The organism is Rhodococcus sp. JS3073, assembly GCF_026810085.1.
Classification (GTDB): Bacteria; Actinomycetota; Actinomycetes; order Mycobacteriales; family Mycobacteriaceae; genus Rhodococcus_F; species Rhodococcus_F wratislaviensis.
This window is the reverse complement of record NZ_CP113951.1, coordinates 2,114,004-2,170,676: the sequence shown is the minus strand read 5'-3', so window position 1 is coordinate 2,170,676 and position 56,673 is coordinate 2,114,004. Positions and strand designations below refer to the sequence as shown.

Annotated in this window: 55 protein-coding genes and 1 tRNA gene (2 of these 56 running past the window's edge); 28 read left to right on the top strand and 28 right to left on the bottom strand. The window is 65.7% G+C overall.

What is annotated here, in order from left to right; all coding sequences use genetic code 11:
• Together OYT95_RS09910 and OYT95_RS09905 are read right to left on the bottom strand one after the other, a co-directional pair.
• Positions 1–406: the 5' portion of a mycofactocin-coupled SDR family oxidoreductase gene (locus tag OYT95_RS09910; RefSeq protein ID WP_268791341.1), read on the bottom strand. It extends 431 nt beyond the left edge of the window; the window shows 406 of its 837 coding nt (coding positions 1–406); the start codon lies at positions 404–406; its stop codon lies off the left edge, out of view.
• A 7-nt stretch (positions 407–413) separates the two neighbouring features.
• Positions 414–995: a hypothetical protein gene (locus OYT95_RS09905; protein ID WP_268791340.1), complete on the bottom strand. Its 582-nt coding sequence runs from the start codon at positions 993–995 to the stop codon at positions 414–416.
• A 502-nt stretch (positions 996–1,497) separates the two neighbouring features.
• Here OYT95_RS09905 and OYT95_RS09900 point away from each other — a divergent pair.
• Positions 1,498–2,433 carry a LysR family transcriptional regulator gene (locus OYT95_RS09900; RefSeq protein ID WP_268791339.1) on the top strand — a complete coding sequence of 312 codons (936 nt, stop codon included), beginning with the start codon at positions 1,498–1,500 and terminating at the stop codon, positions 2,431–2,433.
• Between the two features lie 148 nt (positions 2,434–2,581).
• Here the strand turns inward: OYT95_RS09900 and OYT95_RS09895 are convergent, their stop codons facing one another.
• Complete coding sequence (locus OYT95_RS09895; RefSeq protein ID WP_268791338.1) at positions 2,582–3,235, bottom strand: hypothetical protein; 654 nt, start codon at positions 3,233–3,235, stop codon at positions 2,582–2,584.
• A gap of 515 nt (positions 3,236–3,750) precedes the next feature.
• Positions 3,751–4,806 (bottom strand): LacI family DNA-binding transcriptional regulator, encoded by a 1,056-nt coding sequence (locus OYT95_RS09890; protein ID WP_268791337.1) that lies wholly within the window; start codon positions 4,804–4,806, stop codon positions 3,751–3,753.
• A 171-nt stretch (positions 4,807–4,977) separates the two neighbouring features.
• Here OYT95_RS09890 and OYT95_RS09885 point away from each other — a divergent pair, with 171 nt between their 5' ends.
• From OYT95_RS09885 to OYT95_RS09875, 3 genes are all read left to right on the top strand, one after another.
• Positions 4,978–5,916, top strand: coding sequence for a dihydrodipicolinate synthase family protein (locus OYT95_RS09885; protein WP_268791336.1), 939 nt, complete (start codon positions 4,978–4,980; stop codon positions 5,914–5,916).
• Positions 5,917–6,216: 300 nt separating this feature from the next.
• Positions 6,217–7,464, top strand: coding sequence for an Nramp family divalent metal transporter (locus OYT95_RS09880; RefSeq protein WP_442972563.1), 1,248 nt, complete (start codon positions 6,217–6,219; stop codon positions 7,462–7,464).
• 500 nt (positions 7,465–7,964) lie between these two features.
• Positions 7,965–8,249 carry a YciI family protein gene (locus OYT95_RS09875; RefSeq protein WP_037235452.1) on the top strand — a complete coding sequence of 95 codons (285 nt, stop codon included), beginning with the start codon at positions 7,965–7,967 and terminating at the stop codon, positions 8,247–8,249.
• Positions 8,250–8,545: 296 nt separating this feature from the next.
• Here the strand turns inward: OYT95_RS09875 and OYT95_RS09870 are convergent, their stop codons facing one another.
• Positions 8,546–9,340, bottom strand: a complete 795-nt coding sequence (locus OYT95_RS09870) for a hypothetical protein (RefSeq protein ID WP_268791334.1) — start codon at positions 9,338–9,340, stop codon at positions 8,546–8,548.
• Positions 9,341–9,759: 419 nt separating this feature from the next.
• Between OYT95_RS09870 and OYT95_RS09865 the strand changes: the two genes are divergently transcribed.
• Positions 9,760–10,404, top strand: coding sequence for a maleylpyruvate isomerase family mycothiol-dependent enzyme (locus OYT95_RS09865; RefSeq protein ID WP_268791333.1), 645 nt, complete (start codon positions 9,760–9,762; stop codon positions 10,402–10,404).
• Positions 10,405–10,649: 245 nt separating this feature from the next.
• Here the strand turns inward: OYT95_RS09865 and OYT95_RS09860 are convergent, their stop codons facing one another.
• The 5 genes from OYT95_RS09860 to OYT95_RS09840 form a co-directional block, all read right to left on the bottom strand.
• Positions 10,650–11,156: a cupin domain-containing protein gene (locus OYT95_RS09860; protein WP_268791332.1), complete on the bottom strand. Its 507-nt coding sequence runs from the start codon at positions 11,154–11,156 to the stop codon at positions 10,650–10,652.
• 342 nt (positions 11,157–11,498) lie between these two features.
• Positions 11,499–11,906, bottom strand: coding sequence for a hypothetical protein (locus OYT95_RS09855; RefSeq protein WP_268791331.1), 408 nt, complete (start codon positions 11,904–11,906; stop codon positions 11,499–11,501).
• Complete coding sequence (locus OYT95_RS09850) at positions 11,899–12,513, bottom strand: hypothetical protein (RefSeq protein WP_268791330.1); 615 nt, start codon at positions 12,511–12,513, stop codon at positions 11,899–11,901. The genes OYT95_RS09855 and OYT95_RS09850 overlap by 8 nt, the downstream gene beginning before the upstream one ends.
• A gap of 22 nt (positions 12,514–12,535) precedes the next feature.
• Positions 12,536–12,609 (bottom strand) — tRNA-Gly (locus tag OYT95_RS09845).
• Positions 12,610–12,705: 96 nt separating this feature from the next.
• Positions 12,706–13,530, bottom strand: a complete 825-nt coding sequence (locus OYT95_RS09840) for an oxygenase MpaB family protein (RefSeq protein ID WP_268791329.1) — start codon at positions 13,528–13,530, stop codon at positions 12,706–12,708.
• 86 nt (positions 13,531–13,616) lie between these two features.
• Between OYT95_RS09840 and OYT95_RS09835 the strand changes: the two genes are divergently transcribed.
• The 4 genes from OYT95_RS09835 to OYT95_RS09820 all read left to right on the top strand — a co-directional run bounded on the left by OYT95_RS09835 (position 13,617) and on the right by OYT95_RS09820 (position 17,991).
• A complete protein-coding gene (locus OYT95_RS09835; RefSeq protein ID WP_268791328.1) occupies positions 13,617–14,285 on the top strand; it encodes a TetR/AcrR family transcriptional regulator in 669 nt (222 codons plus the stop codon).
• A gap of 9 nt (positions 14,286–14,294) precedes the next feature.
• Positions 14,295–14,864, top strand: coding sequence for a dCTP deaminase (gene dcd, locus OYT95_RS09830; RefSeq protein ID WP_073359327.1), 570 nt, complete (start codon positions 14,295–14,297; stop codon positions 14,862–14,864).
• Between the two features lie 755 nt (positions 14,865–15,619).
• Positions 15,620–17,425, top strand: coding sequence for a zinc ribbon domain-containing protein (locus tag OYT95_RS09825; RefSeq protein ID WP_268791327.1), 1,806 nt, complete (start codon positions 15,620–15,622; stop codon positions 17,423–17,425).
• A gap of 197 nt (positions 17,426–17,622) precedes the next feature.
• Entirely contained in the window at positions 17,623–17,991 is a 369-nt protein-coding gene (locus OYT95_RS09820) for a hypothetical protein (protein WP_268791326.1), read from the top strand.
• Positions 17,992–17,995: 4 nt separating this feature from the next.
• Here OYT95_RS09820 and OYT95_RS09815 read toward each other — a convergent pair whose 3' ends face one another.
• From OYT95_RS09815 to OYT95_RS09795, 5 genes are read right to left on the bottom strand one after another with little or no spacing between them, the layout of a single operon-like run.
• Positions 17,996–18,601, bottom strand: coding sequence for a hypothetical protein (locus OYT95_RS09815; RefSeq protein WP_268791325.1), 606 nt, complete (start codon positions 18,599–18,601; stop codon positions 17,996–17,998).
• Between the two features lie 49 nt (positions 18,602–18,650).
• The gene (locus OYT95_RS09810; protein ID WP_268791324.1) at positions 18,651–20,336 is read right to left on the bottom strand and encodes an ABC transporter family substrate-binding protein; all 1,686 of its coding nucleotides are present in this window, start codon (positions 20,334–20,336) and stop codon (positions 18,651–18,653) included.
• Positions 20,337–20,365: 29 nt separating this feature from the next.
• Complete coding sequence (locus OYT95_RS09805; protein WP_268791323.1) at positions 20,366–22,222, bottom strand: dipeptide ABC transporter ATP-binding protein; 1,857 nt, start codon at positions 22,220–22,222, stop codon at positions 20,366–20,368.
• On the bottom strand, positions 22,219–23,145 hold the full coding sequence (locus tag OYT95_RS09800; protein ID WP_268791322.1) for an ABC transporter permease: 927 nt from the start codon (positions 23,143–23,145) through the stop codon (positions 22,219–22,221). Before OYT95_RS09800 ends, OYT95_RS09805 begins: the two co-directional genes overlap by 4 nt.
• Entirely contained in the window at positions 23,142–24,119 is a 978-nt protein-coding gene (locus OYT95_RS09795) for an ABC transporter permease (RefSeq protein ID WP_268791321.1), read from the bottom strand. The genes OYT95_RS09800 and OYT95_RS09795 overlap by 4 nt, the downstream gene beginning before the upstream one ends.
• 136 nt (positions 24,120–24,255) lie before the next feature.
• On the opposite strand from OYT95_RS09795, the gene OYT95_RS09790 reads away from it, so the two are divergent.
• Positions 24,256–25,029: an alpha/beta hydrolase family protein gene (locus OYT95_RS09790; protein WP_268791320.1), complete on the top strand. Its 774-nt coding sequence runs from the start codon at positions 24,256–24,258 to the stop codon at positions 25,027–25,029.
• Between the two features lie 39 nt (positions 25,030–25,068).
• On the opposite strand, the gene OYT95_RS09785 is transcribed toward OYT95_RS09790, so the two are convergent.
• Positions 25,069–25,194: a hypothetical protein gene (locus OYT95_RS09785; protein ID WP_268748084.1), complete on the bottom strand. Its 126-nt coding sequence runs from the start codon at positions 25,192–25,194 to the stop codon at positions 25,069–25,071.
• A gap of 138 nt (positions 25,195–25,332) precedes the next feature.
• Here OYT95_RS09785 and OYT95_RS09780 point away from each other — a divergent pair, with 138 nt between their 5' ends.
• Positions 25,333–25,629, top strand: a complete 297-nt coding sequence (locus OYT95_RS09780; RefSeq protein ID WP_011597547.1) for a SelT/SelW/SelH family protein — start codon at positions 25,333–25,335, stop codon at positions 25,627–25,629.
• 2 nt (positions 25,630–25,631) lie between these two features.
• Here OYT95_RS09780 and OYT95_RS09775 read toward each other — a convergent pair whose 3' ends face one another.
• Positions 25,632–27,023, bottom strand: a complete 1,392-nt coding sequence (locus tag OYT95_RS09775; protein WP_268791319.1) for a WS/DGAT/MGAT family O-acyltransferase — start codon at positions 27,021–27,023, stop codon at positions 25,632–25,634.
• Positions 27,024–27,358: 335 nt separating this feature from the next.
• Here OYT95_RS09775 and OYT95_RS09770 point away from each other — a divergent pair, with 335 nt between their 5' ends.
• Positions 27,359–28,087 carry a glutamine amidotransferase-related protein gene (locus tag OYT95_RS09770; RefSeq protein ID WP_442972554.1) on the top strand — a complete coding sequence of 243 codons (729 nt, stop codon included), beginning with the start codon at positions 27,359–27,361 and terminating at the stop codon, positions 28,085–28,087.
• A gap of 37 nt (positions 28,088–28,124) precedes the next feature.
• Positions 28,125–28,529, top strand: a complete 405-nt coding sequence (locus OYT95_RS09765; protein WP_268791317.1) for a VOC family protein — start codon at positions 28,125–28,127, stop codon at positions 28,527–28,529.
• A 3-nt stretch (positions 28,530–28,532) separates the two neighbouring features.
• Here the strand turns inward: OYT95_RS09765 and OYT95_RS09760 are convergent, their stop codons facing one another.
• The 3 genes from OYT95_RS09760 to OYT95_RS09750 form a co-directional block, all read right to left on the bottom strand.
• Entirely contained in the window at positions 28,533–29,516 is a 984-nt protein-coding gene (locus tag OYT95_RS09760; protein WP_268791316.1) for a sigma-70 family RNA polymerase sigma factor, read from the bottom strand.
• A gap of 62 nt (positions 29,517–29,578) precedes the next feature.
• Positions 29,579–30,079 carry an SRPBCC family protein gene (locus OYT95_RS09755; protein ID WP_037235510.1) on the bottom strand — a complete coding sequence of 167 codons (501 nt, stop codon included), beginning with the start codon at positions 30,077–30,079 and terminating at the stop codon, positions 29,579–29,581.
• The gene (locus OYT95_RS09750) at positions 30,076–30,393 is read right to left on the bottom strand and encodes an ArsR/SmtB family transcription factor (protein WP_005573288.1); all 318 of its coding nucleotides are present in this window, start codon (positions 30,391–30,393) and stop codon (positions 30,076–30,078) included. The genes OYT95_RS09755 and OYT95_RS09750 overlap by 4 nt, the downstream gene beginning before the upstream one ends.
• A gap of 193 nt (positions 30,394–30,586) precedes the next feature.
• Here OYT95_RS09750 and OYT95_RS09745 point away from each other — a divergent pair, with 193 nt between their 5' ends.
• On the top strand, positions 30,587–31,996 hold the full coding sequence (locus tag OYT95_RS09745) for an alkaline phosphatase PhoX (protein WP_268791315.1): 1,410 nt from the start codon (positions 30,587–30,589) through the stop codon (positions 31,994–31,996).
• Between the two features lie 32 nt (positions 31,997–32,028).
• Here the strand turns inward: OYT95_RS09745 and OYT95_RS09740 are convergent, their stop codons facing one another.
• From OYT95_RS09740 to OYT95_RS09730, 3 genes are read right to left on the bottom strand one after another with little or no spacing between them, the layout of a single operon-like run.
• Positions 32,029–32,478, bottom strand: a complete 450-nt coding sequence (locus OYT95_RS09740; protein WP_268791314.1) for a GtrA family protein — start codon at positions 32,476–32,478, stop codon at positions 32,029–32,031.
• Positions 32,479–32,483: 5 nt separating this feature from the next.
• The gene (locus OYT95_RS09735; protein WP_112298934.1) at positions 32,484–34,427 is read right to left on the bottom strand and encodes an MDR family MFS transporter; all 1,944 of its coding nucleotides are present in this window, start codon (positions 34,425–34,427) and stop codon (positions 32,484–32,486) included.
• Positions 34,424–34,933: a MarR family winged helix-turn-helix transcriptional regulator gene (locus OYT95_RS09730; RefSeq protein ID WP_268791313.1), complete on the bottom strand. Its 510-nt coding sequence runs from the start codon at positions 34,931–34,933 to the stop codon at positions 34,424–34,426. The genes OYT95_RS09735 and OYT95_RS09730 overlap by 4 nt, the downstream gene beginning before the upstream one ends.
• 117 nt (positions 34,934–35,050) lie before the next feature.
• Here OYT95_RS09730 and OYT95_RS09725 point away from each other — a divergent pair, with 117 nt between their 5' ends.
• Entirely contained in the window at positions 35,051–35,458 is a 408-nt protein-coding gene (locus tag OYT95_RS09725; RefSeq protein ID WP_268791312.1) for an ArsR/SmtB family transcription factor, read from the top strand.
• The gene (locus tag OYT95_RS09720; protein ID WP_268791311.1) at positions 35,455–36,468 is read left to right on the top strand and encodes a cation diffusion facilitator family transporter; all 1,014 of its coding nucleotides are present in this window, start codon (positions 35,455–35,457) and stop codon (positions 36,466–36,468) included. The genes OYT95_RS09725 and OYT95_RS09720 overlap by 4 nt, the downstream gene beginning before the upstream one ends.
• A gap of 7 nt (positions 36,469–36,475) precedes the next feature.
• Here OYT95_RS09720 and OYT95_RS09715 read toward each other — a convergent pair whose 3' ends face one another.
• The 3 genes from OYT95_RS09715 to OYT95_RS09705 all read right to left on the bottom strand — a co-directional run bounded on the left by OYT95_RS09715 (position 36,476) and on the right by OYT95_RS09705 (position 40,735).
• Positions 36,476–37,309, bottom strand: coding sequence for a sulfurtransferase (locus OYT95_RS09715; protein WP_268792223.1), 834 nt, complete (start codon positions 37,307–37,309; stop codon positions 36,476–36,478).
• 355 nt (positions 37,310–37,664) lie between these two features.
• Entirely contained in the window at positions 37,665–40,007 is a 2,343-nt protein-coding gene (locus tag OYT95_RS09710) for a glycoside hydrolase family 65 protein (protein ID WP_268791310.1), read from the bottom strand.
• Between the two features lie 2 nt (positions 40,008–40,009).
• Positions 40,010–40,735 carry an HAD family hydrolase gene (locus OYT95_RS09705; protein WP_011597565.1) on the bottom strand — a complete coding sequence of 242 codons (726 nt, stop codon included), beginning with the start codon at positions 40,733–40,735 and terminating at the stop codon, positions 40,010–40,012.
• A gap of 141 nt (positions 40,736–40,876) precedes the next feature.
• On the opposite strand from OYT95_RS09705, the gene OYT95_RS09700 reads away from it, so the two are divergent.
• The 3 genes from OYT95_RS09700 to OYT95_RS09690 all read left to right on the top strand — a co-directional run bounded on the left by OYT95_RS09700 (position 40,877) and on the right by OYT95_RS09690 (position 43,733).
• Complete coding sequence (locus OYT95_RS09700; RefSeq protein WP_128639603.1) at positions 40,877–41,413, top strand: ester cyclase; 537 nt, start codon at positions 40,877–40,879, stop codon at positions 41,411–41,413.
• Between the two features lie 109 nt (positions 41,414–41,522).
• Positions 41,523–42,050: a chromosome condensation regulator RCC1 gene (locus OYT95_RS09695; RefSeq protein ID WP_268791309.1), complete on the top strand. Its 528-nt coding sequence runs from the start codon at positions 41,523–41,525 to the stop codon at positions 42,048–42,050.
• A gap of 1,035 nt (positions 42,051–43,085) precedes the next feature.
• Positions 43,086–43,733, top strand: coding sequence for a glycosyltransferase (locus OYT95_RS09690; RefSeq protein WP_268791308.1), 648 nt, complete (start codon positions 43,086–43,088; stop codon positions 43,731–43,733).
• A gap of 31 nt (positions 43,734–43,764) precedes the next feature.
• Here the strand turns inward: OYT95_RS09690 and OYT95_RS09685 are convergent, their stop codons facing one another.
• Positions 43,765–44,511: an alpha/beta fold hydrolase gene (locus OYT95_RS09685; protein WP_112298925.1), complete on the bottom strand. Its 747-nt coding sequence runs from the start codon at positions 44,509–44,511 to the stop codon at positions 43,765–43,767.
• A gap of 190 nt (positions 44,512–44,701) precedes the next feature.
• On the opposite strand from OYT95_RS09685, the gene OYT95_RS09680 reads away from it, so the two are divergent.
• The 8 genes from OYT95_RS09680 to OYT95_RS09645 all read left to right on the top strand — a co-directional run bounded on the left by OYT95_RS09680 (position 44,702) and on the right by OYT95_RS09645 (position 54,246).
• Entirely contained in the window at positions 44,702–45,073 is a 372-nt protein-coding gene (locus OYT95_RS09680) for a hypothetical protein (RefSeq protein WP_112298924.1), read from the top strand.
• A 531-nt stretch (positions 45,074–45,604) separates the two neighbouring features.
• On the top strand, positions 45,605–47,119 hold the full coding sequence (locus OYT95_RS09675; RefSeq protein WP_268791307.1) for a sugar transferase: 1,515 nt from the start codon (positions 45,605–45,607) through the stop codon (positions 47,117–47,119).
• A gap of 37 nt (positions 47,120–47,156) precedes the next feature.
• Positions 47,157–48,242 carry a glycosyltransferase family 4 protein gene (locus OYT95_RS09670; protein WP_268791306.1) on the top strand — a complete coding sequence of 362 codons (1,086 nt, stop codon included), beginning with the start codon at positions 47,157–47,159 and terminating at the stop codon, positions 48,240–48,242.
• Positions 48,239–49,252 carry a glycosyltransferase family 2 protein gene (locus OYT95_RS09665; protein ID WP_268791305.1) on the top strand — a complete coding sequence of 338 codons (1,014 nt, stop codon included), beginning with the start codon at positions 48,239–48,241 and terminating at the stop codon, positions 49,250–49,252. The genes OYT95_RS09670 and OYT95_RS09665 overlap by 4 nt, the downstream gene beginning before the upstream one ends.
• Positions 49,249–50,658: an O-antigen ligase family protein gene (locus OYT95_RS09660; RefSeq protein ID WP_268791304.1), complete on the top strand. Its 1,410-nt coding sequence runs from the start codon at positions 49,249–49,251 to the stop codon at positions 50,656–50,658. Before OYT95_RS09665 ends, OYT95_RS09660 begins: the two co-directional genes overlap by 4 nt.
• Complete coding sequence (locus tag OYT95_RS09655; protein WP_268791303.1) at positions 50,655–51,749, top strand: DUF1972 domain-containing protein; 1,095 nt, start codon at positions 50,655–50,657, stop codon at positions 51,747–51,749. Before OYT95_RS09660 ends, OYT95_RS09655 begins: the two co-directional genes overlap by 4 nt.
• A 72-nt stretch (positions 51,750–51,821) precedes the next feature.
• On the top strand, positions 51,822–52,979 hold the full coding sequence (locus OYT95_RS09650; protein ID WP_268791302.1) for a polysaccharide pyruvyl transferase family protein: 1,158 nt from the start codon (positions 51,822–51,824) through the stop codon (positions 52,977–52,979).
• 1 nt (position 52,980) lies between these two features.
• Positions 52,981–54,246 (top strand): lipopolysaccharide biosynthesis protein, encoded by a 1,266-nt coding sequence (locus OYT95_RS09645; protein WP_268791301.1) that lies wholly within the window; start codon positions 52,981–52,983, stop codon positions 54,244–54,246.
• A gap of 6 nt (positions 54,247–54,252) precedes the next feature.
• On the opposite strand, the gene OYT95_RS09640 is transcribed toward OYT95_RS09645, so the two are convergent.
• Complete coding sequence (locus tag OYT95_RS09640; RefSeq protein ID WP_268791300.1) at positions 54,253–56,085, bottom strand: DUF4012 domain-containing protein; 1,833 nt, start codon at positions 56,083–56,085, stop codon at positions 54,253–54,255.
• Positions 56,086–56,499: 414 nt separating this feature from the next.
• Between OYT95_RS09640 and OYT95_RS09635 the strand changes: the two genes are divergently transcribed.
• Positions 56,500–56,673 carry the 5' end (the start) of a non-ribosomal peptide synthetase gene (locus tag OYT95_RS09635; protein WP_268791299.1) on the top strand. It continues 10,614 nt past the right edge of the window, so 174 of the gene's 10,788 nt are visible here — the first part of the coding sequence; its start codon is at positions 56,500–56,502; its stop codon lies beyond the right edge, outside the window.

The following is a 56,673-nucleotide window of genomic DNA, read 5'->3' as shown; positions in this document are numbered from 1 at the left end:
CCGTATTGAAGACCCCCGTCAGATTGACGTCGATCATGTCGTCCCAGATGTCATCCGACATCGAATCGGCGGGACAGAAGCTGGCGAATCCGGCGTTGGCAACGACGATGTCGAGGCCTCCCAGCTCCCCGACAGCGGCGTCAAGCTGGTCGCGCAGTCCACCGCGATCACGAACATCGATCCGAGCGGTGACAATACGGCGGCCCAGAGCTGTGACTTGTGTAGCTGTCGTAGCGAGATCCATATCGGAGGCCATCGCATACGGAGCCGTGGTTACCGACCCACAGATATCGAAGGCAATGACGTCCGCCCCGTTGCGGGCAAGACGCACAGCGTGGCTTCGTCCTTGTCCGCGTGCCGCCCCAGTGATGAAGGCGACCTTGCCGCGAAGCGGTAGTGATCCCATTAATTCGTCAGATTTGGTACTCGTCGATGAGTGGTTGCAGCAACTGTGCTGCAATGTCAGGGGTGACAAACTCGGCGGGATCGATCTCTCGAATGGTTCGGCTAGCCGGGTTCTCGTAAACTCTCTCGCCGATGAGAAGGCAATCCTCACTGTACGGCCAAAAGGTGCTCAACCAATGCTCGAGTTGGTAATAACCTTCCGAATTCTCGACTGTCAGTCCCATAGCCTCGATCTGATAGCCACGCAGGTGGTGCGCGAAGTGCGACTCGATCGCCAACCCCCAGTCGGCAACCGCCATCTTTTCGCTCAACGGTCCGAACACCGTTCCTCCGGAGCCATCGAGCGCGGAGTAGAACGTTGCTACTTCATCACGTCCATTCAGGGTCAGGGACTGATCCATGTAGAACATGAAATAGTGAGGATTCTCTACCATCAGGTTGTCCTGCAGGATTTCTTTCCAACGCCCTGAAACCTCCAGCATTGCATGCAGCCTGTAGTTCTTGATCATCGCAATATGGCGAGGATCGGACGTCTTTTCGAGCAGTTCATTGGGGCTCACGCATACATTGCGCGGATCGAAGTTGGGCATGGAAGTCTCCTGTTTACGGGCTGTGCGGGGCTGATAATGCGACGGTCAAAAAGGACCGCCTTTAATGTGTTGCATGACAAACCTACGTCGATAGTGTGATCTACGCCATCCCGATTCTTTCGATCGTCTTCGGGAAAACCGGATGAGAATCTCGGTAGCCCTTGAGCCCGGCTGGAACGTCCGGGGTCTGCCCGCCGCACGCCTCCTCCCGCGTGCATCCGCACCCCAGGGCAGGCGCCCGCAAACCCCCTCGCGCGTCGGCGGTCACCCCAGGGCGTCCTGCAGATCCGGCAATCCACCGCAGCCCTTCACTGGTTCAACGCTAGGTAGATCCCCAGTGTTGCCCAGGCCACTCTGTGGGATCATGAAGTAATCCCCGCTGCTGGAGGAACCTGCGATCGCCCAATCTGGTGTCACGGATCTGACCCTCCGAGTGTGCGCGACGACAATCGGTCTCGCGCCACAAGAGGTGGCGATAGATGACAGAGGGTGAGTCGAGCGGATGAGTCGAGCGGAGCACGGCGATGGCGGAAGCCGGCTGAATCTGAATCTGCGGCGGTTGATGCTCTTTCAAGCCGTTGCAAAGCACCGGCATTTTGGTCGTGCTGCACAGGAACTCTTCGTCTCACCGACATCCCTGAGCGAGCAGATCAGAAAACTGGAAGACGAAATTGGTATCCAGCTGTTCGATCGCACTCCTCGTGGCGCTCAACTGACACAGGAGGGGCAGGTTCTATTAGAATCCGCCGGCCGAATCATTAAAGAAGCCGATCGTTTTGATGCGCTGGTTTGGTCCATTCTCCGGGGCAGTAGAGATAAGATAAGGTTAGGTTTTGTACCCCTTGCGGCGGGGCCGCTAACGGCAGTCTTCGTTCGGCGGTTCGAGGATGATTTTAAGCAATTCGAACTTGAGCTCATCTCCGTCGACTTTTCTGAGCAGAATTCATCCGTACAGTCATCGGAGATAGACGCATGCATCGCGAGAGGGCCACTCGACCTTACTGGCCTGCGTTTTGTGAAGCTCGTTTCCGAGCCTCGAATGGTCATGATCTCGCGCAGTAATCGGATGGCAAACGCAAGCTATCTCACCATCGAAGATTTGCAATCCGAACCCAGAGTGACCCGAACCAACGTGCCCAACGATTGGCACAATTGGTGGTCACTCGATCCTTCTCCCAACGGCACGAGCCCGCCTTACGGGCCATCGGTTCTAACGTTCGAAGAGCAGATAGAATTGGCGGCAATCGATAGAGCAATTAGTATCGTTCCAGCGTCGGCAACTTTTTACTATCACAGGCCAGATATTGCATTCATACCGATCCGCGACGCACCACCAAGCGAAGTCTTTCTCTGTGCGCGTGCTGATCGCAACCATCCAGGCGTCGATGCGCTCTTCGACGTGGCGCGGAGTACCTATTCGGCCACCTCCGAGGGGTAGCCAAGCCATAAGGACAGGCAACTGGTTCATCCTGGGCGGCCGCATCGGTGGCCTGGCCGAGCTGCGTCCGGGAGTAGCTCGAGTGAGGTCACCACCTGCTCGTACGACGACTGATCGGGCCAACAGCGACTGTCGACCAGCCCCACATCTACGGTTTACTTCCCCCACGGTGTGGTGGCGGCACCGATTGGAGAGTCACGCCGGACCCGGATATCTCTGTTAATACATGAAAGCCGCGAAGGCCACTGGTCCGAGGGGCTTTCTCATATCTGGCCGCGGTCGCCACATCTACCTTCCGGATCCAACAGCAACAAGATCGCCGGTTGTCGTAGCGTGCGACCGACCATCGTTGCGCCGGAACCCGCCACAAGCGGGCCACACCGAAGAACACGGTCGCCGCCAGCACCCCGAGAGCCAGCGCAATCAGTGGAGCCCGCCGCCCCGCAGTCGGGTACGCCGCCGCACCGAGCATCAGGCCGGCACCCACCGCGTTCAGGGTCAGGGCCGGTTCGGTCGCCACCGCCACAACAGCAGGCAGGCCGATCGCTGCGGCGCCCACGAGCGCGGTGGCGGCTGCGCCGATCCCGGAACGCAACCGCAGCAGCATCGTCAGCACGGCGACGGCAACGACTGCTGCGATAGTTCCGGCCCACTGCGGAGTGACCAGCACCCCGCTCAGGCCGTCCTTCGCAGCGATGGTGTGGTCGAGTACCTCCGATTCGCGGAGAGCGAGGCCAGCGAGCACACCGCCGATCAGGGCGGCAACGATCGGGCCACACCGATCAACGAGATCGAGATTCACCGGCAGACCGTAACCCGCAGCATTGGCAGAGCCCGGCATTCCGGGTGAGCCTTAGCTGTGGCCGCGTTGGTGTTCACTGCGGATGTCGGGACCTCGGCGTCAATGGCTGAGGTGTCGTTGGAGTGCCGGAAGATCGGCGAAAGCCGATCCTTTTTTCGGTGTGATGACCGTATCGTCCATGTCCTGGGGGTATGGCCGCTGTTCGGTCTGGGACTGTTGCTCGCGGCACCGCCTGTGGTGGCGGCATTAGCAATGCGAAAGTGGGTTTCCTGGTTTGCCGTCGCGGCACTCGTCGGTTTGGCGATCGCCGGGCTGGTGAATTGGGCGTAAGCCTCTTACTGGGGATTGCTTCTCTTCGCTGTTCCCTTGGCGGTCCTTGGATCAATCGTCGCGACGTTCCAGCGAGCTGTCCCGCGTCCGGGGAGGTCAGGACGTGGTCCTGCGGCAGCGGCGTAAGGGCAGTGCTGAAGACGCCGATCGAGAGTAGTAGAGAAGTTGCGACCTGTACCGCTTTCTCAGTGTGGTGAACCGACTGGGGTTCGGTGTGTTCCGGATGAACGTCGGGGGATCAGGGTCGGGAGGGCACGCCTGATCGGGTTGTCGACGAGGGCGGGTTCGAGCATGAGATCGAGGGCGGTGGCGGCGATCTGGTCGAACGGGGTGCGCACCGAGGTCAGCGGGACGGGAAGTAGATGTGCGAGGGGGATGTCGTTGTACCCGACCAGTGCGATGTCGCCGCCGATGGATAGGGACCGTTGATGGGCGGCCGCGATGACGCCGAGCGCGAGATTGTCGTTGGCCGCGAAGACCGCGGTGGGCGGGGTGGAGGAGTTGAAGAGTCGGCGTCCGGCTTCTTCGCCGCTTTCGATGCCGAAGGTGGTTTCGATGAGCCGGTCCGGGTTGACCGTGATTCCTGCCTCCTGCAGAGCCCGCCGCGCTCCGGCGAGGCGTCCGGTGGCGGTGGAGGTGAAGAGCGGACCGGACAGCACGGCGATGTCGGTGTGCCCGAGGTCGATCAGGTGCCGGGTAGCGAGGTAGCCGCCGGCTTCGTCGTCGCCGATCGAGGACGGGCTGATGCCATCGGTGCGCAGGACGAGTGCGTGTGGCACCCCCTGCTCGCGAAGCTCGCGCGGTAGCGGATCCTCGCGGAGGCTGGAGGCGATAATCAGGCCGTCGACGTTGCGGGCGAGGAGAGTGCGTGCCGCCTCGCCTTCGTCGGTGGGGTCGTCACCGGTCGTCGCGACGACGGTGAAGTAACCGAGCCGGGTCGCGGCACGGCTGATGGCCTCGAACATCAACGCCATAACGGTGTCGCTCAACCGCGGGACGAGCACTCCGATGGTCGCAGTCTGGCCGCGCCGCAGGCTGGAGGCGAAGGTGTTGCGCCGGTAGCCGAGTTGATCGGCGACCGCGCGCACCCGTTCGGCGGTGGCCGACCGCGAGGGCGGTACCCGATCGTCGAGCACCCGGCTCACGGTCGAGGTGCTCACGCCGGCTGCCTCCGCGACTTCCCGCAGCGTGACCACCCTGCTCTTTTCCCGCATCCGCTGCGCGCTCCCGTTCGCTTCCATGGCCTTCCTCTCTACCGCCTTCGGTGGTCTGTCGACCCACTGAGAAGGCCTGATCACCGCGTCCTCCGTGGTGACCCTTGACACAGTTACCGATCGTAGCGCACGATGAAATCGTTCACGGGAACGTTCCCGGGAACGTTTGCAAAGTTTCTTCGAGGGAAAGAGCACCCCATGAGCACACTCGACCTCCGCGGCCTCACCCCGGCACCGGTGACCCCGTTCACCCGGGACGGCGCCGTCGACTACGACGCCATCCAGCGCCTCGGCTCGTGGCTCGGCAGTGTCGACGGCGTCAAGGGCCTGGTCGTCCTCGGCCACGCCGGTGAGGGCACCTTCCTCACCCAGGACGAGCAGGTCCGCGTCATCGCCGCGTTCAAGGACTCCGTCGACGGCCGGCTGCCGATCATCGCCGGCATCACCGGCGAGGGCACCGCCGTCTCGGTGGAAGAAGCCCAGCGCGCCGTGGACGCCGGCGCCTCCGCCGGTCTGGTGTACCCGTCGCACGGGTGGCTGCGGTTCGGCTACCAGGACGGCGCACCGCAGGATCGGTACAAGGCCATCTACGAAGGCTCCGGTCTGCCGCTGATCCTGTTCCAGTACCCGGACGTCACCAAGGCCACCTACAACCTGGACACCCAGCTCGAGATCGCCGCCCAGCCCGGCGTGTTCGCCACCAAGAACGGGGTGCGGAACATGCGCCGCTGGGACCGGGAGATCCCGGTCCTGCGTCGCGAGAACCCCGACCTGCAGATCCTGAGCTGCCACGACGAGTACCTGCTGCACACGGTGTTCGACGTCGACGGCCTGCTCGTCGGCTACGGCGGACTCGCTCCCGAGCCGCTGGTCGAGCTCATCGCCGCCGGCAAGGCCAAGGACTACTCCGCCGCCCGCGCGATCCACGACCGTCTGCTGCCGGTGACGGCCAACGTCTACCACCGCGGCTCGCACATGGAAGGCACCGTCGCCCTCAAGGAAGGCCTGGTCGCCCGCGGCATCCTCGAGCATGCCACCGTGCGTCCGCCGTTGCTGCCGCTGGCAGAGGGCGCGGGTGCCGAGATCGCCGCCGCTCTGCGGTCGGCCGGGCTGTCCTCGGTCACCGTTCCCGTTTGACCCGGCCCACCCCTCGCCGGTTCAGGATCCGGATTCTGTAAGAGAGTCCGTTGCGTGCGGTATCTGAGCACCGCGCGCTGGTCCCGCCGCCCGGCCCGCACACCCCCCGGGCCGGGCGGCGGCACCACCCCCGAGTAGTCCCGGGCCACTTCCGGCCCGCCGCGGCCGTGGTCGCCGTACTTCCCCCTTCGAGCCGGCGGCGCCGTCTATCCTCGGCGCCTCACTCCGCATCGGCGGCTCGAACACCAGAAAGTAGGCTCATCGATGAGCACATCAGCCGATTCCGCCGGAGGCACATCAGTGGTCGCAGGCGCACCCCGACCACCGGCCGGCTCTCACTGGTCGCAACGCACCTTCGTCCGGACCCTGGCGATGGCGGGGCCGGCGTTCATCGCCGGGGCATGGCAGTTCGGGCCCGGAAATCTCGCCAGCGCCGTCCAAGCCGGCAGCGAATACAGCTACTCGCTGATCTGGGTCATCGCCCTGTCGACGATCTTCATGCTCGTCTACGCCGACATGAGTGTTCGCCTCGGCATCCGCACACCCGTGTCGATGATCAGCTCCGTCAAGGACATCCTCGGTCGCCGCGTCGGAACCGCCGCCGGGATCGGCGTCTTCATCATCACCCTGTGTTTCTCCGTCGGCAACGCCGTCGGCTCCGGGCTCGGCCTGTCCATGGTGTTCGGCGGCTCCCCGCTCATCTGGTCCGCGGTCTGCACCGTCTTCGTCGGCCTGATCCTACTGTTCCGCAACGTCTACCGCACCGTCGAACGCGTCCTGCTGGTCATCGTCGCACTCCTGGCCGCCACCTTCATCTTCAGTGCCGTCATCGCCCAACCCGACTGGTTCCAGGCCGTGAACGGACTCGTCCCCTCCATCCCACCCGGCGGGCAACTGCTCGTCGTCGCCCTGGTCGGTACCAACTTCTCCCTCAACGCCGCGTTCTTCACTTCCTACGGAACACACGAACGCAATCGCACCGCAGCCGAATACCGCCAAACGACTATCGCCGACACCATCCCCGGGATCGTGGCCCCGGGCATCATGACCTCCCTCGTCATCATCGTCGCCGCCGCCGTCCTCGGCCGGCAGAACGCCGAAGCCACCACCCTCGCCGGGCTGGCCAGGATCTTCGAACCCATCGCCGGACCGGTCGGATCGACGATCTTCGCACTCGGCCTCTCGGGTGCCGCATTCTCTGCCATGGTCGCCAACGCCACCGCCGGCGGCACCATGCTCTCCGACGGACTCGGCAAAGGCCCGTCGCCCAGCACCCCGACCGCCAAACGCACCAGCGCCGCGATCCTCGCCTTCGGCCTCGTGATCACCATCCTGTTCACCAAGTCACCGGTGCAACTAATTATCTTCGCCCAAGCCCTCACCGTGCTCATCGCACCCTTCCTCGGGTTCTTGCTGTTCGTGATGAGCAACAACACCCAGCTGATGGGCAACCTCCGGAACACCTGGTGGAAGAACGTCATCGGCGCCCTCGGCTTCGTATCCATCCTGTCGCTCTCCGGCCTGCTGATCTACGAACTGCTCGGCTGACAACGACGCAGCCACCCACCGAGCCCGGCCCTGGTCGACACACTGCGAATGCGGTGTGTCGACCACCGCTCTCGCCGCGCGATTCCACACCGCAGCTCCGATTCATCGACCGGCCGCACCTCCGACCGGTTGGGTAGTAGTCCATGCTGAACACGACCCTGTCCACCCACCTGTATGCACCGCTGGCCGACCTCTGGGACTGGCAACTGCACGCTGCCTGCCGCAACCACCCCCAGATCGTCGGCGAGCCTTTCGGAATCTGGGGCGGCACCACCGAATCCGATCGCCGATCCCATGTCCTTGTGCGCACCGCATCACTACCACGTCAGCGGAACCCGCCCGGCCAAAGACCTGGCCTACGGCGGCTGACCTCTCCCGGTCACACCCGCGTCCGGGTGGAACGAACCACCTCGCCTGAAACCGAATCGCGACCCGGGCCCATCCGAATTCATTGGTCGGGTCTTGCGGAAACCGTCACATCCATTCCAGGAAGCGAGCATATGCCGGTCTTCGTCATCGAATACACCTACACCGCCGAGACCGCCGAGGGGCGCGACCAACACCGAACCGCTCACCGCGCCTGGCTCGCAGACCTCGTCGACCAGCGGACCGTGATCACCTGCGGCCCCTTCGCCGACGACTCAGGGGCGTTCATCATCGTCGATGCCGACAATGCAGAGGTCGTCGAGCATCTCTTCGCGAACGACCCCTTCGCGATCCATGGACTCGTACCGCAGCACCGAATCATCGAATGGACCCCGGTCTTGGGTCGGGTCACCCGCTGAGCCAGAGGGACCTCCCTGCCCACTCAACGAATTGCACAATTCGCCTCGCCGGGCTATCGGCGTTCCGGCAAGCAAACCTGCACCGGAACGAAGTTGCGTCCCCGCGCATGCCGGCGGAAGTCGGCCCTCGTTCCGTAAGCGGATCCTCGATCGGGACGAGCACAGACCCTTCCGGGTGCGCGCTGGGCGCGGCGCTGTTCGCGTCCCGGTGATGGTTCGGCTTGCGGAAAGGCTGCATTTGCCGCCGGCCTGGGTAGATCTGTCGTTGTGGATCGATAACCTCCGCCGCGAAGCGATCACTCGATCGATTGGCAGGCCGGTGGATCGAGGACGAGTTCGGCGTCGGCTGGCGCAAAGCGGGCATTGATCGTTACGCGGTCGATCGAATGCTGCTCCCCGAACAAGGAATAGGGGTCATAGGGCCCGAACTCGAACTCCAGCGAGCGTAACGAACCCCCGTCGGCGAGCTCGACTGCAATCGGGCCATCTAGCCGGCCAAGGATCCAGCGATCCCCCCAAACCCGGTCTGGTGTGCCCGCGAACTCATCCTCAGGCAGTGCTGCCGAGTCTTTGAGTTCAACCTCGAAGGTGTCGGTCGACCGGACCTGGACCTGCTTGATCTCGTCGCGCAGACTCTCGACGACTGCGCCGGTGACCCGCAATGTTTCTTCGACGCTAATGGTGTCGGTGAAGTAGCCAACCGGCGCATGGGGGTTCATCCAACACCGCTGTCCGGCGCTACCGGTGGATCCACCGCCAGTCTCGCTTACCGTGCTTTCTGTACCTTCTCCTCTAAGGCCGACCACGGTCCCGATCTCAAACTTGGCTTGCGGTTGCGCTTCACCGACCTCGAACCGAAATCGACCGTCCGGTAGGGATACGAGTCCATCGCCGGACCAACGCGTATCCGCACTCTTGGCCTCTACCGAGAGCGTGAGCACCTCCGCGCCGAATGCCTCATTCGCCGCTCCGCCTACGCGCGACTCGGGCGTGACAACTCCACCGGACGGCGTCCGCGCCTCGTCGGCTGAGCAGCCGACTGTCATTGATGCAGAGAGCACGCACAGGACGCTCGCTGCGAGGGTGCTCATGCCGCTTCGTCTCGGTCGGCTCAACATGCACGACATCCCTTCGCTCAACTGACGCTAGAGGTTGTCTGCCCATCCTCCGACATCATTAGTACAGGTCACACCTGTCCGCGCGTGGACAAAGACGTCGCCGCGCCCAACACCCCCGAATGGCGTCGACCGGTCAGCGATCGCTGACCGGCGCAACCTCCTGCATCATCGGGAGATGACTTCACGGGGCGTTGTCCGGTTCTGGAAGAGAGAAGACGGGTGAGGCACCATCGACTGTGTTCAGACGCCGGGTGGCTGCTGGGCAGTAGCCGGACACCGGTCTCTCCGGCAACGGCGGCGGGTGCACTCGCTACCTTGGTTACCGATCGACCGATGATTCTCGCGCTCGCGCGCAGTCTCCATGATGTCAGCCGTTCAACCTGGAGGTCGCCGTGCGCAATTCCCTCACTCGCGCCACCCTATGGTCTGCGGTCGCAACCGAACGCGCCGCTCTTGCCGATGACCTCGCTGGTCTTCACGAGGCGCAGTGGGCACAGCAGTCGCTGTGCGGACGGTGGGTGGTAGAGGAGGTCGTTGCTCACCTCACGGCGGCGGCGAGTATCGGTGCGCTTCGTTGGTTTGGCAGTGTCCTGGGGGCACGGTTCGACTTTGACCTGCACAACGACCGGCGTCTGGCCGAGTACCGAGGCGCGACCCCCGCCGAGACTCTCGAGTGGTTCCAGCGGGTCGTCACCAGCACGACGTCGGCGCCGGGTCCCACCGCGGCGTGGCTTGGTGAGGTGGTGGTGCATGCCCAGGACATCCGGCGGCCGCTCGGGTTCGCGCGCACGCCCGCCGTCGAGACGGTCACCGAGGTTGCCCGCTTCTACGCCCGGCGGGACTTCACCGTGGCCGGCCGCAGCACCATCGCAGGTCTTCGTCTCGAAGCGACCGACGGGCCCTTCACGACGGGAGCCGGCCCGATGGTCAGCGGCACGACCCTGGCGCTCACGATGGCCATGGCCGGTCGCGGTGCCTACTGTGATGACCTCACCGGGCCGGGCGTGCCGACACTGCGGGACCGCTGCACAACCTGACTGCGCTTGAGATCGTCCGCTGACGGAACCTGCACCGGGACGAAGTGGCGTCGCACCGCATGCCGGCCAGTCGGCCCCTCGTTCCGTAAGCGGATCGTGCAGCGGGCATGTACTCGTGGATGATCTGCCCATGCCCACATCCTCGGCCCACGCGGCATGCAGGACTGTCTTCGGCTCACCGACTGCCCGGGCTGAGCAGCCTCGACCAGTGAACCGGGCACATAGCGTCGACGATTAAGCGGGTGTCACGGCGGTGTGAGGTTGTATCGGGCGATCACGTCGGGCAACCAGTCGGGTTCGCCGAATTGCAGACCGTAGCGCTCGGCAATTGCGGCGATCTCGGCGATATCCCGCTCGCCGGCGGCGATCAGTTCGGACACTTCCAGGAAGCAATGTTCGAAGCCGGCCGGACTGATGATCTCGATCATGCGCGCCGGGACGGTGCCGGCGTTCCACATGGTGTGCATCTCACCCCGGGGTTTTGTGATGTATCCGCCGGATTCGAGAACGGCTTCCCGGTCGCCGGAGCGGAATCCGATCGCACCCTGGGTAACTATCGAGAATTCGTCCTCCCGCGTATGTAGATGTGGCGGGACCAGCGCACCGACCGGGAACGGGTGCTCGACGACCGACAACACCCCACCGGTGTCACGGCCCCAGAGCTTGAATTCGACCCCGATCGGGCCCAGGTCACCGGTCTGCCCGGTCCCCGGCGGCAGGACGACCAGCGGTGGGGGATCGATTTCGCTCACGCTTCTCACCTACTCACGACGTTGACAGATCGGGTCACAAGGTCTCTGCTCAACTTTTCGCCGACGGCGCCGGCATTGTCAACGTTCTGGCGCATAGCCGATCGATAATCCTGGCTCCGTGATCGATGCGCAGGCGATGCCAGAATTCGAGGATGGTCGTGGCGGCCATTACCGGCACTGATCGCAAGGTCCGGCAGTGATGCCGAGGAGCACGTGACGCTGATTCGTACCCATGATGCCGATTGAGGAACCTGCACCGGAACGAAGTTGGGTCCCCGCACATGCCGGCGGAAGTCGGCCCTCGTTCCGTAAGCGGATCGTCATCCGGTGCTCCGGTAGGCACTAGGACCCTTCGATGGTCCACGTGGCGATTCGCGGGAAGGCAGCTTCGAGTTCGCTGACCAGATCCGTCCACTGTGGCCCGTACACAAGCAGCGTGCCGTGGAGGGCGAGGAACGCGGCGACTGCGGGGTCGGGGTCAAAGCCATAGATGAGCGCGTTCAGTGCGCCAAATACGGGGTCGACAGGCTGTCCATCGAAGACGGACACGAACTGAGTGACCGGCATTTCGGGATCTCCGCCGGTCTTCGCCCGCACGGCCGCGGCGTAGATGTCCTTCGGTCGTTCCCACAGCCCGGCCTCGAGGACGGTGACAGCGTTCGACACCCACTCGATGTCGAGAAGTCCGGCCTTTGTCAGAGCGCGCCGCGGAAGCCACTGGGCAACCGACCGGAGTTCGTCGTCACGCAAGGCCAGAAGTTTCTCGGCAAGCAGACGGTCGAGATGTGCCACGTCGCTGACCGCGGTGAAGTTCCGAAGCTGGAATCGTGACACACTGGCGGTTCACCAGGCGTTTGAGCTTCGGCCGTCCCGGCGCCTGCGGATTCGGCGCCTGCACCGACTCGCGAGCCGCTGCCGGCGCGGCAATCAGGACCTCCGGGTCGACCTCGCTCCACGCGGTGTCGGTCTTCTTCAGCCTCACGAAACCCCGTTCACGAGGGACTGGCCACAGTTGCACCAAATAGTCTTCGGTCGGTTCGGTTACGTCCATGTCCCAGTTCGCATCACGGCCTCGGGCGTGCACCCGTACCCGGTACCGACCCGGCTCGACGACCGTCAGATCGGTGAAGTCCTCCACTGGGTCGCCCTGCAGGGTCATCACACACAATGTGGAGGCGTTGATGGTGCACTCGGCAACGTTCTCCCACTCCTCGAACAACGTGCTGTCAGGTTGGTCGCGAAGTATTTCCACGCCGATCGAGAACAGGCCGTACGCGACACCGGTACGGACCGTCAGGAAGCCGCTTCCTGCGTCGACGAGACTGCTCTCGACAGCGACCGCCAGGGTGTCTGCCATCTCGATGGAATGGATGGATGGATGGAGCCGATGACGGGAATCGAACCCGCGTATTCAGCTTGGGAAGCTGATGTTCTGCCATTGAACTACATCGGCGCGCACGATATTGGGCGCCCTTAGGCAGGCCCAACACCCTGCGGCGGAAACATTATCAGATGGTGATCCGGACTACCCGGGCACACTCGCGGTGTGTCATACGAGCGGTTTGCCGGCCTTCATTCGGCGTCGCAGATCGAACATGAGCAGGTTGTAGGGGAACTCCCGGATGCGGACGGGGATGCGCCTGCTGACGGCACCGATGGTGCGCAGGGTCCGGTCGAAGCGCTTCTGGTCTTTGTCGGTCCACGTGAGGTGCATTTCGTCGCGGAACTGCTGGGGGAGGAAGCCGTTGGTGAAGAACATGTTGAGCCGGCCGAACAGGCGGGAGACGATGGCGGGCAGGAATTCGAGGCGTGCGATGGAGAGGACGTGTTCGCGGATGGTGTCGTCGATGGACACCTTGTCGAGGGCCTTGTTCCAGTACTCGTCGAACGCGACGCGGTCTTCGGGCCACATCTCCGGGGGTACCTGGAGGGTGGTGCCGAACGTGGCGCCTTCCTTGTAGAAGAACTCGGCGGCTGCGGGGGAGAGGTCGCCGTGCAGGGCGCGGTTGACGTCTTCGAACCCGCGGTAGATGCAGGCGGCCACCCACAGCTGCAGTTCGGGGTCGAACGCGTTGTACTGCACGGGGCTGTCGGGGGTGGAGCGCACCTTGGCGTGGGCGCGGTTGACGCCCGTGCGGAAGGCCGCCTTCTCCTCGTCGGTGCCGCGGGCCGCCACCACGAGGTAGGTCAGTGTGGTGCGGGTCCGCTTGATCGGATGCCTGAACAGCTGGCCGCTCTCGACCTTGCTCTCGTATACGCCGTACCCGACCCCGGGATGGGCGAGCTGCATGATGATGTTCGCGGCGCCTGCCAGTAGTCCGGCGCCGTCCATGACCTGATCGAGACGGTCCGGTACTTCGAGTGACGTCGACATTCTTGTTCCCTCTCCCCACCACGGATTCACTATCTGAACACGACCGTACTCACATATATGTTCGCCGTCCAGAGTCCGGTGGAAAGATGGTGCGCATGGCTACCGCACCGATGAACGCGAACGTCGGAAACTCGACGAGCGACGGTGGGCGCGTCTATGGCGGCCAGGAGCGTGACCAGCGCAAATCGGAACGGCGCGGCCAGCTCATCGAGGCGGGACTCGACCTGCTGGGCAGCGCGGACGGCGACCACGCCTTGACCGTGCGCGGAGTCTGCAAGCAGGCCGGACTCGCCACCCGCTATTTCTACGAGAGCTTCACCGACCGCGACGCGCTCACCGTCGCCGTCTACGACCACGTCGTGGACCGGATCGCCACCAGCACCCTGGACGCCGTGTCGAACGCCGGGCCGGGTGAACGCGACATCGTGCGCGCCGGCGTCCGCAACATCGTGCGGGAGGTCGCCGAGGATCCGCGTCAGGGCCGTCTCATGTTCTCGGTGGCGCAGTCGAGCGCGGTGCTGGCGCAGCGCCGCCTCGACAGTTCGCGGCTGTTCGCGGGCCTGGTCACGAAGCAGACGGTCGGGTACTACGAGGTGGCCGAGAGCCCGCGTCTCGACCTGGCCGCGCACTTCATGGTCGGCGGCCTGGCGCAGACCCTGACGGCGTGGTTGAACGGCACCGTGACCCTCCCCGAGGAGGAGCTCGTGGACACCTGCACCGAACTGCTGCTCTCCATGGCCATCCACACCCGTTAACCTCTACCTGTGCTCCTCTCCGATCGCGATCTCCGTGCCGAAATTTCCGCTGGACGTCTGGGCATCGACCCGTTCGACGATTCGATGGTCCAGCCCTCGAGCGTGGATGTGCGCCTCGACAGCCTGTTCCGGGTCTTCAACAACACCCGCTACACGCACATCGACCCAGCTCAGCGGCAAGACGAGCTGACGACACTGGTCGAGCCGGCCGAGGGGGAGCCGTTCGTCCTGCACCCCGGCGAGTTCGTTCTCGGCTCCACGCTGGAGGTGTGTTCGCTGCCCGACGACCTGGCGGGACGCCTCGAGGGCAAGTCCTCGCTCGGCCGCCTCGGACTGCTGACGCACTCCACAGCCGGGTTCATCGACCCCGGCTTCAACGGACACATCACCCTCGAACTCTCCAACGTCGCGAACCTGCCCATCACCCTGTGGCCGGGCATGAAGATCGGCCAACTGTGCCTCCTGCGGCTGTCAAGCGCGGCGGAACACCCGTACGGCAGCTCCGCCGTCGGCTCCAAGTACCAGGGCCAGCGCGGCCCGACGCCGTCGAAGGCCTACCTCAACTTCGCGCAGCGCTGAGCCCCGCGGCCCGCGAAAGAAAACTGCAAACCGAGTGGTCCGCTACTCGTGTGCATTGCGGCGGGTGGGAGAAGACTGGGATTCGAAGTTGCCCTCTTCTGGGCGTTCGATCCCGGAGGTCGCCAACTGTTGTCGCAATATTGCTGGCGAGGTGTATTGGGTCTATACGGATCGCGGTTCGGGTCTCGAGGGACCGGCGGGCGGGGTGCGGCCGGATGCTCGGCGACGCGACCAAGGGGTCGGTTCACGGTGGGGCCGGGGGTGTGGCGAGATCGGTTGGCCCGGTTCGCAGGTGGCGTGGACCGAGCGGTGCTTGTCGGGGGTCGGCGTTACAGTCGAGGTCTTGTGAGACAAGGCCGATGAATCGCTGGTGGAGGGTTGGTGGATGACGTCATGGTTGCTGGCAACGGTGTCCGGCCGGTTCGATCGGCTGCGGTCGAAACGGAATCAACGCGGGCTTCTCGACGATGCCGCCGCTATACCGAATTGGCGATGCTGACGGTCCGCGGCATCGCTTTCCGTGCGGTGAAAGATCGTGCCAGGGGGCCGTCGGCGGACGTTCTGTCCGGCGCAGCGCTGGCGGTCTGGCGGGCGGCGGGAGTTGATCCCGGCGATCACAGCACCTGCCCGCTACACCCTCGCGGATGCGACGGCACCGGTCCACCATTCGGTTTTGGTTGCTGCGGCGGCGACCTCTGTCGTCAACTGGACGTGACTCGGTTCGTTCGGCTGTGCCTGGATCCTGGTTGGCCGGCATGACCGGGCCGGGAACGACTGCGCCGCGGCAATTCGCGTTCACCACCCGCCCATACGGGGCAGTCGACGATGCAACCGGTGAGCCGATCGGCCTCGACGACGTCGATTTGCGGGTGGGGTGGCTCCTCGACCTGGTTACCTCGGCCGGCGGCGAGTTGGTGTCGCGGCTGTGGCTGCCGGCGACGTTCGATGTGCTTGTCGCCGGTCGTGACCGCCAGGACCGTAGGTTGCCCGTGCAAGGTCATGCCGCCGCGGCACGTCTCGGCTGGAACCCGATCTTTCCGGACGGGGTCTATGTGCCGTCGCGGGTGACCCGGGTGGTGACGGCGCAGGTGATGGCGACCCTGCGGACCCTGGCCTACCGGGACGCCGCGATCACGGCACTGTCGGCCCGATTCGACCCGGCCACCGGGGTTGTGGCGCCGCCGGCCGGGTCGGCGGACTACGTGCCGTCGGGCTTCGCTCGGGGCGTGCAACGTCAGCTCGTCGCCCGCTCTCGCCGCGGCGGCGGGGCACCGGCCGGCCGGTTGCGGATCACCGAGGTGCAGGGTCCGCCGCAGACGAGCGCGATGGCACGGCTGTCGGCCGCCGATCGGCAGCTCGCGCAGCTTGCCGTCACCGGTGACGAGCTGGTGTTGACGGTGAAGTTGCCCACCTGCCCGAGGCCGGCGGGGCGGGCGCAGTGGCAGCGGGTTCGGCTGACCGCCGCCGTCCCCGCGCACCTGCACGGCAGAGCTGTCTCCGACTGGCATCTGCCGACCCTGGTCCTCGACCGCCGGGGTCTGTTGTGGCGGTGCGCCGCTACCGAGCTCGTCCCTGAAGCCGATCTAATGGACGGCGCGGTGGCGGTGGGCGTCGATTGGTCCCCGTCCACTCTGGGTGCGGCCGCCATCGCAGCCGAGGGCCCAGGCGGGTTGTCCTCGGACTATCGGGGCTGGACCTACGACGATCGCGGCCTCGGAATCAAACTGGCCCGCCTGCAAGCCGAAGGCCAGATGCTGCACCGGAAGGCTGCCCGGTTGACACGACTGGCCGCCACCGCCCCGCCCGAGGTCCGCGCCCAGCTGGAGGAGAAGATCGCCGTCCTCGACGCGCACCGCACCGCGGTGGGTATCAAGCGTGGAAAGATCAACCGGGAACTCGCGTTCCACTTCGCCCGCCAGGTCACCGACTACGCCACCGACGCCCAGGCGCAGGTGATCGCGGTGGAGGATCTCACCACCCTCGAGACCCGCGGACACGGGCGGGTCAACAATAATCGGGCGGCGCAGTCCGCCCGCTGTAAAGCAGTCACTGCGCTAGCGCACACCGCCGCGGGTGCCGGTATCACGGTGGTCTCGGTGCCCGCCCGAGGTTCCTCTGCACTGTGTCCGGGCTGCGACGAACCGCTCTCCCGCCCCGGCGGCTACCACACCGCGTGGTGCCCGGGCTGCCGGGTCGGCGGCAACCGGGACCACGTCGCGGGGGTGAACCTGGCCAAACGCGCGCTGCTCGGTAAAGGCAATGTCACTCGTCGGCGTGGGCAGTTGTCCACGGTCCGGGGGGCCGAGCATGCGCCGGTGCGCCGGTGCCGCGACAAGCACAGTCCGACACCGCGTCGGCCGCGGCATCGCCGGGTCCGCCATAGCCTGCCCACCGCAATACAGCGGATGGGGGTGACTCCGAAACAGCATGTTCCTGCACTACAAGCGTCGGTGTGGGACACGGTCAAACCCACACCACCGCAAGGTGATGCGGGTAGCCGCGACAAACGTACATCTCTATCGCCCGCCACATCAGTGGCAGACAGTATGAAATCTACGTAGACGCTGCCATGAAAGACGTAGTTGCCGGGTGGTCCTGCTCGAAGAGGACCGCCTGGAATTGGACGTGGGCGACGCCTTCTCACCCTGGCGGTGGGAGGTACCTGCGGGGATATAATTCTCTGACCTGGTTTTCACACTCAGTGACGCGGTTCCGCCGCACTCGGGCTGACGGATTGGCGCGCCCCGAAAGGATTCCGATGTCTACTCGACAAGTGGTGGGCCGGTTGGGCGCAGTGGTCGCCGTCGCCGGCGCACTGTCGTTCGCAGTGCCCTCGGCCGTCTCCGCGGCGCCCTTCATTCCCGGCTCGATGTCGACGTGCGCTCCCGGCGCCTGGCTGACGTTCAACGCGGAGCGGGTCGCGCCCGACAGGATCCGGTACACCACCGCCGCGCCGCTCGCGCAGTGGAACGGTGCCATCGTGCAGTTCACGAACCTCACCACCGGGTTCCGGGGTGTCGCGTTCGTCAACGACGCGGTTCCCGCCGCCGTGGGATTCGGCCCCGTGTTGAGCGAGATAGCGGGACTGCTGCCGTGTTTCGTCAGCGCGGGTGTCACCATGTCGTAACCCCTCAGCTGGGGTCGGAGCCGCGGACGGCCGCCAACCACACCGCGACGGCAGCCGACACACAGGTCGCGCCGGCGAACGCCGGAGGCCCACCGCCCGCGACGTACACCCACAGCGCGCCGACGAACGGCGCCGCCACCGCGAATTGGGCGTCGAGGACGAGTCGGCGGACCGGCCGAGCGGCCATGCGGGCGCGGACCGGGCCGTCCGGATCCGGACGCGACGGGTTGTCGATCAACCGCCCGGCCGGCTCCGAGCGACGCGCTCGACCGGAGGGGAGCAGTCGACGGCCTTCGCAGACCACGACATGGCGACGCCCCGCGCAGTGCACGGTCGCCGCGGTCGGGGTCGGCAGGGTGATCAGGACGGGATCGAAGAACACCGGAATCCACAGTGAACCCGGTTCCTCACGAACCTCGATCCAGGACCTGCTGGTCAGCCGATGCTGCTGGCGGACCCGGTGCACCGTGGCAGGGCGCCCTGGCTCCGACCCTGAACGGGTGGCAGCGAACCATGTGTAGCCGGTGACACCGAGCACCGTCGCCGCGACCACGACCAGTGCGCTGAGCTGATCGGCGTCGGCGACCACGGCGAATGCGCCGCACACCACCAGCGCACACGCGCCGACGGCAACGGGGTAGCGGACGGCCGCGAACCCGCTAATTCAGGAAGCCGATCTTCGTGTAGTCGTAGGACGCGAGTCCGGCGGCGCCGAAGTTCGCCAGGTTGTCACGCACCGCGACGTTGCCCGGCGCCTGCACCAGCGGCAGCGAGAATCCCTCCTCGAACACCGCGGTGTCCACCTCGTTGGCCAGTTCGATCGCCTTCTGCGGGTCGAGTTCCGAGATCGTCCGCTCGATCAGCGCGTTCAGTTCGGGCGAACCGATCCGGCCGTAATTGCCCTGCAGGTCGTCGGGGTTGTACGCGTAGATCTGGGGCAGGCCGCTGAGCGGGAACGGGTCACCCACCCAGGAGAATTGGGCGATGTCGAAGTCGCCGGGCTGGATGACATCGGTGAAGAATCCCGTGCCGCCGCGGGTGTCGATGTTCAGTTTGACGCCGATCTGCGCGAGGTTCTGCTGAAGGATCTGCGCGATCTGAACCCAGGTGGTCGACTGGTACATCACGTCGCGGATCTCGAGCCTGCGCCCGTCCTTCTCCCGGAACTCGCCGTTGAGTGTCCAGCCGAGTTCGTCGAGCCGCCTCGCGGCCTCCTCGGGGTCGTAGGAGACGGCTGCGCTGTTGTCCTGGTAGCCCTCCTGACCGTTGAGGTAGACGTGGTTGTTCAGCGGTTGGGGATCGTCGACCAGACCGTTCTGGATCGCGGTCGCGATGCCTTGCCGGTCGATTCCCTTGGACAGCGCCACCCGCAATTCCGGATCGGCGAGGATTGATCCCTCCGCGCCGTTGAACGTGATGTGCGAGAACTGGTTTCCCGGAGCCCGGCGGATCGCGATGCCCGCCGAACCCTGTGCGGTCTTCACCTCGTCGATGGTGCCCAGTCCGGACGCGTCGATCTCGTTGTTCTGCAGAGCGGGAATGCGCGCGGCGTCGTCGAGAACGCTGTAGGTGATGGTGTCGAGTTTCGGGGTGTTGCCCCACCACGCGGGGTTGCGGCCCAGTGTGATTCGGTTCTGCGCCCTGTCGATCGACGCGATCCGGAACGGTCCCGACGTCAGCGTGACCCCGTCGCGCAGACTCTCGTTGAACGCCTCGGGGGTCGCGGTCACCGACTTCGGGTAGAGCATCGAATTGCCCGCGAACTGGCCCTTCCATTCGGCGTACGGCTCGGCGAACGTGATCACCGCCTGACGGTCGTCGACGCCGCGCTCGACCCTGTCCACCCGCTCGAACCCGGACGTGTTCGCGATCAGGAAGTCCTTGTTCTCACCGCTGAGCGCCGCGGCCTGGGACTGGATGTCCGCCCACGTGATCGGGGTGCCGTCGGACCACACCGCCCTCGGGTCGATCGTGTACGTGACCTGCTGGGGGTCGGTGCCGGTGAGCGCGACGTCGGTGAAGTAGTCGTGGTTCACCGACAGCGCGCCCGAGGCGTCGGTGCTGAACGCGCGGGGCATCATCGGCTTCAGCATGCCGGCGATCTCGGTGTCGTTGCCGTCGTTGGACAGCGTGTTGAAGTTCGGGGGGAAACCCGACAACGCCAACCGCAGGTTTCCGCCGTCGCGCAGCTCGCTGGGGTCGTGCGGGTTGATGTCGTTGGTGGTGCCGATCGATCCGGATCCGGCCTCGACGTCGCCGGTGTCCGAACCGCCGCAGCCACCGAGAACAAGTCCGATGGCCAGGATCGATACCGCGAGGCGGGTGCGTGCCGAACGAATCCTCATGGGGTGCCCTTCCTCGAAGTTCGCTGACGCTAGTGTGCCAAAAACGTCGGATCCGGAACGGGAATTGCCTCGAGGAGCGCCCGGGTGTACTCGTGCTGCGGATTCTCGAAAATCGTCTGCGCGGCCCCCGACTCGACGATCCTGCCCCGGTACATCACCGCGACGTCGTGCGCGATGTTGCGGACCACCGACAGGTCGTGGGAGACGAACAGGTATGACATGCCCCGCTGCTCCTGGAGATCGCGCAGGAGGTTGAGCACCCCGGCCTGGATCGAGACGTCGAGCGACGAGACCGGCTCGTCGAGGATCAGCAGTTCCGGGTCGAGGGCGAGGGCCCGGGCGATGCTGATCCGCTGCTTCTGGCCGCCTGAGAAATCGGCCGGATAGCGATCGGCGTGCTCGCGGCGCAACCCGACGAGGTCGAGCAACTCCGGTACCCGGCGGCCGACCTCCTCACGCCTGCGACCGTCCAGCCGGAGTGGCTCGGCGAGAACGTCGAACACCGGCAGCCGGGGGTCCAGCGACGCCGTCGGATCCTGGAAGACGACCGCCATCTTGCGCCGGATCGCGCGCTTCTCGGGTGTGCTCAGCGCTGCGACGTCGGCGCCCAGCACCGCGATCGAACCGGATTCCGGCGCGGCCAGGTCGAGGATCTGCGTCAACGTGGTCGATTTGCCCGAGCCGGATTCACCCACCAGCGCCAGCGTGCGGCCGGCTCGGATGTCGAAGCTGATGCCGTCGACCGCCCGGATCTCGCCCCGCTTGCGGCGGAACACCAGACCGCTGGTGATCGGATACGTCTTCACCAGATCGGTCACCTGCAGCACCACCCGCTGTTCGGGTGCCATCGCCGCGGTGGGGGCGGATGCCGGCTGGTCCCGCCGATACGCCGTGAACAGGTCCCGGGTGTCCGTCTCGTCGACGCGGATGCACGCAGCCTGGTGACCGGGTCCGGTCGAGACGAGTTCCGGCTCGGCGAGCAGGCAGGCGTCGACCGCGAGCGGGCAGCGCGGTGCGAACGTGCAGCCGGGTGGCAGCGAATGCAGCGCGGGCGGGGCACCGGCGATCGAGACCAGGCGGCTCCGGATCGGCGCATCCATCCGCGGCACGGACACGAGTAGCCCTGCGGTGTAGGGCATTCGGGGTTCGGCGAACAGTTCGCGCACCGGCGCCGACTCCACCACGCGGCCCGCGTACATCACCACCACGCGGTCGGCCAGTGTCGCGGCGATGCCCATGTCGTGGGTGATCATCACGACGCCGGCGCCGGTGAGGTCGCGGGCCTTGCGCAGCAGGTTCAGGATCTGCGCCTGCACGGTCACGTCGAGGGCGGTGGTCGGCTCGTCGCAGATGATCAGCGCGGGGTCGTTGGCGATGGCGATGGCGATCACGACGCGCTGGCGCATGCCGCCGGAGAACTCGTGGGGAAACGCTTTGGCGCGCACCGCCGGATCGGGTATCCCGACCAGGTCGAGCAGGTCGACGGCGCGCTGCGCGGCGTCCTTCTTGTTGGCTGCCCGGCCGTGAACGAGCAGTGCCTCGGCGATCTGGTCACCGACCCGGTACACGGGCGTCAACGCGGACAGCGGGTCCTGGAACACCATGCTGACCGTCTTCCCGCGCAGCGACGACAGTTCCCGGTCTCCCATGCCCAGCAACTCGCGGCCCTGCAACCGGATGGAGCCGGTGACGCGCGCATGCTCGGGCAGCAGGCCCATCACGGCGAGTGACGCCACCGACTTACCCGAGCCCGACTCACCCACGATGGCGAGCACTTCGCCGTCGGAGACGCCGTAGCTGACACCCCGGACCGCCTCGATGCGGCCTTCCTCGCTGGGAAAGCTGACCCGCAGGTCCGCGATGTCGAGCAACGGTTGCCCGGTCACCGCTTCGCCTTCTTCTTCCTCTTGCGGGACCGGGCGCGCGTCGAGCTGGGGTCCACCGCGTCGCGCAGACCGTCGCCCACCAGGTTCGCCGACAGCACGGTGATCACCAGCAGACCGCCGGCGAACAGGAACAGCCACGGGTAGGTGAGGGCGGATTCGGTGCCGTCGGCGATCAGCGACCCGAGGGAGATGTCCGGCTTCTGGACGCCGAATCCGAGGAAGCTGAGCCCGGTCTCGGCGAGGATCGCGGCACCGACGTTCAGGGTCGCGTCGATGATCAGAATCGACGCGATGTTCGGGACGATGTGGCTGGTGATGATCTTGTGCGTGGGGGCGCCCATGTACCGGGCCGCCTGAACGAATTCCCGCTCGCGCAGGCTCAGCGTCATCCCCCGGACCATCCGGGCGGTGATCATCCAGCCGAACACCGCCAGCAGCAGGATCAGCAGGACGATCGAACTCGAGGACTTCAGCCGCGGGGTGAACACGGCGATGATGATGAAGCTGGGAACGACGAGCAGCAGGTCGACCAGCCACATGATCACCCGATCCGGCCAGCCGCCGACGTACCCTGCCAGCGCACCGACGAGCGCTGCGATCGCGGTGGAGAAGATCGCGACGCAGATCCCGATGATCAGCGACTTCTGCAGCCCGCGCAGCGTCTGGGCGAGAACGTCCTGGCCGATCTGGTTGGTGCCGAACGGATGTTCGGCGCTGGGCGGCTGCAGGAGCGCGGTGTAGTCGAGTTGCTGATAGTCGTAGGGGAGCAGGTACGGTCCGACGAAGCTGCCCACGAACAGCAGCACCAGGACGCACACCCCGGCGATGGCGGGCTTGTTCCGGAGAAAGCGCCGCCACAGCAGGGTCCGGCGACCGACGGCCGACACCGCCGCATCGGTGGACGCGATCTGGATCTCGGTCACCCGACACGCACCCTCGGGTCGAGCGCCGCGTACACCACGTCCGAGAGGAGTCCCGACAACAGCACGATCAGCCCGGTGAACGACGTGATCGCCACGACGATGTTGGTGTCCTGATTGTCGATGCCGATGACGATCCATTCGCCGATGCCGTGCCAGCCGAAGATCGTCTCGGTGAACGTGGCGCCGACGACCAGCGCCCCGAATCCGTAGGCGAACAGTGTCGCCATCGGGATCAGCGCCGTCCGGAGCCCGTGCTTGAGCAGTGCCGCCCGCCGGGTCAGCCCCTTCGCCCGCGCGGTCCGAATGAAGTCGCTGCCCAGAACGTCGAGCATCGCGTTGCGTTGATACCGGCTGTAGCCGGCGATGCTGCCCAGCGCCAGCGCGATGGTCGGTAGCACGAGATGCTGCATGCGGTCGACGAACTGCGGCCAGTACCCGGTGATCGTGCTGGCCGAGGATTCGCCGGTGTACAGGAAGATTTGGTTGCCGGTGGCCGAGTTGATCTGGAGAGCACCGTATTTCAGCAGGGTCGCGACGAGGAACACCGGCGCACTGAGAATCAGCAGCGACACGACGGTGCTGAAATAGTCACTGAACTTGTACTGCCGGATCGCACCGGCGGCGCCGATCAGCACACCCAGCACCGCTCCGATCACGGAACCGAGGATCAGCAACCGCATGCTCACCAGGATCCGGCGGCCCAGCTCGTCCGACACCGGCTGACCCGTGATGGTGGTGCCGAAGTCGCCGTGGACTACGCCGCCCAGCCAGTTCGCGTACCGCACCGGGATCGGATCGTCCAGATGCAGTTCGGCGGCCTTCGCGTCGATCACCGATTGCGGTGGCCGCGGATTGCGCTGCTCCAGGCTGTCGAGCGGACGGAACGTGAGCGAGGCGAGACTGAACGTCAGGAACGACGCCAGCAGCAACAGCACCACGTAGTTGAGCGCTCGTCGTAGCAGGAAGCCGGCCATCCGTCCCCCTCGCAACTAGGCTCAGGGTACGAATTATAGGAGCGTGCCGCCGGGCGTCAGCTCGACTCGGCGAAACCGGTGCCGCGTCCGAATTTCCCGCCACGCACGTCGCGTCGTCGCTTGTTAGCGTGGCGGTGTGACAATTCGTGCCGGGGCCGTCGAACCATTGACGCGGCGCACGGCTCACCTCACGACGTACGACGAGCACGCGGTGACGGTCCCGCGTTCCGGCGATCGTGCGCTGGTGGCGGTGCCGCGCGGGGTGACGCCGTCGGCGTTCGCGTGCTACCTGCACGGGCGCACGGGGGACGAGAGGTCGATCGACGATCGCGCCGGACTGCGGGACGGCCTGCTGGACGCCGGATACCTGGTCGCCAGCCCATACCTGCACGGCGACCAGTGGGGAAACCGGCTGGCGCAGGACGCCGTGGTCGCACTGGACGAGTGGGTGTCCCACCGGTGGCCGGTGACACGTCGGTTCCTGATCGGCGAATCGATGGGCGGTAACGCCGCCGCCAACGCCGTGCGCCTACACGAGGTCGCGTGGGACGGCGCGGTCTTCATCGCGCCATCATTGTCGCTGCGCGCCGTGTGGGAGCGGGGCGAACACGGACGCGACACCGTGCGGGACGCCTTCCGCTTGTCCGCGGACGGGCACGACCTCGAACCGAAGACCGAGCGCTGGGACGCCGTCCGGCACGAGCCGGGAGACTATGTCGGAGTGCCGATTCGGGTGTACGCGTCGCGGGACGACGAGGTGGCGAACATTGCCGGCGTCACGGGACCGTGGGTCGAGATGCTCCGCCGCGGCTCGGACACCGTCGAATTCGTCGAGGTGAGCGGCCCGCACGTCTCGGAAGACCACTTCCGCACCGCGGAGGTCGTGCAGTTCTTCGAGACGATCCGGTGAAGACAGGGAGGCCTTCTCGGCGAAGGCCTCCCCACGAGTTCAGGCCTCGGTGCGGTGCGTGGTGTCCAGGCGGAAGATGTTGGTGAAGAAGTCCTTGACGGCCTGGATCTTCTCGTTGGTCAGCTCGAGGGCGTGGCGACGCGATTCTTCGAGCGCGGTGGACATGGCGGCTTCCTTTCGTCGAGGGGGCACAGCATGGCGATCGACAGTCTGCCTCACGATGCTGACGTCCGCATGACGAACAGGTGTCCTCCGTGCAACTCGAACAGCAAGCGGGGGAGCACCTTCGGCTAACCTGGCACGATGACGACGAGCAGCACAGACGGCCGGGTCGCGATCACCTACTGCACCCAGTGCCAGTGGCTGTTGCGCGCAGCGTGGATGGCGCAGGAACTACTCGGCACGTTCGGGCAGGAACTCGGCGAGGTCGCGCTCGTCCCCGGCACCGGCGGGATCTTCCGCATCACCGTCGACGACGAACTGATCTGGGACCGCAAGGAACAAGGCGGCTTCCCCGACATCACCGTGCTCAAGCAACTGGTCCGCGACCGGGTGGCGCCCGACCGCCACCTCGGGCACAGCGACCGTAAGAGTCCCTAGGATCAGATTCCGACCGCGCGCTCGAGGGCGCGCAGTTCGTGTCCCAGCCGGGCGGGGATCGACTTCAGGTCGGGCACCGCGCTGCGGCAGCCGGTGACCCCGAACGAGATGATGTCGTCGTTGCTGGTGCAGGTGATGTTCAGGCCCTGGCCGTCGACGGGCACCGACAGCGGGTAGATGGCGTCGAGCCGCGCCCCGTTCCAGTACAGCGGTGAACTGGGGCCCGGAACGTTGGAGATGATGAGGTTGAACGGCGGGCGCACCCGCGAGTTGTGCCCGAACAGCATGCTCGCGCCGATCGGCGCCGCACCGAGAGCACTCATGGCGAGGATCTGCGTGGCGCTCATCGTCTCGTACGCCTCCTTGCCCTCGCGCATGGACGTCCGGATGGCGTCGAGGCGATCCGCCGGTTCGGGGAGGTGGGTGCCGAGGTTGCACATGAGCACCCCGATGTTGTTGCCGTTCGACGCCTCGCGCTGACTCTTCAGCGACACCGGCACCATCGCGATCAGCGGCTCGGCGGGCAGCTCATTCTGATCCTCGAGGTAACTGCGGAGTGCCCCGGAGGACATCGCGAGCACGACGTCGTTGATGGTGCTGTCGGACAGCTTGGCTACGAGCCGGAGACGTTCGAGCGGCCACGACTGCGCCGCGAACTGGCGGGCACCGGTGATCGGCACGTTGAACGGGGTCTTCGGTGCGGACAGGGCGAGCGGGCCGCCCTGGTCGCGGAAGGCGCGGGACACGGTGCCTGCGAGCGCGGGCACGAGCCCGGCGACCTCACCGACGGTGTCGCGGGCGGTGCGGAACGTGGAACCGGCCAGACCCGACAGGCTGAACCCCTTCGACGGCGTCCGCTGCGGTCGCGGGCCGCGCGGCTGCCACGGAGCCGGCACGTCCCGATCCTCCGAGTTCTCGCTGAGCGCGTTGCGCAGCATCTTCATCGCGGTGACGCCGTCGGCGACCGCGTGGTGGATCTTGGTGTAGACGGCGAACCGTCCGTCGCTCAGTCCCTCGATCAGATGCATCTCCCACAGCGGGCGGCTGCGGTCGAGCAGCGATCCGTGCAGCCGCGAGCACAGTGCCATCAGCTCGGCCTCGCCTCCGGGGGCGGGCAGCGCGTCGTGCCGGATGTGGTGGCCGAGGTCGATGTCGTCGACGGTCTCCCAGCTCCACTGACCGAGCGTCGAGAAGGACCGGTGGGCTCGCTTGGCGAGCCGGGGCGTGACGATCCCGTCGCCGTCGGCGAGCGCGCGGTCGAGCATCGCGCGCATGTCGTACGTGTCGGCGCCTTCCGGGAGCTGGAAGATCTCCACGCCGCCGACATGCATCGGGTGCTCACGGGACTCACCGAGAAGGAACATCGAGTCGAGAGGGGACATGGGGAGCGGCATCTGAGGCCCTTTCCATCCCGAAGACGACTTCCCGGATCGCGGGAGGGCTCGTCTGTGGTCTGAGGTAACGGGAGATGGTGACGTTCCTTTTGTCAGGGACCACCACCGGATAACTAATTGATATGGGACGGGTCACGAAAGAGTGACGCTCGTATTTCTACAGGTTTCGCGTGAGCCATGCCACTAGACAAGCGTCCAGTTTGGAGGGTGTCATTCGGGCGGTGTACACCGAACGTGAACTCCGTGTGAACATCCGAATTTTGTGCACTCAGTGCGGAATTCATGAATCCAGGCCTGCATAGGGCCGAAAGTCCCTACTCGGTAAGAATTGTGGCATGAACAAGCCATGGGCGGTTGTCAAGCACGTGTCGTTCGAAGGACCGGCTCTCGTCGGTACTTTGCTGGCGGAGCGGGGAATTCGCTACACCGAGTACCCGATGTACCGAGCGTCGGAACTCCCGGCCGTTCACGACATCGGCGGCCTCGTGGTGATGGGCGGTCCGATGGGCGCCCGAGATGACGTTACCCGCCCGCAACTTCCGCGAGAGCGAAACTTCATCAAAGAAATTGTGGGCGCCGGACTCCCGATGCTGGGAATCTGCCTCGGCGCTCAGCTTCTCGCCGCCTCGTTCGGCAGCGATCCGCCGGGGGCCGACCCCGGAGAACGGTGCCGGGACGGTCACGGTGTCCGAGGACGGGACGCGCGATCCCGTGTTCGGTTCGGTCGGTGCCGAGGTGCCCGTCGTCCACTGGCACGGCGACACGTTCGACCTCCCCGGCGGCGCGGTCCGGCTGGCGAGCAGTCACCTCTACGAGAATCAGGCCTTCGCGATCGGCCGCCGCGCGTACGGGTTGCAGTTCCACGTCGAACTGACCCGCGCGCAGCTGCCGGTGATGCACGCCCACATGCCGGCGGGCACCGCCCCGTCGGGGGAACACCTGGACGACGTGGAAGCGGCCGGACGGATCATGATCGGCTCGTTCCTCGACCTCGCCGAGAGCTGAGAGGATCGGGCGAGCGGTCGCCGATGAGTTTTGCGCACCGCTGCGGTCTGTACCGATGACCTTCCGCACTGGGCGGAACCCGAGAAGGAGAATTACATGTCCCGGATGCTCTTCGTGAACCTGCCGATCAAGAACCTCGACGCGACCAAGACGTTCTTCGGCGGACTCGGCTTCGAGTTCAACTCCACGTTCAGCGACGACTCCTGCACCGCCATGGTCATCAACGAGTACACGTCCGTGATGCTCCTCGTCGAGTCCCGGTTCAAGGACTTCATCGAGGGCGGCATCTGTGACACGTCGAAGTCCGTCGAGGCCCTGATGTGTATCTCGGCCGACAGCCGCGAGGAGGTCGACAGCCTCGTCGACAAGGCCCTCGCCTCCGGCGGGACGTCGTGGGGCAAGCTCCAGGACGAAGGCTTCATGTACGGACGCGCGTTCCGCGACCTGGACGGTCACGTCTGGGAGGTCATGTGGATGGATCCGGCCGCCGTGCCGGCGTAGGGGTCAGGCGGGCGGGGTCTCCGATAGTCCGAACTTCTCGAACAGATCGACGTCGAAGAAGCAGACGACGTGGGAGACCCCGTCAGCCGTGACATCCAGGACGTGGAGCTGGAACGGACGGTGGACGCCGTCCTCCCCGCGCATGTACAGGCCGAGGGCCGGCTGTCCGTTGGCCGCGGTGGGCACCAGGCGCATGTCGCCCGGCCCCTTGGCCGGACAGTTTCCGCTGATCAGGGTGCCGATCGACGCGCCCCCGCGATACCAGCCGTCGAACGGGGGCATTTCCCAGACCGCGTCCTTGGTGAACAGTTCGACGATCGCGTCGATGTCGTAGTCCTCGAACGCGGCGACGTAGCGGTCGAGGAGCTCGCGTTCCTCGGGGGATTCCGGTTCGACGAGAGAGTCGGCCGTCGGTGTGGCCAGTTCGAGTTGCGCGCGTGCGCGCTGCAGCAGGCTGTTGACCGCCGTCGTGGTGGTGTCGAGAGCCGCCGCGACCTCCGACGCCTTCCACTGCAACACGTCGCGGAGGACGAGAACGGCGCGCTGACGTGCAGGAAGATGCTGAAGGGCGGCGATGAACGCCAGCCGCACCGACTCGCGCGACGTGACGACCGTGGCGGGATCGTTCGCGTCGTCGTCGATGAGACGGTTGGGGAGCGGTCCGAGCCACGGCACCTCGTGTCGCTCGACGAGGTCGGCCGTCGGGTCGGAGTCGGGAGCGCCCAGCCCGCTCGGCAGCGGACGCTTGGATTTGCTCTGCAGGGCCGTCAGGCACGTATTGGTGGCGATCTTGTACAGCCACGTCCGCAGCGACGCCTGCTGCTGGTAGCCGTCGTACCCCCGCCAGGCCCGGATGAACGTCTCCTGCATCTGGTCTTCGGCGTCGTGAAGTGAGCCCATCATGCGATAACAATGGGCGAGCAACTCGCGCCGGTAAGGGTCGGCGAGTGCGAGGAAATCCCCGTCGAGCGACTGCGCAGCCGTCATGGTTGGAGCTTACTGCGGCCGTCCGACAGATGTCGGGCCCTCGCGCCCGCCGACCCCCGCGCTCAGCCCCAGTTCACCATCGGCTGCCCCGTCTCGAGCAGGGTCTTCATTCCGCTGAGCACCTCGTTCCAGCCGCCGCCCGCGCCCTCGGACTCGCGCCTGCCCGCGACGATCTCGGCCAGGCCCGGTGCGTTGGTGAGGTCGTGTGTGACAGTCAGTTTCGCGACTCCGGGCCGGCTCGACTGCACGATCTCGTAGGTGAGAGTGGTGAAACCCTCCACGTTGTCGGCGTCCATCAGCATGCGCCACGTCTGGACCAGCTTCTTCGGCGGATCGGATTCGATCACCTCGCCGTCGACGATCACGTCGGGCACGCCCGGGTATTCCTTCATCGCGTCGTCCGCGCGTGAGCGGAAGGCGCCGCCCGCGCGGAGGTCGTAGTCGACGAGGCCGCCGTAACCGTACTGCTGCGACCACTCGGGTTTGGTGATGGCGTCCCAGATGGCCTCCGGTGTCGCCTTGATGTAGACGGCGTAGATCTGGAATGCGTCGGCGGTAGTCATTTCTCTTCCTCCAGTTCGGCTTTCAGCTGAGCGAGCGCACTCGTGTGACGCTCGGTGTACTTGTCGATCCACCGGTTGTGGATCAGCTGTATCGGCACAGGATTGAGGTAGTGAAGTTTTTCCCGGCCGGAGCGGCGCGTGACGACGAGTCCCGCGTCTTCGAGCACACGCAGATGCTTCATGACCCCGAATCGCGTCATCTCGACCTGCGACTCGAGTTCGGTGAGCGTCTGACCGTCCTGGGCGAACAATCGGTCGAGTATCAGGCGCCGGGTGGAATCGGCCAGCGCCTTGAAGACGTGATCGTCGTCCATGAATCGACAATAGGTGACCATTTAGTCACATGTCAACGCCTGTGAGTACTTGTTAACCGCCGGCGGTTAACAAGTACTCACAGGGGGAAGTTCGCGTCCGGTTCATGCGCCCGCCACGGTGCGTCCACGAAGCAGGGCAACGCGGTACCTACCGTCCGGAGGTCCCGGTTCGTCACCATGGAGGTTTCAGACAGTGTCCACTGCACCACTCAACCGCCGCGGATTCCTCGGTCGCACCGCGCTCACCGGCCTCGGTGTGGCACTCGCCGGAAGCGTCGAAGCCCTCGTCCGGCCGGCGTTCGCGTCCGCAGCACCGGGACAGGCGATCGGCTACGGACCGCTCGTGCCGGACCCGAACCGCATTCTCTCGCTCCCGGTGGGTTTTTCGTACACCGTCGTCGCCCGGTCGGGTGAGACGCAGTTGGACGGTGGAGTACCGGTGCCGAGCGATCCCGACGCCATCGGGGTGTTCGCGCGACCCGGCGGTTCCACACTCGTCACCAATCACGAGATCGGCAGCGACGAACCGTTCGGCGTGCCCGCCCTCGACGGATTGACGTACGACACGGGCGCGCGCGGCGGCACGACCACGACCGCGGTCGGCGCCGATGGTGCACGGCAGGGCCAGTACGTCAGCGTCGCGGGCACCGTGAACAACTGCGCGGGCGGCATCACCCCGTGGGGAACGTGGTTGACGTGCGAGGAGACGGAGGCTCGCGCGGGGGAGGACGGGTTCCTGCTCGACCACGGTTACGTCTTCGAGGTGGACCCGGCGAGTCAGGACGCGAACAGGGGCAAAAGTCCTGTGCCGCTGAAGTTCCTCGGCCGGTACGCGCACGAGGCCGTGGCGGTGGATCCGGCGTCGAGCACCATCTATCTCACGGAGGACGCGTCCGGGCCGAACGGCCTGTACTACCGGTGGACGCCGCCGCAGGGTTTCCGGGGCGGGCCGAACGCGCTGCGTGAACTCGCGCAGTCTCCGGGCGGCGACACCGCGGGTGCCCTCCAGGCGATGGCGTGCTTCCAGGGCGGAACCCACGTCCCCGACCTGTCGCAGGCCACCGAGCCTGGCACCGTGTACACCGTGCAGTGGGTCGGAGTGCCGGACCGTGACGCGACGAGCACGTCGGTGCGCGAGCAGTTCGGGAACGACGTCGTCACCCGCAGCCGCAAGCTGGAGGGACAGTGGTGGGGCGACGGCGGCGCCTACTTCGTCGCGAGTTACGCACGGACCAGCGACGGCAGCGTCGCCGAGCACGACGGCCAGGTGTGGTTCTACGACCCGGCGAAGCAGACGGTCACGCTGAAGATCCTGTTCGGTGTCAATCCCGATCCCGCAGTCGACACCGGAAACTACGACGGCCCCGACAACATCACCGTGTCGCCGTACGGCGGCGTGATCCTCGCCGAGGACGGCGAAGGAATCAGCCACCTCGTGGGCGTCACGGCGGAGGGGGAGCCGTTCGTGATGGCTCGGAACGAGTTGAACGACAGCGAATTCTGCGGTCCGGCATTCAGCGCGGACGGGAGGATCCTGTTCGCGAACATCCAGTCGCCGGGGCTGACGCTGGCGATCAGGGGTCCGTGGCACCGTCCCCTGTGAGTACTTGTTAACCGCGGGCGGTTAACAAGTACTCACGGGGCGAAGACCCACCCGCGGAGCGCGAGGAACCGCAGCCCGCCGACGACGGCGCTGACGGCGATGACGAGCGCGACCTGCGCCGGGCCGTCGGCGCCGGGGAAGAGCATGTGCAGGAGGGCGAGCGCGAGCGAGCTGACGGCCAGGCCGAGCAGCGCGAGGGTTCCGCCCTCCCACTGCGCGACGAACCAGCGGACGCGGTCGACGGCGCGGAAGGTGAGCCGCCGGTGGAGTTCGTTGGCCAACATCGAACTGGTCACCACGCCGACCAGGTTGGCGACGAACGACCCGTACACGTCGAGGGTGAAGAACGCGAGAGCGTAGAGCACATTGCTCGACGTTCCCACCAGCGTGAACCGGGTCAATTGAGCGAACACGCCGCCGGCCCGCCCACGTAGAGGGGGATACGTGGGCGGGCCGACGGCGTCGTGGAACTGAACGATCATCTCATTCAGCGGATGAGGGCACCGTTGCCGGTGTCCGCCACGTGGCCGCCGCCGAGGACGCCGGCCACCTGCTCTTCGCTCAGTCCCAGCTCGCGCAGGCGATCCCAGACCGCGTCGAATTCGACGAGCTTGGCGTTGAGGTCGTTACGCAGGCGGTTGACCTCGTCGCGGATCTTCTCCGCTTCGTCGATCGCTTCCAGCGTCCGCTCCGGCTGCGGCAGCAGCATGGAGAGGAGACGGTCCCGGGCGTCGGCGCTCAACCCGGCGAAGGGCTGCCGCTGATCGGCGGGGGCCTCGTGCCTGCCGCCGCGGACCTCGGACGACTGGATCGGCGCCGTGTCGGGCTCGAGTGCGTACTCCGGGACGGGGGCGTACTCGGGTTCCTGGACGGGCTCCTGCTCGCTCGACAGGTCGATGGTGCGACGCAGCGGGCGGTTGGGCAGCAGGATGACGGCGATCAGGGTGATGACGGCGACGACGGCGGCGATCAGGAAGATCCGGCCGGTCGCGTCTCCGTATGCGGCACGGATGACACCCTGCACGGGAGCGGGCATGGACGTCAGGTCCAGGCTTCCGCCACCGCTGCTCGACCCGGCGGGGATGCCGAGCTTCGCGAAACCGTCGGCCGACAGGTCGGCGACGCGGGTGGCCAGCACCGAACCGAGAACCGAGACGCCGATCGCGCCACCGAAGGTCCGGAAGAAGGCAACCGAGCTGGATGCCGCACCGATGTTCTGGACGCTGACGGTGTTCTGCACCGCGAGGACCAGGTTCTGCATCAGCATGCCCATGCCGAGACCGATGATCGCGATGTACGCGCCGACCAGGGTCAGGCTGGTCTCGTGATCGATGGTGCCGAGCAATCCGAAGCCGACGATCATCAGGACGGCGCCGCCGACGACGAACGGCTTCCACTTGCCGAAGCGGGTGATGAGCTGTCCGGATCCGACCGTGCCGAGGAGCATGCCTGCGACCATCGGGATGGTGAGCACTCCGGCCATGGTGGGGGTGTAGCCACGCGAGGTCTGGAAGTACTGGCCGAGGAACGTGGTGGAGCCGAACATTCCGACACCGACGGCGACGGACGCGATGATGGCGAGTCCGGTGGTCTTCTCCGTGACGATCTTGAGCGGGATGATCGGCGACTTGGCCTTGGCCTCGACGAGGATCGTCGCGGCCAGCAGCAGCACACCCGATCCGACGTACATGACCGTCTCGCGGGAGAACCACTCGTAGTAGCCCGCCTTACCGGCGAACGAGACCCAGATCAGCAGGATGGACACACCGGCGGTCAGCAGCAGGGCGCCGAGCCAGTCGATGGAGACGTCATCCTTCTTCTCGGTCGCGAGGTGCAGCGTGCGCTGCAGCAGGAACAGTGCGATGACGGCGAGCGGCACGCACACGAAGAAGCACCAGCGCCAGCCGAGGGGGCTGTCGACGATGACGCCGCCGAGGATCGGGCCACCCGACATCGACACGGCCATGACGGCACCCATGTAACCGGAGTAGCGGCCGCGCTCACGGGGAGCGACGATGGTGCCGATGATGGCGACGACAAGCGCCGTCAGGCCACCCATGCCGATGCCCTGGATGACACGCGCGGTCAGCAGGATCGGCACGTTGTGCGCGAAGCCGGCGATCACCGAACCGATGACGAAGATGACGATCGCGCTCTGGACGAGGACCTTCTTGTTGAACAGGTCGGCGAGCTTGCCCCAGATGGGTGTCGAGGCGGCGTTGGCGAGCAGTGCGCTGGTGATGACCCAGGCGTACGCGGTCTGCGTGCCCTTCAGGTCACCGATGATCGTGGGAAGGGCGGTGGCGACGATCGTGCTGCTCAGCAGTGCGGTGAACAGCGCCGCGAGCAGGCCCGTGAGGGCTTCGAGGATTTGGCGGTGCGTCATGGCCGTCGTTTCTTCAACCGGCGGCCGAGTCTGTGTTTCGGTCATACGCTTTGTGTTCCAATCGGGTTCGAGCTCGTGACGATCCGGTGTTCTGGATCGAAGAGTGTTTCCTTCAGGTGCCGGATGGACTCGAGGGCAATCGCTGCCTCGGTCTCGTTCCATCCGGTCATCAACTTCTGCATTCGTGCCGCTCGCTGTGTTCTCACGTGCTTGACGTACGCCATTCCCTCCGGCGACACGCGTATTCGGAATGCGCGTCCGTCGGCGGGATCCGAGTGGCGGGTGACGTAGCCGACGTCCACCAGATCGGTGATCTGGCGACTGAGTGAGGACTGCCTGACACACAGCTCGGAGGCGAGTTCGTTCTGCCGGCATTCCCCCCGGGCGGCGAGAACGAGGAGGACCCCCGTCAACGCGCGCGGGATGTGACCGTCACCTTCCGACACCAGGGCGTCGCGAAGCACGCGGCCGAAGAGGAAGACCTCGTCGATGAGCGCTTCGGTGGTGCCGAGAGATACGGACGACACGGAAGGCACTGACGAGACGGACATGGCAACCCCTGAAGGACGACTTACTTGATGCAAGCAACTATATACATCGTTAGTGCAAGCAAGTAAGTCATTTCGGTGTCTGGTGCATCACAAAACGAAGTGACCTATTATCTGCGTATGAATGCAGATATGCGCGCTTGCCGGCGCCGGCTCGACGAAGACCAGGTCGGGCTGGTAGTCGAGGTCTTCCGCATGCTCGCCGACGCCACCCGGGTCCAGCTGCTCTGGCAACTGGTGGGAGGCGAGCTGTCGGTGAACGAGTTGGCCGAACGGGTGGGAAAGCCGGCGCCATCCGTCTCGCAGCACCTCGCGAAGCTCCGGATGGCGCGGCTGGTGCGCACGCGGAGGGAGGGGACGTCCATCTTCTACAGCGTCGCCAACGAGCACGTGCAGCAGCTGGTCACCGACGCCGTGTTCAACGCTGAACACGCGGGCCCCGGCATCCCGGGACACCACCGCGCCGCCGGCGACCTGCAGGTCATCTACGAGGACCCGGACCTCGCCGCGGAGGGAGGCGGCTCGTGACCGGCCACGGACATTCCCACGGGCACGGGCACGGCCACCGGCATTCGGGCGGTGTCCGCGGGGCGATCCGCGAGATCTTCGCCCCGCACAGCCACGACTCCGCGGACAGCGTCGACGACGCACTCGAGGCGAGCGAGATCGGGATCCGGGCGGTGAAGATCAGCCTGGTGGTGCTGGGCGTCACCGCCCTGGCCCAGGTGATCGTGGTGGGGCTGTCCGGTTCCGTCGCTCTCGCCGCCGACACCGTGCACAACTTCTCCGACGCGCTGACGGCGGTGCCGCTGTGGATCGCGTTCGCCCTCGGACGGCGGGCGGCCACCCGCCGATTCACGTACGGCTACGGCCGCGCCGAAGACCTCGCCGGGTTGTTCGTCGTGGTGATGATCGCATTGTCGGCGGTCGTCGCGGGTGTGGAGGCGACCCGCCGCCTCCTCGATCCCGTGCCCATCGACCACCTCGGGTGGGTGGCCCTCGCTGGTGTCATCGGTTTCGCCGGCAACGAATGGGTGGCGCTGTATCGCATCCGCGTCGGCAGGCGGATCGGCTCTGCCGCGCTCGTCGCCGACGGCCTGCACGCACGGACCGACGGATTCACCTCCCTCGCCGTGGTGCTGGGCGCCGGCGGTGTCGCGGTCGGGCTTCCACTCGCCGACCCGGTGGTGGGCCTGGTCATCACGGCCGCGATCCTGCTCGTGCTGCGGACCGCCGCCCGCGACGTGTTCCGGCGGCTCATGGACGGCGTCGACCCGGAACTGGTCGATGCCGCCGAACGGGCCCTCGCCGCCGAACCGGGGGTGGTCGGGGTGCGGAGCGTGAAGATGCGGTGGATCGGGCACCACCTGCATGCCGACGCCGAACTCGACGTCGATCCGTCGACCAGCCTGCGCGACGCACACCGTGTGGCGCACACCGCCGAACACGCACTCACCCATGCGGTCCCGAAGTTGAACACCGCCCTGATCCACGCCTATCCGGCCCACGACGCGGAGCAGGTCGGTCAGACGGCGTGACTCGCGGTCAGAACGGCTCGGGCCCGGTGGCGACCGGACGCCCGGGATCGGACGACCACTGCGACCAGGACCCCGGATACAGGGCGGCGTCGACGCCGGCGAGCGCGAGTGCTGCGACCTGGTGGGCCGCTGTCACACCCGATCCGCAATAGACGCCGACGGGACGTCCGGGTTCCGCGCCGACCGCGGCGAACCGTTCGCGCAGTGCCTGGACAGGCGCGAACCGTCCGTCGGGCCCGAGATTCTCGGACGTCGGGGCGCTGTGAGCGCCGGGAATGTGCCCTGCGCGGGGATCGATGGGTTCGGTCTCGCCCGAATACCGCTCGGCGGCACGGGCATCGAGAAGGCAGGCGTCGGCGGCGAAGTCGGCGGCCTCGACCGCAGTGAGCGTCGGCAGGTGGCCTCCAGTCAGCACGACGTCACCCGGGAATCGTGGGTGCTCGTCACCGGATCGGACGGGGTGGCCCGCCGACGTCCACGCGCCGAGGCCACCGTCGAGCATCGTCACGTCGGCAACTCCGGCCCAGCGCAGCAGCCACCACGCCCGCGCGGCGGCAAGGTTCCCGGTGGCGTCGTAGACCACGACAGGGCCGCCCTCCCGGACGCCCCACCGGCGCGCGGCGTCCTGGAGGTCCGGCACCGTCGGCAGCGGATGCCGGCCCAGTTCCGGGGATCCCGGCGCGGCCAGTTCGGTGTCCAGGTCGACGAACACGGCACCGGGAATGTGCGCGTCGAGATAGTGCTGCCTGCCTTCGGTGTCGCCGAGCGCCCACCGCACGTCGAGAAGGACCGGCGGAGCGTCACTGCTCAACGATTCCGCCAACTCGTCGATCGTCACCACAGGGCTCATCGGACCACTGTCGCACAACGAAGGTTCGGTGTGCCGGGGAGGCGAGAACCTGGCACTCTGACACTGATGACGGGACGTCGCACGACGGCGCTGCTGCTTGCGGCCGCGGTGTTCGGGTTGGCAGGGTGCGGGGCGGCCGAGTCCGCGCGGAGGTGGACCTGGACGGGTTATCGTCAGCCTCCGGAAGGTCGCTCACCCGGTTCAACGCGTTCCCGTGGCACGAAGTTGAACTGAGACTCCACTCGTTTTGTCCAGAGGGCCGCTTCGGCCCCGAAGCGTGGGAGAGTGGCGCGTCAGTACAGTCCCGGACTGAAGAGGCGTAGACCGGCTCCGCTCCGGTCCCGGCTCAGCCGCCGCGACGCGCGGGTGCCCGGCCGTACGGTTGCCGCACGGGCGCGGTAACCGGCAGTTCGGGGATCGGCCGCGTCACCGGGAACGAGTCGAGAGTGAACGGGTTGCCGTGATGGGCGAGCTGAACCGGTTCGCCGGACAGCAGACGGTAGGTTGCGGTCATGGCGCGGATGTCCACGTGGATCTGGCTGCCCCGCACCGTCATCCGGAACGACAGATTGACCAGCTGTGGTGGTATCCGCGGCGCGAACGAGATGTCGCCGCCGTGGTCGCGCATCCCACCGAATCCCGCGACACACGCCATCCACGTCCCGGCGAGCGAGGCGATGTGCAATCCGTTCTCCACGTTGGCGTGGAGGTCGTGAAGATCGGTCAGAGCGGCTTCGGCGAGGTAGTCGTAGGCGAGTTGAAGTTGCCCGACCTCGGCGGCCATCACGGACTGCACGCACGCTGACAGGGACGAGTCCCGAACCGTCAGGGCTTCGTAATAGGCGAAATTGGCGACCTTCTGTTCGTGGGTGAAGGCGTCGCCCCGCAGATACATCGCCAGCACGAGGTCGGCCTGCTTCACCACCTGCTTGCGGTAGAGGTCGAAGTACGGGTAGTGGAGCAGCAGCGGATAATGTTCGGGGGGTGTGCCTTCGAAGTCCCATTCGGCGTGGTGCGTGAAGGCGTCGGACTGCTGGTGCACGCCGAGAGCGTCGTCGAACGGAATGCGCATGTGCTCGGCGGCATCTCGCCAGAGTGCCGCTTCCTCGTCGTCGACACCGAGCTCACGCGCCAGCCCCGGGCGCCTCTCGCAGGCGATCGCCGCGTCGTGCAGGTTCTTCTGCGCCATCAGATTGGTGAACACGTTGTTGTCGGCGACAGCGGTGTACTCGTCCGGCCCGGTGACACCGTCGATTCGGAACTCGCCCTGCGCGTTGTGGTGGCCGAGTGACGTCCACAGCCGGGCGGTCTCCACGAGCAGTTCGACGCCGCATTCGGCTTCGAACTCCTCGTCCCCGGTCGCGGCCAGGTACCGGGACGTGGCCGCGGCGACGTCGGCACCCACGTGGAAGGCCGCGGTACCCGCGGGCCAATAGCCGGAGCATTCTTCGCCGTTGATCGAGCGCCACGGGAACACGGCGCCTGCCTGCCCCAGCTGTACGGCGCGGTTCTTCGCCTTGTCGAGCGTGGAGTGCCGCCAGCGCAGCGCGTCGCGGGCCGAGTCCGGCACCGTGTAGGTGAGCAGCGGCAGGACGAAGGTCTCGGTATCCCAGAACGCATGCCCGTCGTATCCGGGCCCGGTCAGACCCTTCGCGGGGATCGCGCGTGACTCACCGCGAGCACCCGCCTGCAGCACGTGGAACAGTGCAAACCGCACCGCCTGCTGAAGTTCCGCGTCGCCGTCGATCTCGACGTCCGCCGTCTCCCAGAATGCGTCGAGGTACTCCCGCTGCCTCTTCAGCAGGGTTTCCCAGCCGGTTTCGAGTGCTCCGGCGAGCGCCCCCTCCACCTGGCCGCGCAGGGCCGGAGTCGACCGCCGCGCCGACCACCCGTACGCCAGGTATTTCGTCACCTTCAGGCGTTCACCCTGCGGGATGTCGACTGCCACGGTGAGCCGGGCCAGATCCTCTTCGGTCTCGATGCTGCACCGCCCGTTGGACGGGTACTCGACCTCGTGGTCCATACCCGCGGCCATCCGCAGTCCCGACGCCCTCGTGTGATGGGCGAGCACAGCCTTGAAGTCGTGGGCGGCAGCGAAATCGGAGACAAGTGGACTGTCCAGGGCGGCAGCTACTCTCGGGTCGTCCGTGCGGGCCGGGATGTGTTCGTTGGCGAGCAGATCCGACTGCAGGACGAGTTCGATGTCGCCGTCGAGGGGCTCGACCTCGTAGTGGATGGCGGCGACGGCGCGCGAGGTGAACGAGACGAGTCGTTCCGAGTGGATACGCACCCGGCGTCCGGTCGGTGACGTCCACTCGGTGGTGCGGCGCAGGGTGCCCGAGCGGAAGTCGAGGACCCGCTCGTGAGCCGGTGCACTCCCGTACCGCATGTCCATGGGCTCGTCCTCGACGAGCAGGCGGATGATGCTGCCGTCGGTCACGTTCACGACGGTCTGCCCGTCCTCGGGGTAGCCGTAGCCCGCCTCCGCGTACGGCAGGGGACGTTGCTCGTAGAACCCGTTGAGGTAGGTGCCGGGGAGACCGCGTGGTTCACCCTCCTCGAACGTGCCACGAATCCCGATGTGTCCGTTGGACAGTGCGAAGGTGGATTCGGTGGCGTGCAGTGCCTCCAGATCCAGTCCGCGCCAGCGCAGCTGCCACGGCGAGATCTCGTAGCCCTTGTCGTCCATGCTCACCTTTCCAGGAGTTCGGCCAGGTCGTTCACCACCACGTCGGCGCCGTGCTCCCGTAACGCCTCGGCCTGATCGTTCCGATTCACCCCGACGACGTAACCGAATTCGCCTGCCCGCCCCGCTTCCACTCCGGAGAGGGCGTCCTCGAACACGGCCGCCTGATCGGGATGCACGTTGAGGGCGCGGGCGGCCGCGAGGAACGAATCCGGCGCGGGTTTACCGCGGAGACCCTGCTCGCTGATCACCACCCCGTCGATGCGGACGTGGACGTAGCGGCTGAGGTCGGCCGCGTCGAGGACGGCCTTGCCGTTCGCGGACGACGTGACCACGGCGATCTTCAGGCCGGCGTCGTATGCCGCGCTGATGTAGCGGACCGAACCGGGGTAGGGGCTGACGCCTTCCTCTTCGATGACTTTCAGCAGCAGCCGGTTCTTGCTGTTTCCGACACCGTTCACGGTTTCGGCGCCGGGCGGATCGTCCGGCGACCCCTCCGGCAACGTGATGTTGCGGGACGTGAGAAACGTCCGGACTCCGTCGGCGCGGGGGCGTCCGTCGACGTAGTCGTAATAGTCCTGGTCGGTGAACGGCCGGAAGTTCGCGCCCTCGCGATGCTTCAGGAACTCGTCGAACGTGCGTTTCCACGCCTTCCGGTGCAGCACCGCCGTTGCCGTGAGCACACCGTCGAGATCGAACAAGCAGGCCGAGATCGCATCAGGCAGTCCCATCACCTCCCCGACGGTACCGCCGTCGACGGCGGATTCGCTGAGGCGCGCGCAAATCCTGCACCCGACCGGTATCCGGTCGTTGACTTCCCGTCGACGGCGGCCGAATACTGAGAGTTCCAACCGACTGTTGCGGAGTGCACCGTGAACGTGGAGGAACCGGCCCCGTCGGAGCAAGTGAAATCCCTCGCCGTTCGTGCGATGGAGATCATGTCGAACGGAAGCCGAGCCGATTTCGATTCCGTCGTCCACACGGGCGCAGTCAACCGGGAGAGCATGTCGGAACCCCCGCGGACGCGAGGGCGCGGACCCGACGCGTTCTACGCCTCCGCCGTGTGGCTGCGCGCCGCGTTCACCGAACTGCGGTTCGACGTCGAGCACGTCGTCGTCGAGGGCGACCTCGCCGTCGTCTACACGATCATGAAGGGCAGGCACGTCGGACCCTTCGTCGTCTACGACGAGCAGGGATCGATCGACCAGGTGTTCGCGCCCACGGGGCGATCGTTCGCGGTCAAGCAGTCGCACTGGTTGCGCGTCGAAGACGGCCGTGTCATCGAGCACTGGGCCACCCGGGACGACCTCGGTCAGGCCGTCCAGCTGGGTTGGGTGCCGCCGACGCCGCTGTCCATGGTTCGCAATGCCTGGGCCAAACGTGCAGCGCGCAGGAATGCGTCGCACTGACCGCTGACCATGTCGGAACGGTGACGATTCCTCGCAAAAACGCCAAACCGTACCAAACGGACCGTATGTTTCGTTCGATCGATAGATACTCGAACGAAGGAGATCGTCCTTGAAACGCTCGGTGGTTATCGCGGCAAGTTGTGCACTCCTGACGCTGTCGGCCTGCGGGTCCGACAGTGAACCGACGCCGGCATCCGAAACGTCCAGCTCGACGACCACGGCGACGTCCACCCCCGCCACGACGGCTCCGCCGACATCGGAGCTCGCACCGCCTGCCGTCGCACCGGAGTCGAACGGAGGCGGCGGCGGTTCGTCGGGGACCGGGCAGGGCGGTCCCGGCGGGGGTTGGCAGGCTCCGGTCGCCGGTCAGCAACAGGCGCCGGTGGTGCCGCCGCCGGCCGTCGTCGAGAACCCGCCGGCGGCGGTCGAGCAGCCTCCAGTAGGCGAGCCCCCGGCGGGTGAGAATCCGGACGCGGAGAATCCGGCGGGTGAGAACCCGGACGCGGAGAACCCGGCGGGTGAGAACCCGGACGCGGAGAACCCGGACGCGGAGAACCCGGACGCGGAGAACCCGGACGCGGAGAATCCGGCGGGTGAGAATCCGGACGCGGAGAACCCCGACGGCGGCACTCCTTAGTCGAAGTAGCGGCGAGTAGCGGGCGTCTCGAGCATCGGGGCGCCCGCCTCTGGTGCTCGCGTCATGAGGTATGGCTGTGTCCATCGAGATTGCGTGTCGGCCAACTGGGATGCCGGAGCGTGAAGTCGCCGCCCAGAGGGCATGGGCGCCGATCCTGGGCTGCGACTTACGCGCATCGGCTGTACCGCGGCTGTTGACGGCCGGTAGTCCGGAGACGATCGTTGTAGACATGAAAGTCGGGCCGCCCGCCCATACCGGATGGTGGCGCGGGCGCAGGTTGCCGCGCAGACCACAGAGCGGATCATTGATGCGACGTCCTGAACCCACTGGCAGCAGGCGATCGTGACCTGTTGTTCTCCCAACGGATTCCGCCGACAGACGTTCTCGTCTGGCTCGATTTCGCAACGATCGGCTCGTCGGCCGAACGCACCGATCAGTCCCAGCTCGGCCGCCTGCGAGTCCAACTGCCGGACCGACTGCCCGAGCAGCTTTTAACGGGCCCGACCTCGATCGTCTGGAGGCACCCCATGGCACGCATTCTGTTCGTCACCTGGGATGGCGGCGGCAACGTGCCACCCGCTCTCGGCATCGCGACGGAGGCGCGCAACCGCGGTCACCAGGTCCGATTTCTCGGACACGCCCAGCAACGCCGGCGAATCGAAAGCCACGGTTTCCGGTTCACGCCCTACACCCATGCACGACCCTGGCAGTCGACGACCAGACATCCCGGTATCGCGGGCGTGTACCAATCGCTTGCAGTCTTTACCGACGCCGGGCCCGGAATCGATCTACTCGAGACCGTCGCGCGCGAGCCGGCCGACGTGGTGGTGGTCGATTGCTTTCTGTACGGGGCCCTGCAGGCCGCCGCCGACGCGCACCTGACGCGTGTCACGCTGGTGCACACCTACTACGAGTTCATGTATCGAGTACTACGAGTTCATGTATCGAGGCGTGACACGTGGTACGACGCCCGTGATGGCCCGTCTGAAAGGCCAGCGGCCACTGAGGCTGTGGACATCATCGGACCTTGCGCTGGTGACGACCGAGAAGGACCTCGATCCGGCCTCACGTCGAAGCCTGCCCGCCTCCGTCCACTACACCGGGGTGGTGCGACATCCGATGCCGTCCACGTTGACACCCGTGTCCGAACGCGATCCGCTGATCCTGGTCAGCCTCAGCAGCCTCAACTTCGGCGGACAACAGCGGGCCCTGCAGAATATCCTCGAGGCTGTCGCGGGACTGCCCGCCCACACCGTTGTCACTACCGGACCGTCGGTCGATCCGGCAACCTTTACGGCGGGCCCGAACACCGAAGTGCACGGCTACGTTCCACACGAACAGATCCTGCCGACCGCCACGCTCGTGATCGGGCACGGCGGCCACGACACCACTATGCGCGCCCTTGCACACGACCTGCCCCTGGTCATTCTGCCGATTCACCCGGCGCTCGATCAGAAGATGATCGGCCGCAGCCTGGAGCAGCGCGGCGTCGCCCGGTGCCTCCGCAAGACGGCCGCGCCCGAGCGCATCCGGTCGGCGGTCGGAGAGTTGCTCGTCGCCGGACCGCACAGGGTGACCGCAGCAACTCTGGGAGCGCGGATCCGCGCCCATGACGGTGCCGTTCATGCCGCGGACCTCATCGATCACCTGCCGATCCGAGAACGACGGAAGGGAGTGCGATGACGACGCAGTAGCGATCACCTGCGCCAGTGCATCAGTCCGGAAGACTGCCGATTCGATCCGCGAGCAGCGCGCAGTATGTCCGATCGGTGCCAGGGGCGAGCCGCACCCAGTAACTGGTGTGGTCGCCCCGGAACAGGTAGCCGTTCACGTCGTCGATGGCCTCGGAGTATTGCTGCCACACAGTCCATGGTCGCCACCAGTTCAGGATCACCGCCTGCCACCTTCGGGTGCGGAGCCGGTCGAGGAGGTCCGCCACCCACGCGGCCGGGTCGGCGAGTGAGAAGGCCGCCGACTGGTCCGCGAACGTCCGCAGCGGTGAGTTGCCCGGGCAGCAGCAGATGACGTCCAACGGGTCGGCGATCTGCCACACGGGCATCCCCGTGATCGCGCGTTGCCCCGCGATGCCCCAGCCTGGCAGATCCGGAGACGCCGGCCGCAGCGGATCGGCGATCAGACCGACCCCACGCACGTCCAGGGCGGGGTGCTGCCCCCGTCCCACTTCGGCCGCCACATTGCCGGCGAGCGCAGCGCCTCCCGAGTAGCCCAGCAGAACAACGGGATTCGGGTCTTCGGAGATCATCCGCAACAGGAGTGTGCGTCCTTCGGACAGCGCCTTGTCGAACGCTGATCCACCCGGATCGGGCACCGGTCCGTAGCTCGCCTCCCACGGGACCTGCTTGACGACGAACCGAGCGGGGTCCAGGAGTTGTGTGGTGTTGGTGAGCATGTTGACGTCGAGATCCTCACCGATGCCGCGACAGCACAGAACGGTGATCATGCAACCTCCCACGTGAGTGCCGATGCGTGCCCGAGCACACTTTCCCACTCACGTGCGGGGGTGTCCCCTGATCGGGGGAGTCGAGATTCATCCGATGCACGGCCTGATCGGCGGACAGACGTGGGCGCCGGGGCGGGAGAGAGTTGTCTCGTACCGGGATCAGCCGTTCACGTGGACAGGAACCTTTGGCATGTCACCCATCTCCAGCATCGAGGTCGCTCGAGCCCGTCGGTCTCGCCGCGTGTTGTTCGTCGGCAATCCCACCCGCTACGCCGACGTGTCGCAGTGGGCGATGGTCCGCCAATGGGTGGCGCTCCACGGGCTGGAACCGATCCGCGAACTCGAGGGGGACGTGCTCTGCGTCATCGTCACCGAGGACATCCTGGACGGGCGTTGTTCGCAGAAGGAATCGGCCGCCGTTCAGCACGCCCGTGCGCTCGGTGTGCCGTGCATCAGCGTCCACGACACCACCCTGATCTGGCAGGTCACCGCGCGTGTTCGGGCGCGGATGGGACGGTCTCGGGTCGGTGCGTCGGCCAAGCCTCACCGTGACGGGGCGTGAAACGGGGGAGCCTCGATGCCGGACCGTTCGAATTCTCGAGTCGGTCACCGAATTTCGGTGCTGGCTCGTGAAAATCGTCGTCGATTCGGTGATGGGATCGCATACGTCTCGCAATCGCCAACTTTGGGTATGCAATTCGAGTGTTGGCAGGACTTCGAGTGCGTGCAAATGCCTCGATGCGAACTTGACTGCGTGAAAATCCTTCTGCCCGAACACCTGTGGTCAGTTTGCCGAAAAAGACTGTCCCCGAACCAATTGTAGGAGCGGATAACCGCTGCTCAGTCCGTATTTAGTGCAGACCGCACGGTCTCATGTCGCCGGTGTGGATGAGACAGGACGGAATCGCGCTGATACCGTCCACACTCGTTGTGAATGTTCGATGTCGTCTATCTACATGGCGGTGCTCGGGGCACTTCTGGTTTTGCTCGTTGGTGACGACGGCACTGTCCGCGTCCGGAGATCCGCTGTCGTGAAACGACGGTCTCGACCATCACACTCTGCCGACGGTCGGTTCGACAGTGGAGGGGATGCATGGCGACGTTCAACTCGACTGTGGAGAGATCTTCAGCTGTCCGCACCGTTGCGGCGGTTCCAGCGCAACGAGGGGTCGCACGCCGACACTGGCTGGCCGTGTACATCAGGCGAATCCTCCTCACCGACACCCTCGTCGTGGTGGCAGCGGTGGCTCTGGCTCAATGGGTGCGCTTCGGAGGCCCCGGGTCTCTCGTCGACTCGCGCACTCTGAGCAATGTGAGCTACGGTCTGATTTCCGTCGCTCTCGTGGCGTCGTGGCTCGCCATGCTCGCCGTCTTTCATGTGCGATCCCCACGAGTGGTCGGGAGTGGCCCGGAGGAGTATCGACGCATCGCCACCGCGACGCTACGACTGTTCGGGCTCATCGCGATCGCAGCGCTCCTCCTGCAGCTGGAATTGGCACGGCTGTACCTGGCGATCGCATTCCCCACAGGTCTACTCGGTCTTCTGCTGACCCGTTGGATGTGGCGTCGCGTCCTCGCCCGCAAGCGTGCACGCGGGCTGTGCCAGACATCCGTGTTGGTCGTCGGAGCCGAACACTCCGTGCGCAACCTCGCCAGGACATTCGACCGTGGAACAGCGGACGGCTACAACGTGGTCGGGGTATGTATCCCAGCTCATTACCGGTCGTCCGACGACGCGATCACCGTGGACGGACGACCGATACCGGTCCTCGGCGACGAGCACGATGTCGTCGATGCGATCGAGCGATCCGGGGCCGACACCGTCGCGGTCACGGCGACCGAGCATCTCGGCCATCACGGGCTTCGTGAAATGGTGTGGGACCTCGAGCAGTTGGACGTCGACATGGTGGTCGCCCCGGGAATGATGGACGTCTCCGGGCCGCGCCTCGAGATGCGACCTGTCGCGGGTCTGCCGCTGATTCACGTGGAGAAGCCGCGCTATCACGGCGCCAAGCGATTCGGGAAGACGTCGTTCGACCTGATCTTTGCCACTCTTGCGCTCGTGCTGGCGAGCCCTGTGATGGTGGCTGCAGCGGTGGCGGTCAAGCTGACGAGTCGTGGGCCGGTGTTCTACAAATCGGAACGAATGGGCATGGATGGCAGGCCGTTCCCGATGCTGAAGTTTCGGTCGATGGTGGACGACGCCGACAAGCACAGCGCGACCCTGAGCGGGCCCAACGAGGGCGCCGGAGTTCTGTTCAAACTGCGAGAGGATCCGCGTGTCACCCGTGTCGGCCGCGTCATGCGCAAGTTCAGCATCGACGAGTTGCCACAGTTCATCAACGTGCTGCGACGAGAGATGAGTGTGGTGGGGCCGAGACCTCCCCTGCGGGTCGAGGTCGAGTCCTACGAGAGCGAGGTGCATCGCCGGCTCCTGGTGAAGCCCGGTGTCACCGGCCTGTGGCAGGTGAGCGGGCGCTCGGACCTCTCGTGGGAGGACTCGGTGCGGCTCGACCTGTCCTACGTCGAGAACTGGTCGATGGTCGGCGACATGCTGATCATCGCCAAGACCCTGAAGGCTGTGGTGGCGAGTGACGGTGCGTACTGATGGTGCGGGTCCGGTCCGCGCTCGGCAAGGCCGCACCGTGAGACGTCCGAAGAAGCTCATCGCTGTGCATCCCTCCGACGAGATGTACGGGGCCGACCGGGTCTTCCTGGAATCTCTGACCGAAGTCCCGAGTGGGTGGGACGTGGAGGTGTGGCTGCCGACCGACGTCGACTATCCCGGGAACGAGCTGTCGACTGCGCTGGCCGAGTTGGGGCATACGGTGCGCAGGATGCCTCTTCCCGTGATCCGGCGTTCGTATCTCCGCCTCGGAGCGCTCCCCGGACTGGTCGGCCGTTTCCTTCGCACAGCGGGCGCGGTAGTGCGTGCGCGGCCGTCGAAGATGTACGTCAACACATCGGCACTGGTTCTGATGCTGCCGTTGGCGCGGCTCATCGGTGCAGCGACGGTGCTGCATCTACACGAGTTCCTGGATCGCAGGACAGCGCTCTTCGTCACTCCGTTCATGTCGTGTGCGCAGCGGATCGTGTGCGTGAGCAAGGCCGTCCGCCGTCCGCTGCCCGAAAAGTTCGTCCGCCGATCGGTAGTGGTCTACAACGGTTTCGAGCTGCCCGAACCGACACCGCTCGTTGTCGACGAGCGGCTCGTGTGCTTGGTGGCGAGCAGGTGGAACACGTGGAAGGGGCACGATGTTCTCCTCGACGCGTGGGACGGTCTCGATCGCTCGGACATCGAACTGATCGTCTTGGGGGCGCCGCCCCTGAACGGCGCGTCTGTCGACGTAGTTGATCGCGTGGAAAGACTCGAACGCCCCGACAGCGTGTCGATAGTCGGTCAGACCGACAATGTCCGCAAGTACCTCGACGCGGCACATCTGGTGTTGGTGCCGAGCATCAAGCCGGATCCATTGCCGACCATAGCCATTGAGGCAATGGCTGCTGGACGCGCTGTGATGGCCAGCGACAGTGGCGGTCTGCCCGAGATCATCGGTGAGGACGTGGGGCGTCTCGTACCCACGGGTGATGTGGCGGCGTGGCGGCAGGCGCTCGAGGAGTTTTCGATCGAGGACGCGACGAAACGCGCCAACCAGGCGCGGCGGAGGTTCGAGGCACAGTTCGGCGTGCGCCGATTCCGTGACGAGATCGGCAAGGAGATATGGACATGAGCGCACCGGAAGAGGCGCGCGGTGACGGGTGCACGATCTCCGTCGTGGTCGTGACGTTCAACAGCGCTGCCGTCATCGAACAGTGCCTGTCTGTGCTGGGATCCGATCCCAGGCTGGACATCATTGTCGTCGACAACAATTCGGTCGACGACACGATCGTCAGAGTGTCCGGAGTGTGTCCGAGCGCCCGGGTGATCCGAAGCGAAGAGAACCTCGGATTCGCCGGCGGGGTCAACAGAGGAGTGTCGGAGGCGCGGGGCGAACACGTGCTTCTGCTGAATCCCGATGCCGTTGTCGACGCGGAAAGTGTGTTCGCGCTGAGTCGCACCCTCGATGCGGACGCCAGTATCGGCATTGTCGCCCCGCTGCTCGACAAACCGGGGGAACGGCTCGCGATCAGAGAGTGCGGGAGGCAACCGGACCTGTGGCGCGTTCTGTGCCACTATTCCGGCCTTTCACGACTGGCCGGTTACTCGCCACTCGTCGAGGGACTGTATCTCCTCAAACGGCATTCCTCGGTGGAGCCGAGAGACGTCGACTGGGTGTCCGGTGCTTGCATGCTGGTGCGACGTGACACCTGGATGCGATTGGGCGGACTGAGCCGTCGGTGGTTCATGTACGCGGAAGATATCGAGTTCTGTCTGCGGGTCAAGGAATCGGGCGAGCGGGTCGTCACGGTGCCCTCGGTGACGGGAGTTCATCTGATCGGCGAGAGTTCGACGACGCCGACGGTGTCGCGGGTGCCCAACTCGGCCTGGGTAGTCAACATGTACGACCTGTACAAGTGGCGCCTGTCTCGCACACGATTGCAGAACGTCGCCTGGAAGTGGGCAGTCGCGGGCGGTCTGTTCGCGCGTTCCGCCGCCTACAAACTGCGTGCGGGCCCGGAGTCGGGCCAGGAGAACGACTGGGACGCGGAGTCGGTGAAGTTTCGTGTGTTCGCACAGGACCTTCTGGCGGTCTCGTCCGCTCGGATGACATCCGAGAGCGAGAGCGGGAGTTCCCTGTGACGAGCGGTTCGGATCAGAAGGTGTTGGCGCCGAAACCTTTCAGCGGATCTCGCAGCCGCGACGACGTGGTCACCTTTCTGCTGGTGTGCGCGGTTGTCGCTGCATCGTTTCTCGGTCGCTACTCGTTTGATCTTGCGGGTTTCACCGTGCGGTGGGAGCAAGTGGCGCCCGTGGGGTTCGTGGGCTGGTTGATCGTCAACCCGGGTTCCCGACTCGATTTTCTTCGTACACTGCGGCATCCCGTCGTGCTGACGTTTCTCGCATTCATCGCCTGGAATGCGGCATCGACCGTTCTGTTTTCGCCCAGTCTGGGCAAGAGCGTGGCGATTCTGGGCTGGCTCACCATCGATGTGTTGTTGCTGGCGGGTCTGATGTCGCTCGGCGCCCGCGCGGTGTGGGCCGAGAACATCGGGATCCGATTCGTCGTTCCCTGGGCTTTCGCAGGTTTCGCGATGTATCTCATCGCCAACAGAACCGGGGGTGGCGTGTCATGGGGAACCAATCTCGATTCACTCTACGACGTCTATGTCACCCGGCTGTCTGCCACGGAAGCGAATATCTACGCCGCGATCCTCGTATTCTGGACCTTGTTGCTGGTTGCCCGGAAGGGGACCGACCGGCGTTGGATGATCGCGGCGGCGGTGACCGTGCCGCTGGGACTGATCGCATCCCAGACTCGCACCGCGGTGTTCTGCATGGTGATGGGATTGGCCGTCTACGTTGCCTACGAGCTTGTTCGGCGCCGTCGGAACCCGACTCCGCTGAAAGCATTTACCTTCGGCCCCGCTGCCGTCGTCGTCGGCGTACTCGTCGCCTATGGGGCCACGACCGCACTTCCGGACATCGGCACGCAGCAGCGGCCTCCGTCGAGCCGTCAAGACACCGAGCCCGAAGTGCGGAGCGACACGGCGCGCCCCGCCCAGGACAAGCTGGGGGACATCGACTTCACCGGCGGAACGGTCGGATTCCGTATGGCGGTCGCACGAGAAGCCGCGGAGGACATCCGGGGAGTCCACCTCTGGTTCGGCAACGGCACCAACACCTTCGGCCTTCGCCATGAACAGCCCGGGTCGCCCGGCGTGTCGGGGCACATCATCATGCTTCCGGTCCAGGTCTTGTACGACGCGGGAATTGTCGGCTTGGCGATTCTGAGCGCATTCGGGGTGGTCGTGTGGCGTCACGTGCCGTGGCGGCGTCGGCCGATCGCTGCTGCCCTCGCTGCGACGTTCATCGCGGCAGCGACTCTCACGAGCATGTTCTGGTTCAGCGTCGTGTGGATCATTCTGGCGTCACTGCTTCGTCCATCGTCTCGGGACGAGTGCGAAACAGGTAGGGGAGCAGTCCAGAACGAGGTCGAAGAACACCCGTCCGCACTCGAGACGACAGAAATCGGGGAAAGAATATGAGTAACTCGGTCGCAATCATCGGAACCCGGGGTTATCCCAGCTACTACGGAGGGTTCGAAACCCTGGTGCGGAGGTTGGCGCCGTACTTGGCCGACGAAGGCTGGAACGTCACCGTGTACGGGCGAGCGGGAAGCACGGAGCCGGATGACCCGTTCAGGGACTTCCGCGTCGAGTGCGCGACGACGAGGGGTATCGAGTCCAAATCGCTGAGCACCCTGTCCTACGGCCTCACGTCGTGCCTCGACGCATCCCGGCGTCGCCCCGACGTCGCGCTGGTGATGAACGTGGCGAACGGGTACTGGCTGCCGCTTCTGAAAGCGCGAGGGATTCCGACGGTGGTGAACGTCGACGGAATCGAGTGGGAGCGGGAGAAGTGGGGGAAAGCAGCGAAAGCCGCCTTCCGGACCGGTGCCCGACTCACCGCCCGATTCGGCGACCAACTCGTGTACGACTCCCACGAGATCGAGAGGCGGTGGCGCGACGGGTTCGGCCGCACCGGGGAATTCATCCCGTACGGCGGCACCTTGCCCGACGATCTGGATCCGATCGAGGGATTCCCGCACCGTTCGTATGCGTTGATGGTGGCACGCTTCGTGCCGGAGAACACGGTGGGGGAATTCTTCGATGCGGCGAAAGAGTTGAGCGAACGTTGGGATGTCGTGATCGTCGGTTCCTCCGGCTACGGCGGCGACTTCGATCTCAGGGCCGAGAGTTTGGCCGCGACCAGCGAACGAATCCACTGGTTGGGTCACGTCAGTGACGACGACAAGCTCTTCGCCCTGTGGCAGCACGCCGGCGCCTACTTTCACGGGCACAGCGTCGGCGGTACCAATCCGGCCTTGGTTCAGGCGATGGCGTGTGGATCACCGATCGTCGCGCGGGACACGGTGTACAACCGTGAAGTACTCCAGGATTCCGCGACCTTCGTCGAGCCGGATTCCCGCGAGATCGCGTACGAGATGGATCGGGTGCTTTCGGATCATGCGTTGATGGATGAACTGAGTGTCGCTGCCGAACGGCGTCAGCGGACCCACTACACGTGGGATCAGGTATGCCAGAGCTATTCCAAGGTGTTGTACGGTGCACTGTGATGCGAATGCCCGCGTGCGCGCGTGACGCCCGAGCAGACCTCGCCACGATTCCATGAAGTTGCGGAGAGAACAGTGACACGACCGAACGTGGTAAGTGTCGGCGCATTCGACCGGTTCAATTACGGTGACCTCCTGTTCCCGCTGGTGCTGGACAGCCGTTGGGCGGCACTGACCGACGGCACGCTGTCGCACTATGCGCTGTGGGGCGCACGGGGGACCGGGTGGGGTACCGCTCGCTCCGGCAGCGCGAGGGATCTGCGCAGACGCTTCACGGAGCAACCCCCGACGGGTTGTGTCGTCGCTGGTGGAGAGGTCCTGAGCGCGACGTGGTACGACCTGACCCGGCACTCGGTCCCCAGCGGATTCGACCTCGCTGTGGCCGCTCTCCATCGGTCCGTTCCGCGTAGGCAACTGTCGAGAATCTGCCGGACCCTCGCGGGCGGAATGTGGGACCTGCCGTTGGTCCCCGACCCAGCGACGAGCCGGCAAGTGCCCGTGGTGTACAACGCAGTCGGTGCGACAAGTGTCGATACCCTGTCCGGCGATGATCGGAGCCGAGTTCTCGGTTCACTCCGCGCCAGCAAGTATCTGAGCGTGCGGGACAATTCCAGCGTCGACATCCTGCGCTCTCACGGAATCGACGCGGACTTGTCTCCCGACTCGGCTGCCGTCATCGACAGGCTCTTCCCCGCGACGCCGAAGCGGTCGCGGACGCTGGTCTTCCAGTGCTCGCGACAGTGGCTGCGGGGTCACGAGGACGAGGTCGTCACGCAACTGCGCGCCCTGTCGGAGCGATACGAGATCAGTCTGCTGGCGATCGGTCTCGCAGGGGGTCATTCGGATCTCACCGCTCTGCGGCGCCTGTACCGACAGCTGTCGAGGACGACGAGCCGGGTGCGACTGGTCAAACCGGCGAACGTTCGTGACGTGGCAGCGGAGATCGCGTCGGCGGACTGCTACGTGGGTACGAGCCTGCATGGAAGTATCACAGCGATCGCCTATGGGACGGCCGTGGTCGGTCTGGACCGTATCCCCAAACTGTCTGAATACCTGGCGACGTGGGCCCCCGATTCGGCAGTGCGAGACGTTTCCGCATCGGCGATCGTGGAGAGCGTCTATACGACCGAGCTCTTCGACTCTCGCGATCTGGTCGATGTGGGCAGACGTCTCAGTAAAGCCAGCGCGGCGTCGACCGACAGGATGCTCAGCGCGCTGCTCGAGGCCGGTTGAGGTGAAGGCGCTCGCCGATAGACGACTCGTCGTCCTCGTGGCCGGCCAGTACTCGCCACTGCTCGTTCAATTGGTGACCGGGCCAATTCTGGCGCGTGCTCTCGGGCCCACCGACCGCGGCTACCTCGGAGTCGCCCTGATTCTCGTCGCGGTCATCCCGGTGTTCGCGTCGATCGGAACACCGGCCGCTGCGAGAAGGCTGGTCGCGGAAGGATCTGACGTGGCGGCCGCAAGGGGCGCGGCCGCGAGATCCAACCCGGTGATCTTCGTCGTGACAGTGGTCATGAGTGCTGTGGCCGTCTACATCTGGTTCAGTGGGCTCTCTTCTGTCGAAACAATTGCGATCTTCGTCCTGCTCGCGCTGTCGTATTTCGGCGCAGTGCGAATGACGATCCTTTCCCTGGCTGTGGGCGAGGGCAGTACGAACATCATTGCCAGATATCAGATCGTCGGTGCGTGCCTGTCCGGACTGGGTATCTGCAGCCTGGCAGTTCTCGGCCGGATCGACATCGTCACCGTCTGCATCGTCTACGTCGTGAGTCAGCTCGCGCAGTTCGCGGCCATCTTTCGGTACGGCAGGGGACCTCGTCGCCAGGACCGAAGAATTGATTGGACGTACGCGCTGAAGTCCCTCCCCGGACAGATCTCGGATGTGTTGCTCATCCGCGTGGACCAGCTTCTGTGCTCACTCTTCCTCGGCGGGCATGCCACCGGCGTTTACGTCGTCGCGTTCAGCTATGCGTTCGTAGCCTTTCCCCTGGTTCACTCTGTCGGCTTGCGCATCAGTGGGGGAAAGCGGCGCGACGAACTCTTGACGAACTCTGTTCGGGTTCCCCTGTCGGTCTTGTGCGGGGCCCTGTGCTTCGGCGTCGTGTGGAGTGGTGCCGCCGTCTGGGTGGTGCCCCTGCTGTTCGGGGGAGACTATGCCGAATCGGTCCCTCTGGCGGCGATACTCACCTTCGGGGTCGTTCTCTTCTCCTCGGCGACCGTGAATGTTCAGGCGGCCGTGTCACTGGGGCGGGCGCATCTGATCAGCGTGATCGGTCTTGCCGCAGTGTGCCTGGAGATCGTGGCCGTCATCCTTCTCGGGAACGCCAGGACGGTGACGACGATGGCAGTCGTCGCCGTCCTGGCGTCCGGTGTCTACTACACGCTGTCTCTCCTCGTGCGGCAACGGAGTGTCCTCGGTACGCGGAACAGAGCCTCGTCCGAACCGGATGGAGAGGAATCCGCCGTGCCCGCCTCTCAGAATTGTGAACGGGGATGACCCCGTTCACCCCCCACAGTTCGGTACGCTGACGGTCACTTTCGGATCATCGACGAGCGGCTGGACCGGCACCCGCGCCGCACCCGGTGCGCTGGGCTCGGTCAGTTCGTATCGCAACTCGACGGTCGCGCCCTTCGGGATGGTGACGGGGACCGTGAAGATCGGGTGCCCCAGCTCTTTTCCTTGAATGGCGAACGACTGCTTGCCGTCGATGGTCGCCTTCGTCAGGGTCGCGCCGTTGGTCGACAGCAGCGACACCATCGCGAGGTTGGTGCCGTACGGCAGGGGCTTGTCCTTGAAAGTGCCTGCGACGATGCGCGGAAACTTGGTATCCGGGGTGTTGTTCGTCAGCCGCACGGTGACGGCGGTCGCACGTGTGTGGCCTGTGCAGTCGCCGGCGGTGTAGTCGATCTCGCGGTCGAGGTAGTAGTCGAGCTTGTTGCCGCCGTTGTTGTTGATCACCACCCCGGCGTACGGGGCGGGATCTTCGGGCACCGTGTATCCGAGCGTGGTGCCGGCGAGAACTTCCTGCTCTTCCGGATGCGCACTCCACACCGCGATGCGTCGCTCCCCGGCGGCCCGCCCGACCGCGTCGAGCAGTCGCTGGGGCGATTCGATCTTGCCGGTCATCTTTTCGACGACCTTCCCGGCGATGGTCTGCAGGTATTCCTTGCGGTCGGCGTTGTCGGCGGTGTAATTGGCCTCGTCGGTGATGAATCGGGTGTAGGCGGTTGATTCGGTCAGTTCCACGACGTTGCCGGCATCGACGACCTCCCCATCGGGCAGGGTGACCGGGCCGACGGCGGCCAGGACGTAGCTCAGTGCCACAGGATCCGTCGCGATCGCTCCGTCCACCCGCTCACCCGACTCCTGCGCCCACATCGATTGCCAGATCCGGCCCGCGTAGGGGAAGTGGGAGCTCAGGTTGCTGTTGCGGATGTCGACCGACGGATTGTAGTTGCCGTACATGCTCTTGTAATCGGGGCCGAGATCGAGAGGTCGCTTGTCGTAGGACACTTCGGTGTTCTTGCCGAGCTTCTCGATGCCCAGTTTTCCGTCGCTGGCCCGGATGACGCTGTAACCGCCGACGAGTCCGCCGGTGGCGCGTGCCTCCGCGTTGGTCTGAAACGCGAGAAAATAGCTTCGCGGTCCGTCGAGGCCCAGCATCGCCGGAAGTACTTTGGCGCCGATCGTCGTGTTCTCCAGAAGTTTTGCCACGTCGTCGGTCTGATTCTGTAGCTCGGTCCGCGCATCGTCCACCAGGCCGAGGTATCCCGCGCCTCGAATGCCCTGCGCCTGAGTTGCCAGGTTCCGCGCTGCAGTCGACGTCTCCTGCAGCGCCGGGGCCGCGTCGCGCAGCGGCTGGAGTTGCACGCTGCCGCCTTCGCCGATCAGATCCCGGGGTGACAACGCGACACCGACGTCGACTGCGGGTGTGAGAACGTCACGAGTGAGCCCGACCACGACGTCGGACATCTGTTGCGCCGATTCGAACGGGGCTCCCAGCCCGGGAACGGCCGCCAGGGAACTCCAGGGGACCGAGTGCAGGTTGTCCTGTGCGCCTGCGGCCCGTTCCCTGGCTTCGGCCGCCGCTCGCTGGGCTCCTGCCGTGTCGCCGTCGAGCAGTGAGTCCTTGGCGAGCTGCGCGTTGTCCCGAGCGCCGGTGAGGTTGTGCTGGACCTGCCAGGCCGAGAAGCCGAACCATGCGACCACGGCGAAGGCGGCAATGCCCACACCGGTGAGTACCCGCCGTCGAACGGTCCATCGGCGCGGTTCCATCGGTGCCTCAGCGGATGTCGAACCGTCGCTGTGGGAGTTGTTGGGCGACTTCGCGTCCATTCAGGTCTGCTCCTAGCTATCGAGGATAAGGTTTCTGGTCGCGTAGCTGAACTGCCGGTCGCGGGAGGAATGCGCAGGACGACTGCTGGTCGTGTCATGACGGCGGTTTCCGCTGCCGACTTCCCGTTTCCAGCGCAGTTCGCAGACCTGCGGCACCTGCCGTATCCTCCTCTGTCCGTGTCTGTTTCCGGCTATCAAAGAGTAAGGGTAAGCGCCGTCATGTTCCTGTTCGGTGGTGGCACGGGCACCCGCCCGACGAGCGCTGCGAACGAGCTGGGACTGCGAGTAGGGTCACCGTAACGATTTCTTCTGCAACACCCATACGTATACGGCCCGCATTCGGGCAGTTCGTCAAAGTTGTAGATCGGGGGACAGATAGTGGGCTCGGGGTTCCCGCGCAAGACTGCAGGTGAAGTGGATTCACGTGCGTTCCCGCTCTCGCATGCCCAAAAGGGACTGTGGTTCGCGCAGCAGTTGGAACCGAACGTCCCCATTCTCGTCGCGCAGTATGTCGAGCTTCGCGGGCCTGTGGACGTCGGGGCGTTGAAGTGGGCGTCCGAGCAGGGCTCGTTCGACATCGAGTCACCT

Coding starts and splice junctions, on each gene's coding strand:
- OYT95_RS09905 (WP_268791340.1), bottom strand. CDS start 995: ATGCCCAACTTCGATCCGCGCAATGTATGCGTGAGCCCCAATGAACTG.
- OYT95_RS09765 (WP_268791317.1), top strand. CDS start 28,125: ATGTCCCGGATGCTCTTCGTGAACCTGCCGATCAAGAACCTCGACGCG.
- OYT95_RS09755 (WP_037235510.1), bottom strand. CDS start 30,079: ATGACTACCGCCGACGCATTCCAGATCTACGCCGTCTACATCAAGGCG.
- OYT95_RS09875 (WP_037235452.1), top strand. CDS start 7,965: ATGCCGGTCTTCGTCATCGAATACACCTACACCGCCGAGACCGCCGAG.
- OYT95_RS09735 (WP_112298934.1), bottom strand. CDS start 34,427: ATGACCGAAACACAGACTCGGCCGCCGGTTGAAGAAACGACGGCCATG.
- OYT95_RS09640 (WP_268791300.1), bottom strand. CDS start 56,085: ATGGACGCGAAGTCGCCCAACAACTCCCACAGCGACGGTTCGACATCC.
- OYT95_RS09725 (WP_268791312.1), top strand. CDS start 35,051: ATGAATGCAGATATGCGCGCTTGCCGGCGCCGGCTCGACGAAGACCAG.
- OYT95_RS09710 (WP_268791310.1), bottom strand. CDS start 40,007: ATGGACGACAAGGGCTACGAGATCTCGCCGTGGCAGCTGCGCTGGCGC.
- OYT95_RS09675 (WP_268791307.1), top strand. CDS start 45,605: ATGGCGACGTTCAACTCGACTGTGGAGAGATCTTCAGCTGTCCGCACC.
- OYT95_RS09730 (WP_268791313.1), bottom strand. CDS start 34,933: ATGTCCGTCTCGTCAGTGCCTTCCGTGTCGTCCGTATCTCTCGGCACC.
- OYT95_RS09810 (WP_268791324.1), bottom strand. CDS start 20,336: ATGAGGATTCGTTCGGCACGCACCCGCCTCGCGGTATCGATCCTGGCC.
- OYT95_RS09785 (WP_268748084.1), bottom strand. CDS start 25,194: ATGTCCACCGCGCTCGAAGAATCGCGTCGCCACGCCCTCGAGCTGACC.
- OYT95_RS09835 (WP_268791328.1), top strand. CDS start 13,617: ATGGTGCGCATGGCTACCGCACCGATGAACGCGAACGTCGGAAACTCG.
- OYT95_RS09780 (WP_011597547.1), top strand. CDS start 25,333: ATGACGACGAGCAGCACAGACGGCCGGGTCGCGATCACCTACTGCACC.
- OYT95_RS09840 (WP_268791329.1), bottom strand. CDS start 13,530: ATGTCGACGTCACTCGAAGTACCGGACCGTCTCGATCAGGTCATGGAC.
- OYT95_RS09890 (WP_268791337.1), bottom strand. CDS start 4,806: ATGGAAGCGAACGGGAGCGCGCAGCGGATGCGGGAAAAGAGCAGGGTG.
- OYT95_RS09740 (WP_268791314.1), bottom strand. CDS start 32,478: ATGATCGTTCAGTTCCACGACGCCGTCGGCCCGCCCACGTATCCCCCT.
- OYT95_RS09775 (WP_268791319.1), bottom strand. CDS start 27,023: ATGCCGCTCCCCATGTCCCCTCTCGACTCGATGTTCCTTCTCGGTGAG.
- OYT95_RS09680 (WP_112298924.1), top strand. CDS start 44,702: ATGTCACCCATCTCCAGCATCGAGGTCGCTCGAGCCCGTCGGTCTCGC.
- OYT95_RS09685 (WP_112298925.1), bottom strand. CDS start 44,511: ATGATCACCGTTCTGTGCTGTCGCGGCATCGGTGAGGATCTCGACGTC.
- OYT95_RS09760 (WP_268791316.1), bottom strand. CDS start 29,516: ATGACGGCTGCGCAGTCGCTCGACGGGGATTTCCTCGCACTCGCCGAC.
- OYT95_RS09825 (WP_268791327.1), top strand. CDS start 15,620: ATGACCGGGCCGGGAACGACTGCGCCGCGGCAATTCGCGTTCACCACC.
- OYT95_RS09750 (WP_005573288.1), bottom strand. CDS start 30,393: ATGGACGACGATCACGTCTTCAAGGCGCTGGCCGATTCCACCCGGCGC.
- OYT95_RS09885 (WP_268791336.1), top strand. CDS start 4,978: ATGAGCACACTCGACCTCCGCGGCCTCACCCCGGCACCGGTGACCCCG.
- OYT95_RS09665 (WP_268791305.1), top strand. CDS start 48,239: ATGAGCGCACCGGAAGAGGCGCGCGGTGACGGGTGCACGATCTCCGTC.
- OYT95_RS09795 (WP_268791321.1), bottom strand. CDS start 24,119: ATGGCCGGCTTCCTGCTACGACGAGCGCTCAACTACGTGGTGCTGTTG.
- OYT95_RS09870 (WP_268791334.1), bottom strand. CDS start 9,340: ATGAGCACCCTCGCAGCGAGCGTCCTGTGCGTGCTCTCTGCATCAATG.
- OYT95_RS09820 (WP_268791326.1), top strand. CDS start 17,623: ATGTCTACTCGACAAGTGGTGGGCCGGTTGGGCGCAGTGGTCGCCGTC.
- OYT95_RS09850 (WP_268791330.1), bottom strand. CDS start 12,513: ATGGCAGACACCCTGGCGGTCGCTGTCGAGAGCAGTCTCGTCGACGCA.
- OYT95_RS09900 (WP_268791339.1), top strand. CDS start 1,498: ATGAGTCGAGCGGAGCACGGCGATGGCGGAAGCCGGCTGAATCTGAAT.
- OYT95_RS09655 (WP_268791303.1), top strand. CDS start 50,655: ATGAGTAACTCGGTCGCAATCATCGGAACCCGGGGTTATCCCAGCTAC.
- OYT95_RS09770 (WP_442972554.1), top strand. CDS start 27,359: ATGAACAAGCCATGGGCGGTTGTCAAGCACGTGTCGTTCGAAGGACCG.
- OYT95_RS09705 (WP_011597565.1), bottom strand. CDS start 40,735: ATGGGACTGCCTGATGCGATCTCGGCCTGCTTGTTCGATCTCGACGGT.